Raw genomic sequence first — 57,671 nt, 5'->3', positions numbered from 1 at the left:
CCCGGTGCGCAACGCGTCGTCGACCGCGAAGCGCTCTCGCTTGTACCGCTCGCCGAGGCTCGGCCCTGAGCAGTACTCCATGACGAAGTAGGGCCGATCGCCGTCGGCGATGTCGGCGTGGTAGATCGTGACGATGAACGGATGCGTCGAGAGCTGAGCCATGAGGTTCGCCTCGGCTGCGAACGCCGCGCGATCAGCGGGCGAGACCCCGTCGGTGAGCAGCACTTTCACCGCCACCTGGCGCCTCGGCAATTGCTGCTCGTAGAGGAAGACGTCGGAGAAGCCTCCGGCGCCGAGCGGACGCACGAAGCTGAACCCCGGGAGCACGGGCGGGGTCGAAGGTGGTCGCCTCATCGTTCGTCGCCCGGCATCAGCGCTCGCACACCGTGATCGTGGTTCCACCGCCGAAGTCGATCACAGCCCCGGTGACTACGGGCGTCGGCTCCCCCTTGCGGACGAGCTGCGGAGCCTTCCCCGGCAGTGTCACCGCCGTGCCGTTGCGCGAGTGCAGGTCGGTGACCAGTACCGTGTCGCCTTCGACATCGAATCGTGCATGGTTCCGCGATACGTCGGGTTCGCCCGAGAGCGCGAGCAGCGTCGGCAGACTGCCGCCCGGAACCTGACTGACGCTCGGCGCTCGGCCGACGAGCACAGGGCGGTCGAGGTCATGCTCCGCGCCGGTCGAAAGCTTCAGGAAGTACTGGTGGCTTGGTGTCGGCGCCGCGGATGCGCGCGGTGTGCTCGCCTCGGCGCGGTTCCCCCGCATCGCTGCGAGGTCGGCGGTGGTGATGGTGAGTCCGTCGTGGTCGCCCGCCTGTGGCTCCGCCGTCGCAGCGAGAGCGCCGGCTTCGAGCGCGTCGGGGTGCCCTCCGCCCGGCGCGGCCTCGGCATCGTCAGCGCGCACGGCCGCCTCTTCGATGGTGCGCACGATGGTCGCGTCGAAGAGATGGTCGTACGCTGTCTGCGCCCCGAACCCGCGACGTTCGTCCAGCATGGCGGTGTCGGAGAGGTCGGCGATCGTCTGCTCGAGCGGCGCCACCGCAGCCTGAGCGGCGGGCGCGGCCAGTGGAACTGTTGGTCCCACCTCCGTGGCGGCGCGTGCAGACCCGGCGTTCTGCGCAGCCGCGGCACCGCTGGTCTTTGTCGCCGAGGCAGCACTACCGCGCTCGCTGACGGTCAAGCGCGACACCCACACCGCTCCCGCACCGAGTGGAAGAGCCATCGCATCGGCGTCGTCGGGTACGTCGATTCGCAGCGATGTCACACCGGCGGTGCGCTGCTCGAGCCAAGTCGTGACGCCGGATGCCTCCCATTCGCTGTCTCCCGACGCCCCAGCGAGCTCCACGATCGCCTCGCCGCGCAGGAGGCCGTGCACCTCGAGCGTCCCGTCGAGGTCCGGCGTCCACTCGAGGAGGGCGAACGAGGGCAGCGAGGCGATGCCGTCGCGCAGCAGCCGGTCGAGAGCGGTCGGCAGCCCACCGGCGAGAGCGGTGTCGAGGTCGCCGGCGAGCTGGGCATCCGCACCCGTGTGCACCACGGCGGCTCGCCCATCGGTGACAACAGCGAGCCAGCGGCCCGGGGCCGCTGCGTGATAGCGGACGACATGAGCGCTCACGGCCGCGGCCTCCTCGGCAGCGTGTCTTCAAGCTCCCGGGCGACGTCGCCGCGATCGATCGTCGTCTCGTCGTCACAGTCACCATCACCATCGCCGCTTCGGCCATGGACGATGGCGTCGACCACGAGCGCGGTGACGTTGTCGCGGCCTCCGGCGGCCACGGCCCGCTGGACGAGCAGTTCGGCGATCGGCGTCTGAGGCCGTCGGTCAGCGTTCTCGCTCGAGGCGGCGGCCCCCGCCAGAACTTCGGCGATGTCAGTGTCGGCGAGTTCCTTGGTGAGACCGTCGGAGCACACGAGGAACGTCTGCCGCCCCTTCGCGGGGATCAGCCACACGTCGGAGTCGACCTGCTCGGCGGCACCGATCGCACGCGTGATCACGTTGCGCTGCGGGTGCGTCAACGCTTCCGTCTCGCCGATCCGCCCGGCATCCAGCAGTTCTTGCACGAGAGAGTGGTCGACGCTCAGCTGAGCGAGCTCCGAACCATCCCAGCCGTAGACCCGCGAGTCGCCGATGTTGAACACCATCCAGTAGTGCTGAGCGCCATCGCGCGTGCCGACCAACGCGATTCCGGAGAGGGTCGTGCCCGACATCGCGCTCGGGTCGACCCGGCGCACGCTGGCGTTGGCCGTCTCGATCGCGTCGAGCACCTGCTCCGGGGTCGTGGGACGGCCGGCTTCGATGCGGTCAGCGAACACTTCGCAGACGGTGCGGCTCGCGAGATCACCGCGGGCGTGGCCGCCCATGCCGTCCGCGACCAGGAACACCGGCATCTGCGATAGGAAGCCGTCTTCGTTGACGCGCCGAACCTGCCCGACATCGGTGCGTGCCGAGGCCACGACGTCGACGCGCCCGTGCGGCAACGCAACCGAGCTCTGCTGACTCACGCAGACATCCCCTCATGCCGATCGGCGACTGCGATCGCAGCCCCGTGCCACCCCCCTGACGAGGGCGGAACACCCGTTCTACGGTACCAATCGCGGGGGCAGGCGCTCGCTCACCGTGCCGAGTCGTCGTCGCGCGGCAGCTCCTCGGCATCCCCGTGCGGTCCGACGTGGAGCTCCTCGCCCCTCATCCTCGCCTTGACCAGGCTCGCGACGACCGCCACAAGCATGGCCGCGACGATCACTGCGAGCGACAGGCCCGTGCTGATCTCCGGCGCCCACTCGACAGGCTCGCCGCCGTTGATGAAGAACAGTTCGTTCACGTGCAGGGCGTGGAAGAAGAGCTTCACACCGATGAACGCGAGGATGAACGCGATTCCGTACTTGAGGTACTCGAGTCGGTCGATCAGGTCGCCGAGCAGGAAGTAGAGCTGCCGCAGACCCATCAGCGCGAAGATGTTCGCGGTGAAGACGATGAACGGGTCGTGCGTGATGCCGAAGATCGCCGGGATCGAATCGATCGCGAAGATCAGATCGGTGGTGCCGAGGGCGATGAACACCATGAGCATCGGAGTGAACATGCGTCGACCGTCGATCGTGACGCGCACCTTGGCGCCGTGGTACTCGTCGGAGATGCGGATGCGGCGACGCAACCAGGCGATGAGCTTGTTCTCGGTGGCCTCTTCATCCTCGTGACTCGAGAACGCCTGCGTCCAAGCCGTGTAGACGAGGAACGCACCGAAGATGTAGAAGATCCAGCTGAAGTTCTCGATGAGCTGTGCGCCGAGCAGGATGAAGATGCCCCGGAAGATCAGCGCGAGGATGATGCCCACCATGAGCGCTTCCTGCTGGTACTTCCTGGGCACCGCGAAGCGCCCCATGATCAGCACGAAGACGAACAGGTTGTCGACGCTGAGGCTGTACTCCGTCAGCCAGCCGGCGACGAACTCGAGTGATTTGTCACGCCCCCCGACGAGAAACAGCACGCCCGCGAAGCACAGTGCGAGGACCACGTAGAAACTCACCCAGAGCGTCGATTCCTTCACCGACGGGATGTGCGGCCGCTTGAAGATGATGAGCAGATCGGCGATCAGGATCAGCGTGAGCACCACGAACGCGGCGATCTCGAACCACACGGGGAGGGCCATTGAGCTCCTAGAGAAGGGTAGAGACGGACCCGAAAGTCTCTCCCGCGGCTGCCGGCTGCGCCGGCGGCCGCCGCCGCGTCCGGGGCAGCATCCGAACTGCCCGTATTGACGATCACGGCGAGGTGGGATACTCCCCTTCGCTCGTGCGAGTGTACCCGAGTACCATGGCGCTCGCGGGGCCTCCACCAGCGAGGGCGGCTGCGATGACCGAGCAGAACGAAGACGTTTCCGTCCCGGATTCGCGGGACTCCGGGTTCGGCCGGGTGCCGGACCGGCTGAGTCATGAGCGAACCGATGAGCGCGAACGCTCCATCCGCCTCGAGGAGCGCTCGAGGATCGCCGTCGAATTGCACGATCGCGTGATCCAGCCCCTCCTCGGAGCCGGTCTGCGCACGCAGGCGATGGCCGACCACGCAGACGATCGCGGCGTGCGCGATCAGCTCACGGAACTCACGGCGTTGCTCGAGAGCGCCATCCGCGAGATCCGCCAGGCGGTCTTCGCCCTGCCGAACGACGCGGCCGGGTGGGAACGAGGGCGTCCCCTCCGTACTCGGGTCTCGGGGCTGATCGACGAGATGACCGAACTGCTGCCATCGGCCCCGAGCATCACGTTCTCGGGCCCGCTCGACGTCTCGCTCTCCGATGACCTGGCAGACGACTTCCTGGCGGTGCTCCGCGAAGCGCTGACGAACATCGCTCGGCACGCACACGCATCCGAGGTGCTCATCTCGGTCACCGTCGACGCCGAGCGCGCAGCGCTCCTGGTGCTCGACGACGGAATAGGCATCGGCAAACCCGAGCGACGGGGCGGGCTCGCGAGCATGGAGCATCGCGCAGCGCGATGGCACGGCGCGCTCTCCTTCGGACCGAGGCCCGGTGGAGGAACCATGCTGGAATGGAGCGCCCGGCTACCGGGGGCTGTGGCCACTGGAGCAGGCCCGTGACCCCCGACAGACAGGGAGGTCGGCGGATCACGACCGTGTTCGTCGTGGACGACCACGAGATCGTGCGCAGGGGCCTCTGCGACCTGCTGGACGGGGAATCGGAGCTGACCGTCGTCGGCGAAGCAGCCACAGCACGCCAAGCGGTGTCAAGAATGGCGGCCACGCTTCCCGACGTGGCGGTCATCGACGTGAGACTGCCCGACGGCAGCGGAATCGAGGTGTGCCGCGAGGTACGCGCCAGTCATCCCACGGTGCACTGCGTCCTCCTCACCGCGTTCGACGATCCAGAAGCGAACCGGTCGGCCGCGAGTGCTGGCGCATCGGCATACCTGTTGAAGGACATCCGCGGCCGGAGTCTCATCGAGACCATCCGGCGCGTCGCCAGCGGTCGATCGCTCATCGACCCCGCGCCTGCGCGCGACCCATCGCCACAGCCATCGGTCGAAGACCCTGAAGCGCTGCTCTCGGCTCTGACGCTCCGCGAGTTGCAGGTGCTGGAACTGATCACGCTCGGGCTCACCAATCGACAGATCGGCGAGCGCCTGGAACTCGCGGAGAAGACCGTCAAGAACTACGTCTCGGCCCTGTTCACGAAGCTCGGAATGGAGCGACGAACCCAGGCGGCGGTGTATGGGGCCAAGCTCCCCCGTCGGTAGGCGGTCCCGTCTCTCGCCGCCGGGTCTGACGAGCGCGCAAGTCGAGGAGCGATTCGTTCAGGGGCTGCGGAACGCGGTGCCGGACGACTCCGTGCGGTCGATCCTGCGCATCTTCTCGTCCAACGTGCTCACGGTCTTCAATGCGGTGGTGGGCGGCTGCTTCTTGCTCCTGCTCGTCTTGGGAGCTTGGCAGGACGCCCTCTTCGGCTTCTTCGTGCTCGCGAACACCGGTATCGGGCTGGCCCAGGAGTTGCGTGCCCGGCACACGCTCAACCGCCTCGCGGTCCTGAATGCGCCTCGAGCGCTCGCGCGGCGAAACGGCGAAGACGTCGAGTGCAGGGTGGCCGACGTCGTGCTCGATGACCTGCTCGTGCTGCGGCCTGGCGAGCAGCTCGTGGCCGACGCGGTCGTCGTCGAGTCGCAAGGGCTGGAGGTCGACGAGTCGGCGCTCACGGGTGAAGCGAACCCGGTGCTCGCCGCGGCGGGGCGCGAACTGCTGAGCGGCGCGGTCATCGTCGGCGGTGCTGGACTCGCCAGAGTGGTGCGGCTCGGCACTGAGTCGTATGCGTGGAGGATCACCGCGGAGGCCAGGAGGTTCTCCCTGGTCGACAGCGAGCTGCGCCAGTCGATCGCCCGCGTCATCCGATGGGTCTCGCTCGCACTGATTCCGTTCGGGGCGGTCATCGTGAACGGCCAGATGCAGGCGGCCGGCGGTTGGCAGTCGGCATTCTCGAGCGGCGCGTGGCGTGACGCGGCCGTGGCGGCGGTCGCGAGCATCATCGCGATGGTTCCCGCTGGCCTTGTCTTCATGACCTCGGTCGCGCTCGCGGTGGGAGCGGCGAGACTCGCTCGCCGTCGCGTGCTGATGCACGAGCTCGCGGCTGTGGAGATCCTCGCCCGAGTGGACGCGCTGTGCATCGACAAGACCGGCACGCTGACCGACGGCTCGCTCGTGCTCGACCGCGTCGAGACTCTCGGAGACGGCGTGGAGGGCTGGCGGAGCGCGCTGGCGTGGTTCTCGTCGGATCTCGCCGCGAACGCGACGACCCTGGCGATCGGCACGGCGTTCAGTTCAGAGCCGGATGCTGCTCCCTCGTACACGGTGCCCTTCTCGAGCCGCCACAAGTGGAGCGGGGCGCACTTCTCCCATGGCCCTGCCGGCACCTGGGTACTTGGCGGCGCTGACGTCCTTCTCTCCAGGCTCGGCGCCCCAGGCGACGTGGAGGAACGCGCGGCGTCGATGGCGGTGAGCAGCCGAACGCTCCTGCTCGCGCATTCCTTGGAACCGCTTCCCGACCGCGAGGACGGGAAGGCGCCGGACCTGCCTCGCACGTTGACGCCGGTCGCGCTTCTTGCCCTCAGGGAACGCGTGCGCCCCGACGCGGCGGAGACCATCCGCTACTTCGCCGAGCAGGGAGTGCAGCTCTACGTCATCTCGGGCGACGACCCGAGAACGGTCGCCGCCGTCGCTGCCGAGGCCGGGATACAGGGCCATCTCGTCGGTGTCGACGCCCGCACGCTGCCGTCTGACCCGACGCTGTTGCAGGAGACGCTTCGCACGGAGCGCATCTTCGGGCGGGTGACCCCGGAGCAGAAGCGGGCCATGGTGCTCGCCCTGCAGTCGCTCGGGCGCACGGTCGCCATGACGGGCGACGGAGTCAACGATGCTCTCGCGCTGAAACGCGCGGATCTGGCGATCGCCATGGGCACCGGCACTCCGGCTGCACGAGCCGTCGCGAATGTCGTGCTGCTCGATGACCAGTTCACGAGCCTTCCGGAGGTCGTGGCCGAGGGCCGGAGGGTGATCTGGAACGTTGAACGGCTGGCAAAACTGTTCCTCTCGAAGACCGTGTACGCGATCATGCTTGGAGTGGCCTTCGGTGCGCTCCTGCTGCCCTTCCCGTTCCTGCCCCGACAGCTCTCCGTGGTCGATGGGCTCACGATCGGGCTGCCGGCGATCGCGCTGGCGCTGCTGCCGGATGCGCCCGTCTACCGGCGAGGCTTCCTCGGGCGCGCTGCACGGTTCTGCATTCCCTCGGGGATCATCGTCGGCGCGGCTGTGATCGCCGCATCGGGGTACTCCTTCGCGACGGGTGTGCCAGCGGCCGAGGTGCGCACCACGGCGGTGATCACCCTCACGCTGAGCGCGCTGTGGGTGCTGGTCGTGCTCGCCCGGCCCTTCACGGTTTTGACGGCGAGCATCGTCGTGGGCGCATACGCGGGGCTCGTGCTCGTGCTGATGATCCCATTCGCCTGGCGGTTCCTGGAACTCGCGCAACCCCCTGCGGACGCACTCGCCGTCGGCATTGGCACAGCGGCAGCGGCGAGCGTGTGCCTCGAGATCGTGCATCGAACGCTTCGTCGTCGGCCCGCGCGATCGAGCAGTCCCAGCCGGCGGGATGCGGCACGCGTCCCGCCGCTCAGACGCCGTCGTCGCTGATCTCGTCGAACCAGCGGGCTGACATGTTGGCCGATCGCGCGCGCTCCAGCGCAGCCGCCGCGTCAGCGGCGTACTGCGCAGCTTCCTCGAGCGCCACCTGAGCGCGGACCCATCCGGGGTTCTGCGGATCCCGCGGGTCGTGCTCCCCCGCATGATGCACGCCCAACTGCGCTCGCCCGTGCCAGGAGGCGAGCTCCGCATAGGCTGCGGCGACGGTCTGCTGCGCGGCCTTCAGCACGCTGAGCACCTCGGTGCTCTCCGACGGCTTCGAGAACGACGAGACCGCGTCTGCCACCGCCCGGGCTGAGCGCTCGAGTTCTCGGGCCAGCGCGAGCGGGTCGGTCGATGTGTCTTCCTGCACGGTGTCGTCCCTTTCCATGAGAAGCCGCGGCCTACCGCAGCCCGGCGCTGGACGCTGACCGCATCCGCTCGGCCTCAGCGATCACGGTGACCGTCTTGGCGAAGCTGTCGGGATTCAGCGAGATCGAGTCGATCCCCCGCGCCACCAGGAACTCGGCGAATTCCGGATGGTCGCTGGGGCCCTGACCGCAGATCCCCACTTTGATCCCGGCATCATGAGCGTCATCGATCACCTGGGCGATGAAGCGGGTGACGGCCTCGTCTCGTTCACTGAACAGCTCGGCCAGCGCCTGGGAATCACGGTCGACGCCGAGCACGAGCTGGGTGAGGTCGTTCGACCCGATCGAGAACCCGTCGAAGCGTGAAGCGAACTCGCTGGCGAGGATCACATTCGACGGCACCTCGCACATCATGTACACCTCGAGACCGTCCTCACCACGCACCAATCCGTTCTCGGCCATCACTCCCAGCACACGGTCGGCCTCAGCGATCGACCGGCAGAACGGCACCATCACGATGACGTTTCGGAATCCGATCACGTCTCGCACCCGCTTCAGCGCGCGGCATTCCAGCTCGAACCCGTCACGGTACCGCTCGCTGTAGTAGCGCGACGCTCCGCGGAACCCGATCATCGGGTTCTCCTCGTCGAGTTCGAAGTCTTCGCCGCCGACGAGCTGGGCGTACTCGTTCGACTTGAAATCGCTGAGTCGCACGATGACCGGATGCGGGGAGTACGGCGCCGCGAGCTTGGCGATCCCGAGCGATAGACGCTCCACGAAGAACTCGGCCGGATCGCCGTAGGGCTCGGTGAGCTCCTGAATCGTGCGCCGATCGTCGTCGCGGCTCACTCGATCGGGGTGGGCCAGCGCCATGGGGTGGATGCGGATCTCGTTCTCGATGATGAACTCCATGCGGGCGAGCCCCACGCCGGCCGCCGGCAGGCGCCACCAGCGGAACGCCGTCGCCGGAGTGGCGATGTTCACCATCACCGCGGTGCGGGTCGCGGGCAACTGCGAGAGCTCGATGGTCTCCGACTCGTATGGAAGCTCGCCGTCGTACACCCGTCCCTGATCTCCCTCGGCGCAGGAGAGCGTGATCGTCTGGCCGTCAGCCACCGCAGATGTCGCGTCGCCGGTGCCGACGATCGCAGGGATGCCGAGTTCCCGGCTGATGATCGCGGCGTGGCTGGTCGTGCCGCCGCGGTCGGTGATGATCCCCGCAGCGCGCGTCATGATGGGCACCCAGTCAGGGTCTGTCATTTCGGTGATGAGCACCGACCCGTCTCGGAAGCGCTCGATGTCGGACGCCGTGGCGATCACGCAGGCCTGCCCGACGGCGATGTCGTCTCCAACGGCGGCGCCAGTGGCGAGCACCGTTCCGGTCGACGCGAGATGGTGCACCGTGAACTGGGCATCGCTCTTCCGCGCTTGCACCGTCTCGGGTCTCGCCTGCACCAGGAAGAGCTCTCCGGAGACACCGTCCTTCGCCCACTCCATGTCCATGGGCTTGCCATAATGCGCTTCGATCCGGGCGCCCCAGCGCCCCAATTGGACGATCTCGGAGTCGTTCAGCACGAACGCGCGGCGCTCCTGCTCAGAGGTATCCGCCAGACGCGTCCCGGGCATCCCCTCACCCGCATAGACCATTTTGCGGGCCTTGGTGCCGATCGTCTTCTCGATGATGGGAACAAGGGACGGGTCATCGAGGAACGGCTTGAACACCATGTACTTGTCGGGGTTCACCATCCCCTGCACGACCGTCTCGCCGAGGCCCCATGCGCCGCTGATGACGACGACATCCGGGAACCCTGTCTCGGTCTCGATCGAGAACATCACCCCGGACGCCCCGACATCGGAGCGCACCATGCGCTGCACTCCCACCGACAGTGCGACCTCGAGGTGGTCGAAGCCCTTGACCTCGCGATAGCTGATCGCGCGATCGGTGAACAGCGACGCATACGATCGCCGACAGGCTTCCAGCACGGCGTCGTCGCCGCTGACGTTCAAGAAGGTCTCCTGCTGGCCCGCGAAGCTCGCGTCTGGGAGATCCTCAGCGGTCGCGCTGCTGCGGACGGCGACGGTTGCGCGGGCTTCTCCTGCCGTCACCGGGAGAGCTCCATACGCAGCGATGACTGCCGCGCTGACGTCATCCGGAAAGGGGCTCTCGAGAATGGCGCTGCGTATGGCGTCGCCTGCCCCGCGAAGCGTGACGGCACCCCCGTGGTACTGCTCGATCCGCTCCCTGATGAAGGGCTCCAAGCCGTTCGCCTTCAGGAACTCGCGATAGGCGGCAGCCGTGGTGGCGAAGCCGTCGGGCACGCGGATGCCGGCATCCGCCAGCGAGCGGATCATCTCGCCGAGCGAGGCGTTCTTACCACCCACTGCAGCGATATCGCCCATGCCCACGGCGGCGAAGGAAACCACGTATTCCTTGGTCATATCACCCGATCCGAATGCCTCGTTCCGAATGCCTCGTTGGCGAGATTGTCGACCGGTCGCGCGGGGCGCTCCAGAGTCGTTGGTCCCGCAACGGGCGTTGACCAGAACAGGCGGTGGCCTCATGCAGCGGCGAACTGACCGCGCCATCGCCGCAGTCGCTCGCCCCTCTCGACGGCGGGCCTTCTTCGCGGGAGCATCGGTGCATGGAGCGATCCACGGCGAGAGAACCCGATTCGACCTGGCGCACGGCCGAGACCTGACGTGGCCGAGCCGGCTGAGCCCCGACCAGCTGGTGCCGCAGAGCGCGGCGCCGCAAAGCCCGACGCCGCGGAGCACGGTGCCGCACAGCGCGGTGCCGTAGAGCCTGGTGGCGTAGAGCCTGGTGGCGTAGAGCCTGGTGGCGCAGAGGGGCTCGCGTCTGCGGTCGCGCGTGAACGGCTGTCCATCGACGGGCCGAACACCCTTCCGGCGCTGCGGCGCCCGTCGGCGCTTCGGTCGCTCGCTCGCCAGTTCACGCATCTGATGGCGCTGCTGCTGTGGACTGCCGCGGGGATGGCGCTCCTCAGCGGCACTCCCGCGCTCGCGATCGCCATCGTGACCGTCATCGTGCTCAACGCGGTGTTCGCCTTCTGGCAGGAGCACCGCGCCGACCGTTCGCTCGAGCAACTGGCGTCACTCATGCCCGCCTCCGCACGAGCGATGCGCGATGGACGTCCCGTGACGATCGATGCCGCCGAACTGGTTCGCGACGACCTCTTGCTGCTCTCCGCCGGCGACAGGATCCCCGCGGATGCCGTCGTCATCGGCAGCGAGGGGCTCCGCGTCGACGAGTCGATGGTCACCGGTGAGAGCCGTCCTGTCGATCGGGGTGAGGGGCAGCCGCTGATCGCTGCGACCTTCGTGGTGCAGGGCCTCGCGCGCGCGCGGGTCACCGCCACCGGCTCGGCGACGCAACTCGCAAGCATCGCAGCCCTTGCAAGGTCCACCCGCCGGCCTCCCAGCCCGTTGACGCGAGAGTTGAATCGCGTCGTGCGCATCATCGCGTTGGTCGCGGTGCTGACGGGCGCCGGTCTGGCAGCGGTGGGTCTGACGTTGGGTCTCGCCGGGCCAGAGGCGTTCCTCTTCGGGGTGGGCGTGGCGGTGGCGTTGATCCCTGAAGGGCTGCTTCCTACCGTGACACTCTCGCTCGCGTTCGGTGCTCAACGGATGGCGGAGAGGAAGGCGCTGGTCCGCAGGCTCGATTCGGTGGAGGCTCTCGGCTCGACGACGATCATCTGCACCGACAAGACAGGCACGCTTACGCAGAACCGCATGTCGGCCGTCGAGGTGTGGACAGATTCGGGCTCGGTCACGATCGACGGAAACGGGTACTCGCCGGAAGCGTCCATCACGGGCGGCGAGCGCGCACGCGAGGCGCTCCCTGAGCTCGCCCGGTCAGCGGCCCTGTGCGTCACCGGCCGAGCCGTGTTGCGGAGCGGCGAGTGGACGAGCGATGGCGATCCGCTGGAGAGCGCGCTCTGGGCCCTTGCGTTGCGCTGCGGAATCGCCGCGTCAGACCTGGAACCGAGTATGAGAGCGCCCTACACGGGCGAGCGGATGCTGAGCTCCGCAACGCTCGACGACGAGTCCCACGTGCTCGGTGCGCCTGAGCGAGTGCTCGACCGCTGCGCGCGCATACCGCCCGGTGCCGAAGCGGCGCTCGACGACCTGACACGCCGAGGCCGGCGCGTGCTAGCCGTCGCCCGCGGCGAAGCCGGCACTCAGGCCGAGACCGGGCTCGTCCTGCTCGGTCTGGTGGGCCTCGAGGATCCGCCGCGCCCCGATGTTCGGGAATCGATCGAGGCGTGTCGTGCCGCCGGCATCCGCCTCGTCATGGTCACCGGCGACCATCCCGGAACGGCCGTCGCGATCGCGCGGGAGGTCGGGCTGCTGCTCGAAGGAGGGGCGAACCTGACGTCGCCCCTCGGCGCGGATGACGAGACGCTTGCGGCGACCCTCGACCGACCCGAGGGCGCCGTGGTCGCGCGCGTCACCCCGGCAGACAAGGTGCGCATAGCGCGCGTGCTGCGTGCTCGGGGGCACGTCGTGGCTATGACCGGTGACGGGGTCAATGATGGTCCGGCACTTCGAGAGGCGGATGTGGGCGTTGCGATGGGCGCCACCGGCACCGACGTCGCGCGCGAAGCCGCCGATCTGGTGCTCCTGGATGATCATTTCGGCACCATCGTGGCGGCGATCCGGCAGGGGCGCGCCACCTTCGCGAATGCGCGCCGCTTCCTCACCTACCACCTGACTGACAACGTCGCCGAGCTCGCGCCGTTCGTCGCATGGGCGCTGACCGGTGGTCAGTTCCCCTTGGCGATAGGAGTGCTGCAGGTGCTCGCGCTCGACATCGGCACCGACATGCTGCCAGCCCTGGCACTGGGGGTGGAACCTCCCAGCCGCAAGGTGATGACGCGGCCCCCCGGAAGGCGTCGCCTCATCGACCGGACGGTGCTGGGGCGGGCGTTCGCAATGCTAGGACCAATCGAGGCCGCCCTCTCTCTCGGGGCCTTCGCAGCGGTGCTGCTCTCGGGCGGGTGGTCGTGGGGCGCCGTGCCGGACGGGAACCTCTTGGCCATGGCCTCGGGCAGCGCATTCGCGGTGATCGCCACGTCGCAGATGGCCAACGCGTTCGCCTGCAGGAGTGAGACCACCCCAGTCTTCTCGCTTCGGCTGCTCGGCAATCGTCAGCTCCTCTGGGCGATCGCCGCCGAAGCTGCGCTCTTGGCGGTGTTCCTCGGTGTGCCGAGCGTGAGCGCGCTGCTCGGCGGAAGCTGGCCGACTCCACTCGGGTGGGCGTTCGCCATTGCCGCACCGGCAGTGGTGATCGCGGTGGATACGCTGCAGAAGCGCCTGTCGCGACGCTGACTGCACGCAACTGCCAGCGTTGCACACGCACCGTCGCGCGATGTGCTCCGAGCTACTGCCGCCGACACCTCATGTGGCCGGTGGAGCACTTCCGAAATGCTCGACGTGGGCGTCGGCGCCCGGGAAGATCAAAGCGGTGTGCCCGTTGTCGGACCATCGGACCAGGTACGGGGGCGAGCCGTCGGGTGAGTGCACTTCGAGGATCTCAGCATCACGATCGGGTTCGTCCACATGGGCGCTGTGCACGACGAGGCGATCACCGATCTTCGCGTACATGGCCCTTCCTTTCAGAGCAACGAGTGGAACATCGACACGCTGCGCGTCGCTGCGGCGCACGCCTAGGGGCCTTCGTCCCGCGCGGGTCGAAGGCGGAAGCGATGCGCGTCTCCCCCACCCATGACCTTCACCGCACCGTCGACCACGATGCGCACAGGCGGGGCGGTCGAGCGATGCAGCGAAACGTCGGCGCCGGCGCCCTCGACGGTCACGTCGACACGGTGACCTCGATACCAGACCTCGAACCGGAGCCGTTTGATCCTCGACGGGAGTCGAGGTGACAAGCGCAAGCTGTTCTGCTCGGTTCGAAGCCCGGCGAACGAGTGGACGGTCAGTCCGGCAGTGCCGGCCATCGCTCCAAGGTGAATGCCTTCGCTGGTCGTGCCGCCCTGAGTGTCGTCGAGATCTGCGACGAGAGCTGCCCGATACACCGACCATGCTCGTGCCGGATCGAACTCCGTGAGGATCGCGGCGTTCGCCACACGACTCAGCGTGGAGCCGTGCACGGTGCGTTTCAGGTAGAACTCGACAGTGCGGTCCAGATCGTCGGATGGCAGCGGATAACGGAGCCTCGCCAACTGTCGCTGCAGGCCTTCACGACCAAGCAGATAGAGCAGCATCAGCACGTCTGGCTGCTTCGTGACCTTGTACCGTAGCGAAGTGTCGCCCTCGGACTCCAGGATCAGATCGATCCTGCCGAGGTCTTGGTATCGCAGGCGATAGCCCTCCCAGTCGAACTCCTCGAGGCGGTGGAAGCCCTCGAACTGATCGAGCAGTCCGTCTGGACTGAACGGCACCGCGAGCGACGTGCTCAGGACACGCCAGCGGTCGAGCTCGCCATCGTCGACGGCAAGGCGTTCCCGGATCGCCTCAGCGGCATGACCTTCGAGCACCGCGAGGGAGTCGAGTGCCCGCTCCCACGTCCAAGCCGCGAGAACGTTGGTGTACGTGTTGTCACGAAGCCCCATGCCGGGCGCGTCGGGGTAGCCGTCGTGATACTCGTCAGGCCCCATGACGCCGAAGATGTGCGCTCGTTCGTCCCCCGAGCGGTGCACCACCAGCGATGCGAAGTAGCGCGCGACCTCGATGATGAGCTCTGCTCCCCGCTCTGCGAGCCACGAGAGATCCCCTGTGAGCTGGAAGTGGTGCCAGACGTCATACGCGACCGCCAAGCCGACGTGCTTCTGCAGAGCGGAATGATCCGCCACCCATCGTCCCGACAGCGGGTTGTAGCCTGCCGTGGGCGTCTGCTCAGTGCCATCGCCGGCGCTCTGCCAGGGGAAGCAAGCCCCAGTTGCGCCCTCGATGCGAGCGATCTCACGGGCGGCCGGGAGCCTGCGCCAGCGATATTCGAGCAGGGCACGGCTGACGTGCGGAAGCCTGTGCCCGATCACCGGGATGACGAACAGTTCGTCCCAGAACACGTGCCCCCGATAGCCCTCGCCGTGGAGACCACGTGCTGGGACTCCTGCGTCGAGCGCCGCGGTGTGCGGCGAGATCGTCTGCAGAGTATGGAACATGTGCAGGTTCAGCACGAGCTGGCATTGCTTGTCGGCATCGATATCGATGGCGAACCGGCTCCACAGGCGCCGCCACGCGTTCTCGTGGCGACCGAGCAGTTCGTCGATGTCGCCGGAGGTGCGGCGCAGCACCGCAACCGCCCCTTCTGCAGGCGAAGTGATCGCCGAGTCCCGAGAGGTGACGACGGCCACCGTCTTCGTGATGACGACCGGGTCGCCATCGCGCACGCGTAACTGGAACTGCTGCTGGTAGCGGCGAGCGGCGGTTCGTGCCGTCACCTGCTCCGGCGTCGCCCCCGATACTGCGGTCCGAAGCGCCATTGCGATTCGGATGCCGCTGGCCGAGGTGACCGATTCGATGAGCGCGTCGCCGTCGGAAAGCCGTGTTGAGGCGAACTGCGTCAGATGGGACGACCCATGTCCTTTGTCTCGAAGCACATTCGAGTTGCGAACGCCCCCATCGACACCCGCCCGGATCGTGAGCGTGCCGCTGAATCCGATCGGGGTCGCCGTGGTCTGCAACACCGCCAGGTGGGGGTCGTCCATCGAGGTGAATCGGCGCTGGACGACCGCCAGGCGCTCGCCCTGTTCCGTGGTGAGCACCAACGAGCGGGTGAGCACCCCCGTCCGCAGATCGAGTTCGCGGCGCTCCGCCGTGGTCGAATACGAGTCCGCGGACCACCAGCCGTCCGCGCCGATACGGATGTCGAGCGGGAGCCAGTTCGGCACGTTCACCAGCTGCTCTTCGCGCACCGCCCGCCCGTGCACGACAGACTCGGCGGTGTTGTACACACCGGCGAGGTAGGTCGCCGGATAGTGCACGCCGTCATCGTGGGCCTCGGGACTGGTCCCCCTCGTTGCCAGATAGCCGTTTCCCAGAGCGGTCAAGGCCTCACGGTGCCCCTCGTGCGCAGGATCGAAGCCTTCGTATACGAGCTTCCACGGGTGCACGCGTGATTCGCCCAGGTCGAGCTCGCCCACGTCATCCACGACGATGTCGGCTCCAGCGGCCTCCAGCGCTTCGCGCTGACCCAGGCGGTCGACTCCCACCACCAAGCCGAACCCGCCCCTTCGACCCGCTTCGACCCCGGCGATCGCGTCTTCGATGACCGCCGTCTTCTCCGCCGTCACACCGAGCCGGTGCGTGGCCTCGATGAACATCGCCGGATCGGGCTTGCCGCTCAGATGCTGCAGCTCGACGACGTGCCCGTCGATGACGGTGTCGAACATGTCGTCCACGCCGGCCGCTGCCATGACGGCGTGGGCGTTGCGGCTCGCCGATACGAGCCCGACTGGCACGCGTCCGGCGCGAAGTCGCTGCAAGAGGGACGCGGTCGCCGGGAAGACTCCGACGCCGTCCGTTGCGATCCGGGCGAGGAACAGCTCGTTCTTCTTCCTTGCCAGGCCGAAGATGCTCCAGACCTCGGCTGGGTCCCGAGGATCTCCGGTCGGGACGGTGATGCCGCGCGAAGACAGAAAACGCAGGATCCCGTCTTCACGTGTCTGTCCATCGAGGTACTCGAGGTAATCGTTGATCGGATCGAACGGAGGGAGTCCTCGACTCGTGAGGATCGGATCGAACAGTTCGGTCCAGGCTGCGGCATGCGCAGATGCTGTGTTCGTGACGACGCCGTCGAGGTCGAAGAGCACCGCATCGAAGGGCAGCCCCGTTATGGTCGAAGGCGAGCGGGCCGATCGCCGTGGATTCCGCACCCCACTCAGCTCTCCCCGTACTTCGGGCGCACCACCGTGGTCACCCCGGCGGGGTGCAGCAGGATCGAGCGGCTCACCGAGCCCAGGAAGTACCGGTCCATTCGACCGCGTCCGTGCGACCCGATCACAAGCATCTCGGCTCTACTGGCCTCGTTCCGGAGTGCCGACACGGGGTCATCCTCGATGAACTCACCCTCGATCTTGAGTCCGGGGCTCCGCACATCGAGGTCCGCGATCTCGCGCTGCAAGACGCGTTGGTGCTCCATGCGTGTCTCCGCGAGTTCAGAGGAGCGCTCGAGCGAGGGCGGGAACCATGCGTGCACCACCCTGAGCGGCCGGCGGAGCACAGCGGCCTCCTGCGCCGCGAAGCGGGCCGCCGCGCTGTCGCTGTCGTCGCCCTCCACGCCGAGCACGACCGGCCCGGAGGCTCCCGGTTCCCACTCGCGTGGAACAACGACGGCAGGGCACCACGACGCCTCTGCCAACTTGACCGAGAACGTCGAGGCCAGGAGCACATCAGCCAGCCTCGTCACCCTGTTGCTTCCCACCACAAGCAGGTCGGCCGAGATCGATGCCTCTTCGAATCGGTCGCGCGCATCACCCTCCTCGACGCGCGTGCTGATCCTCGTCGAAGGCGCAAGGGCAGCGAGCGCCCGGGCAGCGCGCTCCGCGGTGTCCTCGGCTTCACGCCGGAACGACGCTGCATCTCTCCCGCCGATGAACCGGTCGGGCTCGGCGACCGTCAGCACCTCGACATCGAGCCGGTGATGCTTGCTGCGGTGGGCGACCCATCGCAGGGCGCCTTCACCGGCCGGTCCGCCGTCACCGGCGAGCACGATTCGCTCGACCCGGGGATCCGCCGCGTGCTCCTCGAGCTGCGGCTTCGGCGTCGATCCCTGCTGTGCCGATTCCTGCTGTGCCGATCCCTGCTGTGCCGATCCATGCTGTGCGCCGTTCGCCATCTCGTTCGACACGTCGGCTCCTTCGCTCGGGCTCTTCGGCACGCGCGGTCGAGACCGCGCCACAGATACCGTGCTCGTCATCCTCTGCAGCGCCGATCGATGATCGCAGAGGCGAAAGTCCCGAGCCCGAGCCCGAGCCCGAGCCCGAGCCCGAGCGTCAGCGTCAGCGTCAGCGTCAGCGTCAGCGTCAGCGTCAGCGTCAGCGAGCAGGAGCGTCGTGCTGTGCGACGGCTCCCGGCATCCCGGATTGCGCGGGGATCGTGAACGCGATCCGCAGCCGCGCACCCTCATCCATCCGGAACTCGTCGACGGTTCCCCGCAGCGCGAGGAAGTACGGCGCGAGCCGCAGTTGCAGCCCGTCGCCTGGAAGCTCAGCGTCGATGCTCACCGAGACCGCGGTGGCACCGCCTTCAGCGCCCCGCAGCTCGACGCGCACCGTTCCGGCATCCGCATCGAGCTGGTCGGTGATCGCACTGATCATCCCGCCGAGCGCCACACGCTGGTCGGCCCGCATGCGCTCGGCGGATTGTGCGGGATCGCTCACCGAGACCCGATCGTCGCCGATGGAGTCCAGCCAGGTCAGTCGCGACGCCGAGACGAGTTGATCGCGGATGCCGCGCGCGAGCTCTCGAGCCCTGGCCCGGTCTGCGTCTTCCACCCGGCCCGCCTCGAGCACGCGCTCGATGAACGGCACCGCCGGCGCCGTCAAGCTCGCCAGCCGTCGTCGCTCCATCGCCTCGACCCGCGCCCCGCGCGATGCATCGAGCGCGAGTTTGGCTTTCGCCCGCTGTTCCAGCAGCGGCAGCATCCGAGCGACCACGGATACCGAGAAGGTGGTCGACGCGGCGATGCCGCTGGTGAGCGGCGAAGCGACGATGAACATGGCGCCGACCGGCCCCCAATCGCCCCAGCTGCCCGAGACGGCGAACGCAGCGATCGGAACCGTGATCAGCGTGGCCGCGGAGCCGAGCATCAGGAGCGCTCGCGCCGGCAGGTACGGCGCCAGGCTGCCCAGCGTGAGGGCGAGTCCGAACGGCGCCCACCAGAGTTCGATGCCGATCTGCGCCTCGGCATAGCCGAGAGCCGAGAGCAGGAACGCGGCGCTCGACATCGACAGGGCGAGGGCGGCACCCGCCCAGCCGATCGGCGGTCGCAACGGGCGGCTGATCGCGTGCACCACCAGGCATCCGCTGAAGGCGAGCGCGACGGCGAGCAACTGGAAAAGAGGACTGCCTCCGGCATCCCAGTTCAGCGCGGTGAAGACGACGCCGTACCCCAGCGCGAGCACGCCGAACACGAGCGGCACGAGGGAGCCGGTGAACCAGTTGACCGGGTCGGTCTCGTGCGCCGACAGCCGGAAGAACGGGCGATGCGCGGTCATGATGCTCCCCCGAGCGGTGCCGGCAGTGTCAGCATGACGGAGGTTCCGACGCCGTGTGACGACCAGATGCGAGCGCGGCCGCCGACGCCCTCCATGCGCTCGCGCACGGAGACACGCAATCCGAGGCGGTCAGCGCGCACCTCGCCGGGATCGAAGCCCACTCCTTGGTCGACGATCAGCGCGGCGAGCTCCTGATCGTCGGCGACGACGTCGAGCTCGGCGCTTGATGAACCCGAGTGCCGCAGCACGTTCTCGAGCGAGGCACGTGCCGCGGCAACGAGCGCCGCGGACGCCTCGGCACCGAGCCTCCCGTCCGCCGAATCGGCGACGGTGAGCTGCACCGACAGCCCACGCCACTGATACTCGGACACCAGCGCCGCGAGCGTCTGCCGCAAGCTGCGGTCGTGGGATGCGTTCGCGGAGCCAGGGCCGCCCGCGGATCGTTTCTCCGCATCCGTGCGGGCACCGTCATCGCCGCGGTCGCTCGCGGGATCGCTCGCGCTCTTGCCCGCAGCGTGATCGATTGAGAGCCACTCGGCGCGCTTCACGGTGTCGAGATCGGTGCGCAGCCACTGACTCGTGCGGTGATCGATCGCCCCGCGAAGATTCATGATCACGGCGAGGTCGCCGAGCAGGGTGTCGTGCACGACAGCGGTCGTGCGTTTCGCGAGCCGCTGGCCGTGCGCGATCTGCAGCATCTCGCGCTCGAGCTCGTCGAAGTTCGGCATCCGCCTGCGTGCCCGGCGCTGCACGGCTGCGAGCGTGAGGTACGCCACCGATCCAACCACCAGCACCATCGCCGGGCCGAAGCCTGGCCGGTACGGCACCCCGGCGATCACGGATGCCGCTGCCCCGCTCGCGGTCGCAACGGTGAACCCGACCGCGAGCCACGCGATCCCCACTCGCGGAGTCGTCACGCCGGCACCGACCGCGGTCAGCGCGAGCATCGGCCGATTGAGCAGGAACAGTGCCTCATCGAGCAGTGCAGGCTCCGCATGCAGCAGGGCCACCTGATAGGCGGCGCCCGCTGCTCCCCCGACCACGAGATACGTGAGCACTACGGAGGCTCGAGGGCGAAGGATCGCTGCCAGGACGCCCACGAACATCACCGCGAGCATGAGCAGTGGCAGGGGCAATTCGTGCGCGCGACCGCGCACCAGCAGCGTCTCGAGAAGCACCGGAACGGTGGAGATGAGGGTGACGGCTCCGACCACGAGCGTCACGCGCGAGATCGAGCCGGAGTTGACCGCCGCAACGGCAGCCCCCGGCAACACTCTGATGCCCATGTCGATCCCCCCGTGTGATTCTCCCGTATCCACGGCGCCCGAGACGCGCTTGACATTCGCTCCCACTCCTGATTGGTTAGTTACATCACTAATGAACCAGGGAGGCAAGCGTGGACGAAGACCGGCCGATCTTCGTGCAGATCGCTGAGCAGATCGAGAACGACATCCTCTCGGGAGCTCTTGAGGAGGAGTCGCAGGTGCCGTCGACGAACGAGTTCGCCGCCTTTCACCGCATCAACCCCGCGACCGCCGGCAAGGGCGTGAACCTGCTGGTGGATGCCGGCGTGCTGTACAAGCGCCGCGGTATCGGCATGTTCGTCGCCGCGGGCGCCCGAGAGCGCATCGCCAGCGAGCGACGCGCACGCTTCGCCGACGAGTTCGTCACGCCGCTCGTCGCCGAGGCACGCAAGCTCGGCATCGGCGACGCCCAACTCATCACCCTCATCCGCGACCACACGACCAAGGCGAGCGCGGCCCAACCGCTCGCTCAGACATCCGCTACCAAGCGAACCCACACGCAGGAGAAATCGAAATGACACGATCCCCCGTCATCGAGACGGAAGGACTCACTCGCCGGTTCGGCGACCTCACCGCGGTCGACGACGTGACGTTCTCGGTGCAGGAGCACAGCATCGTCGGCCTGCTGGGCCGCAATGGCGCCGGCAAGACGACCGTCATGCAATTGCTCACCGGGCAGGACTTCGCGACGAGCGGCGAGATCCGCATCTTCGGCGAATCGCCGGTCGAGAACGCTTCGGTGCTCAGCCGGCTCTCGTTCATCAAAGAGAGCCAGCGCTACCCCGAGGACTTCAAGCCCAAGCACGTGTTCAAGGCGGCGCCCTGGTTCTTCGAGCACTGGAATGAGGAGTTCGCACAAGAGCTGATCGAGGAGTTCCGGCTCCCGCTCAACCGCCGCATCAAGAAGCTCTCGCGAGGCCAGCTCTCGGCAGTCGGTGTGATCGTCGGTCTCGCGGCCCGCGCGCCGCTCACTTTCTTCGACGAACCGTATCTCGGGCTCGACGCGGTCGCCCGCCAGTCGTTCTACGATCACCTGCTCGCCGACTATGCCCGGCATCCGCGCACGATCGTGCTCTCGACCCACCTGATCGACGAGGTGAGCGATCTGCTCGAGCATGTGCTGGTGATCGACGACGGCCGCATCATCATCGACCAGGATGCCGAGAGCCTGCGCGGCAGCGTCACAACCGTCGCGGGGCCCCGGCACGCAGTCGAGCGCTTCGTCGAGCATCGCGAAGTGCTCGCGAGCGACCGGCTCGGCGGGCTGGCGACCGCGACCCTTGAGGCGCTGACCCCTGCCGAGCGACGCGAGGCCGCCGATGCGGGCCTCGAGCTCGGGGGCGTGTCTCTTCAGCAACTCATCGTGCGCCGCACTCGTGCGCACGCCTCGGAATTCGGAGCGGAATCATGACCGACCTGGCCATCAGCACCCCCGCCGTGCGGCAGCGCGGCAGCGAGTGGCAGCGCATCTGGAACGTGGTGCGACTGCACTTCGTGAACATCGGCACGACGATCGCCGTGCCGAGCATGATCATGGGCTTGATCTTCCTCGCGAACCTCGCCATCTGGGCGATCATCCGGGCCTCGCTCGCACCGGGCGACCGCACGAACTTCAGCGAAGGCATGCAGTGGAGCGGCTCCACCTTCTACATCTTCGTGTACATGCTCGTGGTCGCCGTGCAGGCGATCAGCGCGACGTTCCCGTTCGCGCTCGGCCTCAGCACGACCCGTCGCGACTACTACCTCGGCACGGCAGCGAGCTTCATCCTGCTGTCGGCGGGCTACGCGGTCGCGCTCACACTGCTCTCGCTGCTTGAGGAGGCGACGAACGGCTGGGGCCTCGGGGGCCGCATGTTCGTCACGAACTACTTCAGTGACGGCCCCGTGCTCGAGCGCTTCTTCGTGTTCTTCGCGGTGATGCTGTTCTTCTTCTTCGTCGGCTCGATCTTCGCGAGCGTGTGGATGCGGTGGCGCGCCTACGGCGTCATCGTGCTCGGAGTGCTGCTCGCGGCGCTCCTGCTCGGCGCCATGCTGCTGATCGGCGTCACCGGCAGCTGGGGCGCGGTCGGCGACTGGCTCGTGTCGAACCGCGCGCTGGGCGTCGCCTGGTGGTCGCTGCTGCCGACGGCCCTCTCGGCGGTCGCCGGGTTCTTCCTGCTCCGGCGGGTGACGCCGCGCAACTGAGGCGGCGCGGCTGAACCTGGGCGCGGCCTGGCTGCCACCGGTCCACGGCCTGCCCGCGGCGTGGCCGGCGCGGGGCGTGGCGTGCCCGGGGCGTGGCCTGCCCGCGGCGTGGCCGGCGCCGTCGCCGTCGCCGTCGCGAGGGTTTGCTGCACAACCGCGGGTTAGAACCCGCGCAGCTGCAGCAAACCCTCGCGTGAACGGCCGCGGCGAGCGCGGACGGCGCTGCGGGGACATGCTGGAACCGGCCCGCGAGAGCCCCCGAACTCTCGTGGACCCTCACCCGTTCCCACCCCGAACCCTCCCCTCGAACCTTCAACCCCGAGCAACTCCTCATCGCCCGAGATCAGGAGCCCCCGCCATGTCAGCCCCCGCGGCCCGAGCGAGCGCGCACCAACCGCCGCACGCGCCCGTCGCTGCTCGGGATGCCGACAGTGCCGGGGTCGTGCGCGACGGCATCCGCGCCCATGCCGTCCCCGCTCCCGCGTCCGGCTCGGCGGCGAACGCGGGCGTGCGGGCGTGGCGAGTCGTGCGCCTGCACTTCGTGAACTTCTCGACGATCGTGATCGTGCCGTGGATCGTGCTGTTCGCGATCGCGCTGCTCTCGGTCGCGGTCTGGGCGGTCGTGCTGAGCGCCTCGCCCGTCATCGCCACGGCCGCGCCCCTGGCGCTGTGGTCGGGCGCTGTCTTCTACCTCTTCGTCTACATGAGCGTGGTCGCCGTGCAGGCGATGAGCGCCACGTTCCCCTTCGCCCTCGGCATCGGATCCACGCGACGCGACTACGCCGTCGGCACGGCGCTCGCGTTCACGCTGCTCTCGGCCGGCTACGGTCTCGCTCTCACCGCGCTCTCCGTGGCAGAGGAGGCAACCGGCGGTTGGTGGCTGGGTGGCCGCATGTTCGCCACCCCCGGGTTGACCGACGGCCCACTGCTCGAGCGCCTCGTCGTCTTCTTCACGGGGCTGATGCTGTTCTTCTTCGTCGGAGCCGTCTTCGCCGCAGCTTGGCTCCGGTGGCGCGTCTACGGCCTGGTTGCGCTCGGCGGTGCGCTCGCGGCGCTCTTCGTGGTGCTCCTGTTCGGCATCACGGCCACGGGCAGCTGGCCCAGCGTGATCGACGCCCTCGTGCGGCTCGGAGCGTTCGGCGGGGGCCTCTGGTCTCTGGCGCCGACCGCACTCGCCGCCGTCGCCGCGTTCCTGTTGCTGCGCCGCGTCACTCCGCGCGGTTGAGCACCTGCGCGCCGCTCAACCGGCGGCGTCGAGAAGTGCCAGCCGGCTCAGCATCCGCTCCACATCGTGCGGATTGGCGGCCGGTTCATCGACGAAGTGCTGTCGCTCGACGGCTGCGTGCACCACGAGCTCGTGTCCGCGATCGCTGAGCACATCGACGAGGTTCGCGAAGCGCTGCCGGGCAGCGAGCGTGGTGCGCGCAAGCGGCGGAACGCCGAGCAGCGTCCAGTGATCGAAGCGGTCGGCCCAGGCCACGATGTCTGATGCCGCGACGGGCGCTTCGCACAACTGCGTCCAGTGGAACCGGATGCTTGATCCGTCGGCGTCGAGCGCTTCGAAGCGCCGCCCGCCGAGCTCGAGCACGACCGCCGGTGCTTCGGCGACGTTGACCGAGTCGCTGATGTGCCAGACTCCGCGCAGGCCTCGTGAAGCGGTGCCGTTCACCGACGGGGCGCCAGGCAAGTCGCTCGTCGGGTTGCCGTCCGCCGCGCTCGTGCGCCGATAGTCCCGCGCTCCGGCCACTTCGACCACCTCGAATGCTCTTGTTACAGCCGCCCGCAGGGGCAGAGCGACATGCTCGAAGACCGGATCAGGCAGCAACTCGTTCGGCGCATAGTTCGACGTGACAACCACCCGCACCTGGCGCTGCTCGATCAGGCTGAGCGATCGCGTAAGCAGCAGGGCGTCGGCCGGATCGTGCACATGGAACTCGTCGAAGACGAGCAGACGGATGCCCCCGAGCAGCGCGTCGATCGCGGCATCCGTGTCGTACGCGTTCGCGACGATTGCACGCTGCAGCTCAGTGAGGAATCCATGGAAGTGCACCCGCCGCTTGGGCACGGGCATCGTCGCGAACCACGTATCCACGAGCCACGACTTGCCCCGCCCGACCGGCCCATGCACATAGACGTTCGGCGCCCCGGATGCCGTCAGCCGCGCAAGCGCGGAACGCTGCCCTTGATCGAGCTCGAAGCCCTCGGCAGCCGCCGCGCGCTCGACAGCGCGTCTCACTCGTCGCGGGCCCACGTCATCTCACCCTAGTCGCGGCCGCTGAGCGTGACCGCGCCCGCCGAGTTCGCGCCGCGCTCCTGCCCTGCCCTGCCCTGGCGGCGCCTGGCCTGCCCGCAGTATGGCTCGGCCAGAGTTGGCTGCCGCCGGCCAGAGTTCCACCCCTCGCCAGCGTCGCGAACTCTGGCCCGCGCGGCCAGACCTCCGACCGGGCGCGCAGCCGCCCCGGCGCAAACGAGAAGAGCAGCCCGGCCGAAGCCGGACTGCTCTTGTTGCGCGTGACCCCAGCGGGATTCGAACCCGCGTTACCGCCGTGAGAGGGCGGCGTACTAGGCCGCTATACGATGGGGCCTCGTTGGCGCTTGAAAAGTATGCCACACCACGCATGCGGCTCGCAAAATGAGAAAATCTCAAGAGAGCTAGACGGCATCGCTCCGTGGATCGGCACGCAGCGGCGGCACCAGCAGGCGAAGCGCACCGGCCTCCACCCGCACCTCCAGCGGCAGTTCGCCGATCGGCTCGCCATCTGCATAGGCGACGATGCGGCGGTCGGCCGATTCAATCCGAACGCTCCGCGCCTCCTCGAACGCGAGTTCCCGAACCGACGTGTGCGTTCCCTTGAACACACGTGGAAAGAACCGGAGGAACCGCAGCTTCGCCAGCGGCGCCAGCGTCACGAGGTCGAGCACCCCGTCGTCAAGCCGTCCGTGGGGCACGAGCCGCATTCCGCCGCCGAACACGCCGGCGTTCGCGACGCTGAGCAGCATCGCTCGCTCGCCGCGCGGCATCCCGTCGACCACGATTCGGTACTGAATCGGGCGGAACCGCAGCAGTTCGAGCAGTGCCGCGATCGAATAGCGCCGGGGCCCACGCGGCCACCGCATCCGGTTCGCACGGGCGTTCACCGCCGCGTCGAAGCCGAGCGACAGCACTCCCGCGAAGCGGCACTCACCCCTAGCTGCGTCGCGCACGACCCCCAGGTCGACGTCGCGCCCGCCGCCCTCGAGCGCCGCGAGCATGAGGCTCACCGCTCCCTCGACGTCGCCCTGCGGTATGCCGAGCGCTCGGCAGAAGTCGTTCCCCGTGCCGGCCGGCACCACGCCGAGCGGCAAGCCGGTGCCCGCGACGATGTTCGCGCCGAGCTGCACCATCCCGTCGCCACCGACCACCACAAGGCCGGCGGTGTCGGCGCCAAGACGGCTTCGCACGGAGCGCGCCAACTCCGCGGCATCCGCCCCCTGCACGAGGTCGGCACCGTATCCGCGCGCGTGCAGCAGCGCGATCACCGCCTGACCCGCAGCGATCCCGCGGCCCTGTGCGGCGGCGGGATTGACGGCGACGGCGAACCGTTTCGACGTCGCCATGCTCTGATTATCGCGGCTCGTGAGTTCGCACCAGGCCAGACCCACTCGCACACGATCGCGCCTAGGGTCGAGTCATGAGGATCATCAAGCATGAGCACGCCTGCCTCGTCGTCGAGCATGAGGGCCGCAAGCTGGTCATCGACCCGGGTTCCTTCACGCCGCCGCTCGAGGGCATCGGCGATGTCGACGCGATCGTCATCACCCACGAGCACGCCGACCACTGGACGCCCGAGCAGCTCAGCGGCATTCTCGAGGGCAATCCGGATGCCGTGATCTTCGGACCGGCCGGCGTGGTGAAGGCGGCCGAGGGCTTCCCCGTGCGCGAGGTCGCGGAGGGCGACACCGCGCAGGCGGGCACGTTCTCATTGCGGTTCTTCGGCAAGGACCACGCGGTGATCCACTCGTCGATCCCGGTCATCGACAACGTCGGAGTGCTCGTGAACGACACCCTCTACTACGGCGGCGACTCGTACACGCAACCCGGCGTCGAGGTCGAAGTGCTCGCCGCACCGGTCGGGGCGCCCTGGCTGAAGATCGGCGACGTCATCGACTACGTGCTCGCGGTGAAGCCCAAGCGGGTCTTCGGCACGCACAACGCTCCCCTGTCGCCTCTCGGTGAGAACATGGCGAACGCACGGCTCACGTGGGCGGCCGAGCAGGTGGGTGGCGAATTCGTGCCGCTCATGCCGGGCGAGCGCATCGAAGTCGGCTGACGGGAGCGGCTGGCGCGATCGGCGGGACCGACGGGAGCCTCTGGCGCGATCGGCGTGCGAGCGTCGGTCTCCCGGCTACCGCGTCGCCTCGGTGCACCGAGCGATAGGTGGCGTCGCGGCGCTTGGGCTCGCACACTGACTCCATGGGCAGCAACGACGCCGTACGGAAGGTCCACCGGCATCCGGAGCGTCAACGGGTCGACCGAGACGCGCTCTATCGCCTGCTCGATGAAGAGCTCGTCGGACACCTGGCGATGGTCGTCGGCGGCGAACCGCTCATCGTGCCGATGGCGTACGCGCGCGTCGCCGATGCGCTCCTGCTGCACGGTTCCACGGGCGGCGGCTTCGCGCTGCGGGCCGCGACCGAGGGCCACACCGTCGCGTTCTCGGTGACCGCGCTCGACGGCATCGTCGTGGCCCGGTCGCTCTTCGACCACTCCATGAACTACCGCAGCGCCGTCGTGTACGGCGAGTTGGAGACCCTTGGGCCCGCCGAGGAGGACGCCGCGCTCATCGCCCTCTCCGAACGGCTCCTGCCCGGCCGACCCTCCGAGGTGCGCGCGAACACCCGCAAGGAACTGGCGGCGACCCGCGTGGTGCGACTGCCGCTCGCCGATGCCGTGTTCAAGGTGCGCGACGCCGGCCCGGGAGAGGCGGAGGACGACGGAGAGGATCACCATGTGTGGGCGGGCGTCGTTCCGGCGCGTCGCGGCTGGGGTGCACCGGTGGTCTCAGCGCTGACCGAGCCGGATGCCCCGCTGCCGCCGTCTGTGCGACGGCTGATCGAAGTTCCGGGGTGACGTCCGGAGCACCCACAACAGCCCCCGAGCAGGGCCCCTTGCAACGGCAGGAGAAGATCGATGACTTCGCTCTGGCACGCGTACTCCACCGGCATCGACACGGATGCCGCAGCTCCAGACTCGAGCGACGTGGTCGTCGTCGGCGCTGGCCTCGCGGGGCTCACGACCGCGCTGCTGCTGTCGCGTGCCGGTGTGAGCGTCACGGTGCTCGAGGCCAGAACGATCGGCGCGGTGACCACGGGGAACACCACTGGCAAGGTGTCCTTGCTGCAGGGCGCCGCGCTGCAGGGCATAGCTGAGCACAACGACGCCCAGGTGGTCGGCGCGTACGTGACGGCGAATCGGGCCGGTCAGGCCTGGCTGCGCCAGTATCTCGGCACGATCGGAGCCGAGGAGCGCGACCGCGACGCGTGGTCGATCGCGTTCACGCAGCAGGGGCGCGAGACGCTCGAGCGAGAGCTCGAGGTCGCGCGCGAGGCCGGCCTGGACGTCGACTGGGCTGAGACCACCGAGCTTCCGTTCACGACGACCGGCGGCATCCGCCTGGCCGGTCAGTTCCAGATCGACCCGATGCCCGTGCTCGCAGCGATGGTCCGCGAGCTTCGCGAGCGCGGGGCTGCTGTGGTGCAGAACGCTCGTGTCACCGAATTCGAGGTCGACGGCGACCGCGTGCGGGTGACCCTGCACGGTCACGAGGTGTCGGCGAGCCGGGTCGTGATCGCGACCGGGATGCCGGTCACCTTCCGTGGCGCGTACTTCGCACGACTCGAGCCGAACCGCTCCTACGCGTCGGCGTACCGCGTGCCGGGCCCGCTGCCGCAAGCGATGTACCTCTCGGTCGATTCCCCGTCGCGCTCGCTGCGCACCGCGACATTCGGCGACCAGCAATTCCTTGTCGCCGGGGGCCCCGGTCACATCGTCGGCAGGGAGCGCTCACCGAAACGACTCGTCGAAGAACTCGACGCGTGGGTCAAGCAGCACTTCCCCGGAGCGGTACGCGAATACACCTGGTCGGCGCAGGACTACCGCGCCCTCGACCACGCGCCCTACGTGGGGCGCGCCACCCCTGGGGATGAACGCATCTACGTGGCCACGGGCTTCAACAAGTGGGGCATGGCGAACTCGGTCGCCGCGGCTCTGACGCTCTCGGCGAGATTGAGCGGCGCCGCAGCCCCCGATTGGGCGACCGCCCTCTATGACCGCCCGACGACGCTGCCGGATGCCGCAGAAGCCGTGCGCGTCAACGCCACCGTCGGCGGAAACCTTGCCAAAGAGTGGGCAATGACGCTGTTCAAGGCCGCTCCCGACGCCGCCCTTGCCGAGGGCGAGGGCCGTGTGTTCGGCGAAGGACTGCACCCGCGCGGCCGGAGCGTCGTCGACGGCGTTGCCACAGAGGTCAGTGCCGTGTGCACCCACCTCGGCGGCGTGCTGAGCTGGAACGACGCCGAGTGCACCTGGGACTGTCCCCTGCACGGCTCACGCTTCGCCGCCGACGGCAGCCGACTCGAGGGGCCCGCGGTGAAGGACCTCGGGCACTGAGGCTTAACGGGCTTCCTCGGTTCCGTACGCCCCCTCGCTCACGAGCGAGCGGAATCGCCACGGCATCGGCAGGATGAGCGAGCGTGAGATCATCAGCGTCTCGAAGGCGAAGATGTCGTCGTGAGCGGTGATGCGGTCGACGGCTGCGGCGAAGGCCGCGGGTGTATCAGCGTTCACCTCGATCACGCCAGAGAACTTGCCGACCGTCCGCGTCACGATGCTGGCCTCCGGCATCGCCGCGATCGCACGCAAGGTCTCATCCGAGTGCTTCGAAGCCACCTGCACGACCCCGAGAACGTGACCGTCTGGAACCACACGCTCTGTGATCGCGACCGCGGTGATCACACCTGACGCGAACAAGTGCGCGCACTTGCGGCGAACCACGGCGTACGGACTGTCAAGCACGTCAGCGAGCTTGCTCACTTTCGCTCGCGGATCGAGCACGAGCTGCCTGAGAAGGGCGATGTCGAGGTCGTCGAGGAGGTCGAAGGCAGCAGGGTCGGCGTACTGCTCGTTCGGCCGCCAGCCCACTCCCTTCCACTTATAGACGTTGACGGTACGCGTCACCTCCACCGCCGATACACCGGGAATCACAGCGATCTCTTCGGCGACGAACGTAGCGAGTTCATCGTCATCCGAGGCCGCGATCTCGGCGAAGACGTTGGTGCGCCCGACCGTGCTCGCTAGGAAAGTCACGCGCTCGTGCTGGCGAAGCACCCTGGCGAGCGCGGCGATGTCTCCCGCGTACTTCATTGCGACGTTCGCGATGAAGCGGTAGCCCAGCGATTCAGGCTCGACCACGCCGATCAGTCGGAGCTTGCCATCGTCGACGAGCCGGTTCACTCGCACTCGAACAGCGTCGGGCGAGAGCGCGACGTGCGCGGCGAGGTCGGAGAAGCTCCGACGAGGGTCGTTCTTCAACAGGTTGACGATCGTTTGATCGAGGGAGTCCACCGCGCTCCAATCTTCGGCACGCAGGCCATCCGGCCTCGGCACAGTTCTGAACTGTACTGCAAATCACCGGCGTGACGAAGGCTGAACTAGCAAATATTCCTTGCGTTTCATGCGGCGTTAAACGAAAATCGCTTGCGGTTTTAGTATTCCTAGGCAAAACTGAGGTGCAACTTCCGAAACAACCGCAAGTGAGGCAGTTCGAGGATGATTGCTCAACACGACGGGATCGCGGTGCTCCCCACCGCCGACGTCGACGGCCACCAACCCGTGGAGGCCCCCGCGCGATTCGACGTTCTGCGATTCACCCGCGCGCTGCTCGCGGCCGCCGATCCTGCAGCGATGGTGCGAAAGATCGGCGAAGAGCTCCGCGCCCGAGTGGTGCTGTTCGATCACCGCCGGCAGATCCTGGCGGCCTACCCGGCCGTGATGCGGGTGGACCGCACTCCTCCGCAGACTGCGGCTGAGGCACCGGTCACTGCAGGCGAACGGATCTTGGGCTGGCTGCGTATCGAGGACGTCGCGATCCCGGGCGAACTTCTCGACCTGTGCGCAGGAGTCATCGCGACGGCTCTGTCACGAGATCACGCGGACCATGACGACGAACGAGCGATTCATGGACGCGCCATCGCCGCCATCATCGGCGGCGGCGACCTGCACGCGGCTTCGACCGTGCTCACCGAGGCCGGTATCGACTTCGACTCACCGATCTACCTGGTGCTCGCGCTGCACCGCCGTAGCGCCGCAGCGCCGACGTGGAACTGCCCTGAAGGGCCTGACTGCTGCGTATCGGCGATCGTCGATGATCGCGCGGTCGTCCTGCTGCAGCGTGCGGCTGACGTACGACGCCACGCCGAGGGCCTGCTTTGCGCTTCGAGTTCCGACGGAGCAGCGGGTTGCGTAGGCATTGGAGGGCCTGCGCGCGGCACGACTGGCCTCCGGATAGCGTTCGCTGAGGCCTCGAGTGCTGCGAAGGTCGGATGCGGGATCAACGAGAGCCGGCCGCTCGAGGTGTCGGAGCTACTCGCCCTGCACCTCGACCAGACGCTCACCGAGCAGGCCGAGCGCCTGCTCGAGCCGCTCATGCACTTCGACCGCAAGCGGGGAGCAGAGCTCATGGCGACCCTGCGCGTGCTCCTGGAGGAGGACTTCTCGCTCGTCCGTACGGCGAAACGCCTCTTCGTACATCAGAACACGGTGAAGTATCGGATCGCACAGATCAGCGAACTCCTGGGAGTGGACTGCGCAACCCTTCGCGATCGGGTGCAGCTGTGGGTCGCTGTGCAAGCGTTGGCCGGCTCGACGGCTCACTGAGCGGTCGGCATCCCAACGAGCGGTGATTCCCTCACAGCCGCCGTACCGGCCGGCGATACGCTATCCGCCGCACCTCGTACAGCATCGCGCTCAGCGCCGAGCAGAGTTCAGCGCCGAGCAGAGTTCAGCGCCGCGGCACCCGCGCTCAGCATCAGGCCCCCGATACCGGCGATGGCGACAGCCAGAGCGAGCAGCGCCGCCGTCACTCCCACGAGGTCGAGGACGACCCCGAACACGAGCGGCAACCCAAGCAACGCGAAGCCAGCGGGGAGCTGACTTGCAGCAAGTCGCGCACCGAAGGATCCGGCATCCGCACCGTGCGTGGCGAGCAGGTTCGTGGTCGCGATCCCGGCACCGACGATGAACCCGTGCAGTAGGAACGCGGGGATATACAGCCCCTCGACGTGCGGCGCGAACGCGAGAATCGCCAACGACACGAACGCCGCAGCAGCGATCAACGTCAGCGTCGCTTGCTGGCCCACACGGCGCCGCACACGCCGGTAGAGGAGCCCTGTGACCACCGACGTCGCATCCCGCGCCACGATCAGTGCCGTCAGCATGACGGCCGCCACAGCGCTGTCTTGGCGCCGCTCGAGAACCAGCCCGACGAGAGAATTGCTGACAAGCAGTGACATCAGGATCACCACGTTCAAGTACGCCGACGCGCGCACGCGCGGGTCACGGAGCGCCTCCAGCAGGACACGCGGAGAGTCGCGCAGCATCCACCGCCGGGGCGATCCGCCGCTTGAGGGTGCGCGCAGCATCCAGATGATGGCCGCCCACAGCAGCATCGCGAACGTGATCACCCCATAGACCAGGCCCCAGAGCCCGGCGGCGAGCGCCGAAGACAACGCCGCGATCGCGACAGCCGACCCCAGCCGCTGGCTTGCGCCATTGAGCCCTTGCAGCAGCGTCGCATCACCACGCAGCCCTGCGAGCTGCGCCAGCAGCGACACGGTCGCTGCAACCCGAGCGATGCCGAATACCAGCACCGCGACTACCAGCAGAAGTTCGAGACCCTGCTCACTACTGATCCAGGTTGCCGCTGCCGCTATGGCCATGAGCACGCCGGAGACGAGCATGAGGGCTCGGCGCAGGCGCGAATCGATCAGGGCGATGAACAGCGGCAGCATCAGCAGTCCTACGCCGTTCGTCAGGGCCACGAGCAGACTGACGAACCACGGATCGGTCCACCCGGCCTGCGAGACAGCTAGCGGTAGCCCCGCGGCGTACGCGGTTTCGACGCCGAACAGCAGGAAGACGCAGAACAGCGTTGCTGCACTGCGCCTTCCCGCTTCGGCATCCGTCGAACTAGATGGCCTCACCGAAGTAGTCCGTCGTGGGCAGAGTCCACTCGAAACCGCGCTTGGTCTGCACGTACTCCGGCCAGGGCAGCTCGATCGGCGCGTTGAAGTCCTTCGGCAGCAGCGGGTTCAGCAGGCGCTCATCGGCCTTGCTGCGCCGCTCGTCGAACTCGGCGGTCGCCGTCTTCAGCAGCTCCGGATCCTCGACCAACTGCACCGCGGTGCTCGCGATCGTCTGCGCACCCCGCTCCCAGCAGGGGTCGATTGCCTCGGGCACGCCGTTCATCGCGTTGTTCGCCCAGTGCCACAGGTCGATGCCCAGCTGCTTGAGGAACGGCTTGGCGGTGAAGAAGCGCACAGTCGGCGCGTGCCATGAGTACTCGGTGTAGTCGTCGGCGCCGGTGCACTCCTGCCACGGCGGCAGGTTGAAGCGGATGTCCTTGTCGGTCTCCTGCGGCGTGACCAGCGACATCGTCTCGGGCAGGAACGGGTCGTCACTGGGCTCGAAGCCCAGGTTGCGCTCGAGCTCGTTGGCGAAGTCGACGACCTTGCCCTCGAACGTGGGCGCACCGAGCTCCGAGAGGTTGTCGTACAGCGCCGTCGTGAGGGCGTGGTTCGGCAGCCCCGGGCGGGTACGGGTCACCCAGCGCATCGTCACCTCGGTGTTGGTGATGCCGGCGACGTGCTTGGCGTTGTTCTTCAGAATGCCGAGGATCTGCTCCTGGATGTCGATCAGCGGCGAGCGCCAGCTGAACTGGATCTGCGTGATGCGAGGAGCGAGATTGTCGGCGGTCGCTGTGCTCGCCCCGAGGATCGCCTCGTTCAGCGTCCACGAACCGGTCGCCGGGAACATGTTCTCGCGGGTGACCTTGGTCGTGTTGATCATCAGGCTCAGCGCGTCGATCGCACCGGGCGAGCGCACGAGGTTGTGCGAGCCGACGTTGTTGCTCTTGAACAAGGGGACGCCCCACGGCTCCTCTTCAGGGCACTGGAACGTGAAGACAGCCGACCAGTAGAGGTTGTTGGTGATATCCCAGAGCGCTGTGTTGTGCCAGAAGGGGTGGTAGCTGATGACAGCGTCGAGGCTGTCGTAGTAGCCCTTCGCAGCGTGAACGGCCTTAGAGCCGCACACCTTTTCGGCCGGCTCGCCGAACAGGTGCACCCGACCCTTCTGTCCGCTCTCCTCGAGCGCGCGCTTGGTGGCGATCGCACCGGCGAGCGCGCCGACTCCGAGCGCGGAGTGGGCATCAGTGAACCCGGGGGCCCACTGGTGCAGCCCTTCGCGAGGCTTCCGCTCAGTCGCGGCATCCTGGCAGTAGCCAGGGGTGGCGTCGTACTCGGCGTACATGCCGATCTCGGGGCCCTCGTCGCCCCAAGTGGCGTGGAACGCGGTCGGCATCCCGCCCGAGCCCTCCTCGACCTGGAACCCCTCTTCGCGCAGTCGGTTGACGTAGAGCTCGACCGAGCGGTACTCGCGCCAGGCGCTTTCCGAATAGCTCCAGATGGTTCGGTGGAACTCAGAGAGCTCGGGGCGCAGCTCTTCGACGATCTCGCTCGCGCGCCGTTGCAGTGGTGACATGGGCATGCCTGTTTGTCCTCCTAGATGTGGGTCTGAGAAATGAAGTCGTGTGTGCGCTGGCGGTTCAGCGCGGACGGGTGATGACCACGTGGTCGGGCCGCCATGACAGCTGCACGAGCTGACCCTCGTGCAGCTGCTCGTCGGCGCTGTCGAGCGAGCGCCGAACGATGAACTCGCGGCCGAGCGGCGTCTCGACGAGCACCTTCTGCGACTCTCCCGCGTAGATGAGGGCCGACACCGTTCCGACGGAGCCCTGCTCGTCGGAGTCGGCGCTGCTGAGCGAGATCGACCACGGCCGGATCACCGCGACGACACGGTCGCCCTCAGCGAAGCCGTCGGCGGCGGATGCCGTGAGTTCGACCTCGATGTCGTCGGCGCGCACGAACCAGCGCTGCTGCTCATGCACGAGCTGGCCTTCGAAGCGATTCGACTCACCGAGGAACTCGGCGGCGACCTCTGAGACCGGCGCCGAGTAGAGCGCGGCCGGCTCGTCGTACTGGATGAGCGTTCCGTCGGCGAGGAGGGCGATCTTGTCACTCATGGTGAACGCCTCTTCCTGGTCGTGGGTGACGTTGATGACCGTCAGCCCGAGTTCGCGACTGAGCTTCAGGATCTCCAGCTGCATCGCCTCGCGCAGCCGGCGGTCCAGTGCGCCGAGCGGCTCGTCCATCAGCAGCAGCCGAGGCTTCATGACGATGGCTCGAGCCAGCGCGACGCGCTGCTGTTGACCACCCGAAAGCTGCGACGGCATCCGGTCTTCAAAGTTCTCGAGCTTCACCGCTGCGAGGGCGTCGCGAGCGAGTTCCTTGCGCTTGACCTTGGGCACCTTGTGCATCTCGAGCGGGAACATGACGTTCTTCAGCACGTTCATGTGCGGAAAGAGCGCATAGTTCTGGAAGACCACACCGATCTTGCGCTTGTGCACGGGCACCGACGTGACGTCTTTGCCGTCGATCGTGATGACTCCGGCTGTCGGCTCGAGGAAGCCGGCGATCATGCGGAGCAGGGTCGTCTTGCCCGACCCGGAAGCACCGAGCAGGGTGACGAACTCTCCCGGCTCGATGTCGAGCGTCACGTCGTTCGCGACGATGTTGTCGCCGTACACCTTGCGCACGGCCTCCAGCCGCAGCGCGGCGCCCTTCGCGCGACCGCGCTCCTTGCGCTCCGCGAGGGGCATGTCAATGGTTCGAGTCGTTGCTCGCATGGGGTTCTCCTGGGTAGCGGTCACGAGGTCGCGGTCCTCTTCGACTTGCGGGCATTGAGCAGGGCGACGATGCCGAAGACGACGAGCGTCACCACAGTGAGTACCGTCGACACCGCCGAGGTGGAGGGCTCGAGTCCCTCGCGCACCTGGCTCCAGATCATCACCGGGATCGTCTTGAACCCGGGGGTCACCAAGAAGATCGCGACGACGACCTCATCCCATGACGCGATGAAGGCGAACAGTCCACCCACGAAGGCTGAGGGGAGGATCTGCGGCACTGTGATGCGCAGCAGCGTGATCGGGTAGCTCGCTCCGGAAGCACGTGCGGCCTCTTCCACTCTCGGATCGAGATTCGTCAGTGCAGCGAGCACATTGATGAACACGAAGGGGATGCCGAGAATCGAATGCGCAACCCCGAGTGCGAACACGTTGCCGTAGAAGCCGATCTGCACGAACGCGAGGTAGACGCCGATCGCGATCACGACGAGCGGAACCAGCATGGGCATCAGCGCGAACGTCGTGAGCCCCGTGCGCGGGATAGCGGTGCCTCGAGCAGCGGCCATGGCCAAGGAGATGCCGACCACCACTGCGAGCACCGCGGCGATCGCGCCGGTGATCAGGCTGTTCTGCAGGGCCTCGATCCATTGCCGCGAGGTGAGCACCTCTTCGAACCACCGGAAGGAGAATCCCTTCGGCGGGAACGTGATGATGCTGCTCTCAGTGAACGCGGTCGCCACCACGATGATCGTGGGCGCGACGAGCACGAACGCGATCACGAGGCCGAAGATCTTGATGGCTGGATTCGCTTTCATCGAGACTCACCTCCCGGTGCTCCGGTGACCCCGAGGATGCGTCCGAGGCCGATGAACCGGGTCGCGATCACGAACACCAGCAGCACGAGCGCGACGAGCACCACGGCCATCGCCGCACCCATTCCGGGTTGGAGGTACTGCTGCACCTGCAGCACGACCGATTGGCTGATGAGGATGTCGCCGGGTCCGCCGAGCAGCGCCGGCGTGATGTAGAACCCAAGCGACAGGACGAACACGAGGATTCCCCCTGCCGCGACTCCCGGTAGTGAGAGCGGCAACGTGACGCGTGTGAACACGCGCCAGGGGCTGGCACCAAGGCTCTGCGCGGCCTGCTCGACTTCCGGCTTGATGCCGCGCAGCGAGGCGTAGATCGCAAGGACTGCGTATGGGATGAGGATGTGGACCATGCCGACGAGTACCGCGAACAGATTGCGGATCAGCGGGATCGGTTCATCGATGATGCCCGTGCCCAAGAGGAACTGGTTCACGAGGCCGGTGTTGTTCAGGATCACCTGCCATGCGAAGGTGCGAACGAGCAGGCTCGTCCAGAACGACAGCAGGAGTGCTGCACCGAGCACCATGGCGAGGCGCTTGCCTGACCTTGCCATCGCGTAGGCGAGCGGATACCCGATCGCCAGTGAGAGCACGGTCACCAGGAACGCGATCTGCACGGTGCGCCAGAGTGACGCGCTGTAGAGGGGGTCTTCCACGACCGCCGCGTAGTTGGCGGGCGACGGGTCGGTCAAGCTCCGCACCACGATGAATACCAAGGGGATGCCGAAGACTGCGATGAGGTAGACGATGCCGGGCAGGCCGGCGAGCGTCCAGAAGTTGGGGCGCTCGAAGCGTCTACGTCGCGGTGCTGCAGGTGCGGTCACTACTGGTGACGAGGTCATGCCCTCTCCTTCCTTGCACTTGCGATTGAGACGCTGTGGTCTGCCGGCGCGGGCGTCTGACGCCCGCGCCGGCAGGGTTGGTGGCGGCGCCTACGCGCCGCGCCGGATCATTCGGCCTTCCAGGCCGCCCAGCGCTCGTTGACCATCTGGAGGTTCTCGGCCCACCAGTCGCCGTCGATCTTGATGGCGCGGTCATCGCCACCCAGATCGTTCATCGTGGGCAGGTCGCTCGCGACGTCCGAAGCGACCTCGGCATTCGGGTTCGGCGGACCGTACGCGATGTACTGACCGAGCGAGCCGTTGTGCTCGTTCGAGCCGATGAACTTGAGCAGCTGCATCGCCTGCTCGGTATTCGGCGCGCCCTTGGGGATCACCAGGTAGTCGGCGTACTGCACCTGGTTCGACCAGGTCATGCCGACCGGCTGGCCCTCTTCGGCCGCGATCTTGACGCGCCCGTTGTAGCAGTTGCCGAACGCGGCTTCACCCGTGGCGACCAGCGTCGTGCACTCGCCGAAGTCGTTGTACAGGATCAGGTGGTCCTTGATCGTGTCGAGCTTCGCGAGTGCTCGGTCGACGTCGAGCGGGTAGAGCTCATCGATCGGCACCCCGTCTTGGATCAGTGCCAGGTCGAGCAGGCCCTGCAGGCCACCGCCGGCGTCGCGACCGAAGACGGCGCGCTTGCCCGGGTAGTTCTCGACGTCGAAGAACGCTGCCCACGAGTCGGGCTCGTTGCCGGCGAACATCTCGGTGTTGTAGGCGAGCACGACCGAGAACACGAGAGCCGGCATGCCGTACTTCTCGACCGGGAACAGGCCGTCGAAGTCGTCGCAGGCGACGACGTCGCAGTCGATCTCGGTGAGGAGCTCGCCATTGGTCTTCACCCCGATGTCTTCGCCGACCTGAGCGATGTCCCAGATCACCTGGCCCGACTCGACCATCTGCTGGATCTTCGCGTAGTCGGCCGGTGAGTCGGGGATGACGCGGATGCCGGTCTCCTCCTCGAACGGGTCATACCAGGCGTTGGTGAACGCTTCCTCGCTCACACCGCCGTAGCCGGCGAAGGTGACACTCCCGCCGTCGCTGTCGCCGCCAGGCGACGAAGAACATCCCGTCACTACGAAGACGCCTGCGACGAGCGCCGCCGCATACGTCAGAGTCTTGCGCTTCACTCAGATCTCCTCTTGTTGGGTGCTGGATGGGGTTGTGGGGCTGAAAGCTTAAGTCGCTCGCCTGCGGCCACTCGCGCTCAGCTCAGGCCGGGTCCGACAGCGATCACGGTGGGCCGACCGGCCGTGAGCGCTTCCTTGACGGCCTGGGCGAGCTCGTGGCGCGATGACGGGGCGGCGAACGCCGCGCCGAACGCATCCGCGAGCGACGAGAGGCGAGGCGCCTCGATGTCGACCGCCAGTCTTGGGATGTCGGCGGCGTCCATCTCGTCTCGGATCTCGGCGAAGCCGCCGTTGTCGAAGACGATGATGGGGAGGCTCAGTCCGAGCTCGCTGGCAGTGGCGAGTTCCTGCACGCTGAACATGAAGGCTCCGTCGCCGAGCAGGCACGTCACAGCCCGGTCGCGGTTGGCGAGCTTCGCACCGATCGCCGCCGGCAATCCGTATCCGAGCGTCGCGTAGCCGCTCGGATACATCACCTGATCAGGCTCGATCGCAGACCAGAGGAGCGCGGTGCCCATGTAGCTCACCTGCGAGCTGTCGCCCGTGATGATCGCGTCTTCCGGCAGGGCCGCTTCCAGTGCGTCGTGCACCGCGACGAATGGTGCGCTGATCTCCGCGGCTTCGGCCGACGCTCTCGAGCGAAGTTCAGCGATCATGGTCGAACGGTCGACAGGCTCCGAGCCGCTCGACAGAGCGGTGGTGGCGGCCATCGCGAACTGGGCTATGTCGGCGAGCACCGGCAGGTGCGCACGAACGTTCTTGTGCAGTTGGTCGCGGTCGACATCGACGCGCACGACGGTGCCAGAGGGCCGCAAGGGCATTGCACCGAGCTCAGCATCCGACACCTCTGTGCCCAGCAGCACCAGCAGGTCGGCGCCTTCCATCAACTCGCGAGACGAAGCCAGTCCGAACACGCTGCCGAGCGAGAGCGGATCATCGTCACGCAGTACGCCCTTGGCTCGCGCGGTAGCGATCACCGGGGCGCCGATTGCAGCACACAGTTCGCGCACCGCATTGTGCCCGCGCACACATCCGCCGCCCACGACCACCACGGGGTTCTTGGATTCCGCGACCGCTTCGCAGAAATCACGCACGTCAGCGGCAGCAGGTTGCGGCATCCGCACTGAGGGCCGAGGCGTGACCTCGGCTGCGACTCCGCGTTCGAGCAGCACGTCGTGAGGCACTTCAACGACCACTGGGCGCGCCCGACCGCAACTCCAGTCGCTGAAAGCCTTGTTGATGAGGTCGGCGGCGTCCTGGGCACTGTTCGCGGTCTCGGCCCACTCCGACACGGCATCCATGGCCGCGCGCTGATCCTTCACCTCGTGCATCCAGCCGATGTTGCGGCGCACCGCTCCCCTCGGCGCCGACGGCGTGACCACCATGATGGGCACCCCATCGGCGTAGGCACTCGCTACGGCAGCAGCGGCGTTGAGGATTCCGGGTCCGCTCGTGGTGACGACGCCAGCGACGCGGCCGCTCGCCCGGAAGTACCCATCTGCGGCATACGCCGCCCCCTGCTCATGGCGGGTGACGACGTGCTGAATCGGAGACGCCGCGAGGTAGCGGTAGATCTCGAGGTTGTGCGTGCCGGGGATGCCGAACACGGTCGTCACGCCGTGCTCCTCGAGCGCACGAACCACCGCGTGCCCACCAGTGACCTGAGTGACCTGACCGTCTACGACTCGCTCCATGTTCTCCTCCAACATCGCTCGAAACGCTATGTCGGCGGGTCAGGCGCGGGCGATGTCTGTTGGGACAGAGTTTCGAACCGGCCGCTGGCGGCTCAGACAGTCACCGCTCAAGGCCGCGGCGCAGAACCGGAGCCGCGGTTGCGATCGCCACGGCGATGGCCATCGAACCGATCGAGGCCCAGAGCGCTGCATGAGCACTGACCGATTCGACGAGTGCACCGGCGAGAGCGGTACCCACAGCGAGACCGATCAGCTGTCCCGAATGCGACAGGGAGTAGGTCAAGGCCGTGCGGTCATCGGGAACGCGAGTGGCGATGATCGTATGCAGCCCCGCGAAGGCAGGCGCGACGCCGACGCCGGAGATGAACAGCGCGATCACCAGCCAGATCACATTGTCGGAGAAGGTGGCGGCGACCAGGCCGCTCAGCGCCAGTCCGAGGCGCAAGGGCAGCGCCCCCGATCGCAATGGCCGTTTGCCGATCAAGATGCCGCCCACGAGCGAGCCGACCGAGATCGCGGCGAGCGCGATCCCCGCTGCTGGATTGTCGTACCCGAAATGCGCAACTACGAATAGCTCGATCGTCCCGCCCGTGCCGACGAGGAAGAAGCCGACCGCGATCAGGATGGCCACGAGCCGCAGATCGAGGTGGCCCTTTACGGTTGATCGGGACGCCATGGCGATCCCGTGCAGGTTGCCGTAGCGCCGTGTGGCAGGCAGCGCGGCGAACACGCTGACGCCGGCGAGCAGCACGCCGGCCGCGATCAGCAACGCTGCTGACGGGCCGACCAGCCACGCTGCCGACGTGGCCACGAGCGGTCCGACGATCCAGATGAACTCCTGCGCGATTGCGTCGACCGCGAAGACCGGCTCGAGCTTCGCTCTGCCGACGATGCGGGGGTACATCGACCGGGCGAGCGGCGTCACCGGTGGGAAGGTGAATCCCGCGACCGCGGCGAGGATCAATGCTCCAGGCGCGCTCGGCGTGAGCGTCACCAGCGCAGCGAGCGCACCGGCGCTGACGATCGCGTAGGTCCCGAGTACCGGGGCGGTGCCGATCAGGCTCAGCAGGCGCGCTGCGAGCGGGCTTCCGATCGCGTAAGCGATGTTGTAGGCCGCGACCAGCATCCCGCCGATGGCATAGGAGCCGAGCACGCCCTCACCGAAGAAGACGAGCCCGAGGTTCAGCATGCCCGACGGGGCACGTGACACGAGCTGCCAGATGAGGACTGACCACGCGCGCCGGTCGAACGCGAACTCGCGCCCTCCGCCGCTCAACTACCGGACCTGGGGCACACATACGCGATCATGTGACCTGATACTGCCGCGGGGGCCGACGGACGCGCCAGGAGAAGCAACGAGGTCTGTCTGATCGGACAGCGCAGGCATCAGGGCCTGTCTGGCACGACAAGGCTGCCGTCGGAAGCACGCGTTAAACGACGCAGGCGACCGGCTCTTACGTGGAACCCACGTCCGAATCATCCAGGAGGATCGGCGATTCGCCTGGCCATGGCGCCGAGAGCAAAGCGCTAGTCGCGACCGGCGCCGAGACCGCGCCGCAACGAGGGCACAATGAGCGCCAGCAGCACAGCGACGACCGAGGACGCGACGGCCGACCAGATGACGAGCGCCGAGCCTGAGAGGTCGACCATGGCACCCGCGACTGCCGTGCCGATCGCGAGTCCGACGAGCTGACCGGAGTGGGTGACTGCGTAGGCCACGGCGTGGTGTCGGTTCGGCAATCGCAGCGCGATGATCGTGTTGAAGGCGGCGAAAGTAGGGGCGAGCCCCATTCCGAGCACGAAGAACGCGATCAGCATCCAGACCAAGCCGTCGGTGAGCCCGGCCAGCAGGGCGCCCGCCAGCACCATCGAGAGACGGATGGCGACAGAGCCGCGGCCGAGCCTGCGCTTGGCGATCGTGATGCCTGCGACCAGTGATCCGGTCGCGGCCGCCGCCAGCACGAACCCTGTCTCCGGGCCTGAGTAGCCGAGTTCCGCCACGACGAAGAGCTCCGACATGGCGCTCGCTGTGACGAGGAAGAATCCTGTGGCGATGAGGGCGGTGAGCACAGCGAGGCTGGCGCCGATCGCAGGCGCGGAGCCAGCGGCATCCGCCCGAATTCGTAGATTGCCGAACTCGCGCGTCGCGGGCAGGAACGAGAACACCACGGCACCGATCACGAGCATGATCGCCGCTGCCAGCAGGGCGGTCGAGGGCCCGAGAAGCCATGCCGCCGCGGTCGCGATGAGCGGGCCGACGATCCAGATGAACTCCTGCGCCACGGCGTCGATGGCGTAGACCGGCTCGAGCCGGGCGTTGCCGACGATGCGTGGGTACATCGAGCGAGCGAGGGGCGTGACGGGAGGGAACGTCAACCCGGCCAGGGTTGCCAGCGCCACCGCCGCCGCGGGCGCCGGCTGCACGACCGCCATCGCGGCGAGCGCTCCCCCGCTGATCGCCGCATAGGTCAGCAGCACGGGCGCGGTGCCGATCGCGCCGAGCAAGCGTGCACCGAGTGGACTGCCGATCGCGTAGGCGATGTTGTAGGCCGCGACCAGCAGCCCGCCGATCGCGAACGAGCCGAGCACGCCCTCACCGAAGAAGACGAAGCCCAGATTGACCATGCCCGACGGCGAGCGCGAGACGAGTTGCCAGAACAAGACCGCCCACGCGCGCCGGTCGAAGGCGAACGACGACTCGCGCACTAGGAAGGGCGATTCGGATGCCGGCGGCGAACACTCATGCGCTAAGCCTGCCTGTTCGGGGCCCTCACGTGCGCGCGCGACACCGATGCACTTCACCCGCCGCCGACCATGCCGCGTCATCAGGCGCCCAAGAGCATCGCGTTCCCAACAACATCGCGTTCCCAACCTCGCGTTCCCAACAGCGGGGTACCGTGCACCCATGGAGGGCAGAACGTGACGGCCGACTTTGATTGGCGCTGGTTCGAGGAGCACGCGCAACGCACGACCGATTGGCCTTCGCTGCTCGATCGCGCGGCGGCCGACGGACTGCTGGAGGTGCATCCAGAGCTCGATCTCCGCCGTGTGCCGCAAGATCCCCGCTGGCATCCCGAGGGCACTGTGTGGGTGCATCTGGGACTGGCGGCGCAGGCAGCCGCGGAGGCCTGCGATCGCGATGCTGTCGCAGGCGATGATCGCACCGTCGCGGTGCTCGGCGCGCTATTCCACGACCTGGGCAAGGCGACTCACACCTTCGTCAGCCCCGACGGCCGCATCCGCTCGCTCGGTCATGCGGAAGCGGGTGTCGCCCCGGCCACAGCGGTCCTCGAACGTGCGGGGGCGCCGCGCGGGATCACCGCACGCATCACCCCCTGCATCCGCGAGCACATGGTGCACTACTCGGTGCGGGGTGAGCCGAGCGCAAAGACCGTGCAGCGACTCATCCGCAGACTCCGTCCCGCGAGCCTCGAGGATTGGGCCCGCATCGTCGCAGCCGACAGCGCCGGGCGCGGCCCGGGTTCACGGCCGTCGCCGGCGACAGCGTGGCTCGCTGCGGCGGGTCGGTGAGCAGAACGGGCGAGCCGGTGAGCACTACGCGCGGGCTGATGCGGAGCGCGCCACGCTTCGTGACAGACAGGTCTAGTGCTGCAGCACCCTGCGGGCCTATGCTGGCGCAACAACGAGTCTCGACGTCGAACTCGTAGTACCCGACCACGCGGCGCCGAGGCAACAACCGAGAACGGGAACCCGAGCCCGCGATCGTTGGTGGAGCGCCGCTATGGTGCCCCGCCCGGCGCGCCACCCGACACACGGCCTGGGCTTCCGAGGGAGCCTCATGGGCGCGAAGGTCAAGGCAGAGTCCGCCGGTCGACGCTGGGCGCGATGGTCACTCATCGCCGGCGCGGCGGTAATCGTGATCGCGCTCGCCGCGGTCTCGGCGATCGCCCTGCGCGGCGGCGCACCCGGCGAGCAGGGGGAAGCAGCGGCCGGGCCGACCCCGACGGCTGTCGAATCGCCAGGGGCAGAGGGTCCGCCCGCCGACGAGAACGCGACCCCTGCTCCGACGGGGCTGCCGCTGCCTTCGCCTGGACCAGCGCTCGTCTCGCTGCCGTTGCCTCCTGCCGCGCACGCCTCAGGCGACTTCGCGAAAGGATTCCCGAGCGGCGTCATCGACCTTCCGCCCGAGTCGGCGATCACGAGCACCTCTCTCGCCTCCGAGGGCCCGCGTCTCCAGGCGGGGCTCGTGGGCACCTCGCGCTCGGCACCTGAAGCAGTGCTCGAGCACTACCGCAAGCAGTTCGCCGACCTGGGCCTCTCTTCCCGCGAGGGCACGACGGCCCCCGACTCGACGAGCATGGTCTTCAACGCCGGAGAGAACACCATCACGGTGACGGTCGCGGCCTCAGAGAACGGCACGGAGTTCAGCGTGCTCGGCATCCTGATGGCAGCGGAGTGACCGCCGCATGTACATCTCACTGCGAAACACCCCCGGGCCAACGACAGGGAGGAATCGCGGGAGGAATCGCGGCCGTGTCTCGTCGATCGTCATCACCCTCGGCATCGTCAGCCTGCTGACCGATGTCGCGTCGGAGTCGGTGTCGGCGATCCTGCCCATCTACATCACCGCCGCCATCGGCCTCTCGACCGTCGCATATGGGTTCATCGACGGGCTCTACCAGGGCGTGAGCGCGCTCGTCCGCATCGGCGGCGGCTGGGTGGCTGACCGCCAGCAGCAGCCGAAGTGGGTCGCCTTCTTCGGCTACGGCATCTCGGCGGTGGCGCGCGGCGGCTTGCTGATCGCCACGGGCTTCGGCGCGCTCACTGCAGTGGTCACGCTCGACCGCATCGGCAAGGGCGTGCGCACGGCGCCACGCGACGCGATGATCGCGGCTGCATCTGAGGAGGCGTCACTCGGGCGATCGTTCGGGGTGCATCGGATGCTGGATACCGTCGGCGCGGCGCTCGGTCCGCTGCTCGCCTTCGTCATCCTGTTCGTGATCCCTCACGGCTACACGGCGGTCTTCGCCGTGTCGCTCGCCTTCGCTCTCGCGGGCCTCGCCGTGCTCGGTCTCATGGTGCCCGACATGCGTTCCGCGCCGCGGGCGGCAGCAGCGCGAACCACGGCGGCAAGCACCGCACAGGAGTCAACGGCAGCCGCGCCACGCTTCCGCTGGCGTCAGCTCAATGACCCGGCGCTGCGGAGGCTGCTCATCGCTGCGGGCCTCTTCGGACTGCTCACCATCGGCGACGGATTCATCTACCTGGTGCTGCAATCGCGCGATGCCTTCGCGACCGAGTGGTTCCCGCTCCTGTACGTCGGCACCAACATCACCTTCCTCGCGTTCGCCGTACCGGCCGGCCGGATCGCCGACCGATTCGGCCGCGCCCGCATGTTCGTGATCGGCCACCTGGTGCTCCTCGGCGCCTACGTCGTCGCCGCGCTGCCAGCGACGGGGCCCGTGCCGACGGTCGCGTGCCTCCTGCTGCTGGGGGCGTTCTACGCCTCGACCGACGGGATCCTCGCTGCGCTCGCCGCCCAGCACACACCGCCCACGGCACGTGCGACGGGAATCGCCGCCGCCCAGACGGTCGTCGCGCTCACTCGTCTCGTGGCGTCGACCGGGTTCGGGCTGCTCTGGTTCATGCTGGGGCGGGAAACGGCCATGGTGATCGCGGCAGGAGCGCTCGCACTGGTGCTTCCCGCAGTGGCAGCGCTGCTCTGGGCGCCGCCACACGCGCCGCATGACGACGCGGCAGGTGCTGCGGAATGAGCAGGATGAGCGAGCACGAGGTCATACCCGTTTCGATGGCTCGCCGCCGCATCGCTGCGGCGATCATCGCGATGCTCGTGCTCGCCACCGCTGCGGTGCTCGTGGTGCAGTGGGCGCAGGCGAAGCAGGCGCCGTCAGCCAGCGGCGTGGAGACGGCATCGCCACCCGCGCTGGCCGGTCCGCGAATCGTGTTCCGCAACACGGCCATCGGTGACTCGTACGGGCTCGTCGCGGCGGTGCCGCTGCAGGACCCCGGCGCAAAGCGCACGCTGAGCGCCCTGGCGTGCGACCGCGTCGACGCCTCGCCGACTCGCACGGTGTGCCTTCGCACCGTGCGCGGCGTTCTCTCGAAGTTCGAAGCGGTCGAGCTCGGCGCAGACGGTTCGGTGCGCCAACGCGCGCTCCCCGGCATCCCGAGCCGCACCCGCATCTCGCCCGACGAACGACTCGTAGCCACCACCTCGTTCGTGAGCGGGCACTCCTACGCGACGATCGGCTTTTCCACGGAGACGGTCATCACGGATGCCGAAGGCGCGAGCTCCGGAAACCTCGAAGACTTCACGCTGCTGATCGACGGCGCGCGCATCACCGCCGCAGACCGGAACATCTGGGGCGTCACCTTCACCGACGACGGACGCACGTTCTACGCCACCGCGGCGACGGGCGGCCGCAACTGGCTCGTGCACGGAGACCTCGAAGCGCGAACGCTCACGGCCATCAGAGAAGGAGTCGAATGCCCATCCCTCTCCCCCGACGGCACCCGCATCGGCTTCAAGTCGGTGTCGACCGACGACGCAGCAGCCTGGGGCGTCTCAGTGCTCGACCTCGTCGATGGCACGGTCGTCGAACTGCCGATCGAAGGCAGTGTCGATGACCAGGTGGCGTGGCTCGACGATGAGACACTGCTCTACGGGATGCCACGCGAAGGCGAGCCCGGAGACTCCGACATCTGGGCGGTCGCTGCCGATGGCGGCAGCGCGCCCCGCATCCTCATCGAGCACGGCTGGTCGCCGGCTGTGGTTCGGAGGTGACGTCATGACCTCGACGCAAGCGACGGTCCAACAGCACCGCTCCCACGCAGCCTGCCGCAACACCGAGCACCATGATCGCGCCCACCGCGCGGATGGAGCTTCCCTTGGCATAGCGGATGCCGCTCGTCTCATCGGAGACCACCACCTGGATGCGCCGATCTTCGGCGACGCCGGCGTCGAGTTGCCGCTGCTCGGCGATGCGCTGCACCTCGGTCACCGCTTCGTTCAGTCGCTCGACTGCGAGCTCGCGGGAGGGGTCGATCGACTCGACCATCAACGCTGCGTCTCGGAAGCTGCTGCTCCACTGCCCGCCGGCGTTCGGCAAGGTGACTCGTACGCCGGTTCGTGCGCCAGTGCCGTAGAGCGGCGCGTCGACGGAGGCGAAGTCGGGCGGCTGATGGTTGCCGGTGTACTCGCGCTCGACGAGCGCCGCGAAGTTGATGAGGGTCTGCTCCGGGTCTCTCAGGGTGTTCTCGTCAGCCGTGGCCGCGGCGGGCGGAAGGAAGACGAGCTTCAGCCGCGCCTGGTAGACACCCTCGACCTGAACGCTGATCGCCGCGATGAGGCCTGCCGCGATCAACGCCGCGGCGAGCACGTACCAGCGCCTGCCGAGGCTGCGCAACAAACCGGCGAGTGTCACGTGGCCCTCCTCGGCCTAGGATACGGTGCAACGCCCACAACCCGAGAGGGTGACGCCGATGTATCTGCGTGATCTGCTGATCGGCATGGGTCGGCGCTGGTACGTGACCGTCGTCGGCTTGTTGCTCACGGGCGCCGCGGCATGGGCGGTCTTCGGCGCGGTACCGATCACCTACACGGCGAGCCTGAGCGTGCTGCTCATGCCGCCGGAGGATACGACCGCCGAGATCCGCAACCCCTATCTGAATCTCGAGGGCATGGCGTCGGCGCGCGATGTGCTCACGCGGCGCGTCGACGCGGATGTGGTGCGAGTGCCCGTCGAGAAGGCGTTCCCCGACGGCGAGTACATCGTGTATTCGGACATGTCGACCGGTGGGCCGATGGTCGTGGGAGAAGTGCGCGATCGCACCGAGCGAGGCGCCATGCAACTGCTGGAGCGCATCCGCTCCGAGCTTCACTCGTCGATCGACATCATGCAGGCTGAAATCGGTGTGCCGCCCGTCTCGCGAATGACGCTCACCGATGTCGCGATCGATCAAGCGAGCGAGCCCGATTTCACCGCGCGCTACCAGTGGACGCTCGCGGTCGTCGGCGCCGGCATCGTGCTCACCGCCCTGCTCGCGGGCTTCATCGACGGACTCGTGCTCTCGCGCCGTGCCAAGCGTGAGGCGCGAGCGTCGGACGCCGCGGGCATCGAGGAAGTCGAAGAGCATGATGCCGCAGCCGGCTCGCATGTCGTGGCCGATGGTGCGCCCGAGACCTCGACCAAGGCGGACGCGGGGCGCGCGCTCGACCGCGAACTCACCAAGTAGGCCGACGGATGCTGGGCGCCGATCGTCGACTCACGAGCGCCGGCGCCTCAGTAGCGCGCCCAGCACGACCCGCGCGCCCGGCACGCCCTGACGGTGTAACGATCCTCACGATCTTCATGCTGCTGCTCCTGGCCATCCCGTCGGGGCGCACCATTCCGTCGCTCGGCTCGGCCGGTTCGGTCGCGCTGCTCTGGGGGCTCGCGGCAGGAGTCTGGTGGTGCTGGCACCAATTGCAGCGACGGAACGTCTCCACGCCTGCCCCTCAACCCGCACGGACGCTGGCGCTGCTCTTCGCCGCGGCCGTGCTCGTCAGCTACATCGCCGCCATGCTGCGTGCGCTTCCCCCCGAGGAGGCCAATCCTGCCGACACGGGGCTCATTCGCGCTGCGGCCCTCGTCGGCATCCTGCTCGTCGCAGCCGACGGCCCGCCGGATATGCCACGCCTGGAGGTACTGCTGCGCCGGATGGCTGTCTTCGGCGCGCTGTATGCGCTGCTCGGGCTGGTTCAGTTCGCCTCCGGCCACGCCCTCGTCGACCAGCTCCCCATTCCCGGGCTCTCGTCATTGGAGGGATACGAGAGCATCGAGACTCGCGGAGGGGTGACTCGTCCGATGTCGACAGCGACGCATCCACTCGAGTACTCGCTCGTCTTGGCCGCCATCCTGCCGATCGCGCTCGCGTTCGCAGTGCACGACTCGGATCGAGGAGTGCTGCGCCGGTGGACTCCACCCCTGCTCATCGGGCTGGCGATGGCCCTGTCGAGCTCGCGCTCCGCCTACGTGGGTCTCGCGGTGGGGATGCTGGTGCTGTTTCCGACGATCGGTCGTCGCGGGAGGCTCACGCTGCTCGCAGGGGGCGTCCTGCTCTTGGGCGCGGCGTATGTCGTGGCGCCCACCGCGCTCACCAATGTGCGGTACCTCTTCGCGGCAGTGAGCGATGACACCAGCGCGGCATCGCGCACCGACAGCTATTCGATGGCGGCCGAGGTCGTGTCGCAGAGCCCGGTCGTCGGCCGCGGATTCGGCACGTTCCTTCCGCAATATCGGATCCTCGACAACCAGTACCTGCTGTTGCTGATCGAGATCGGCATCCTCGGCACTGTGCTCTTGCTCGCGGTCGCGCTCGCCTCCATGACGAGCGCCCTGCGCGGTCGATCGCTGGTCTCTCGGCCGTTGGAACGCGCGCTAGGAGGAGCGCTGGCAGCATCCGTCGCCGCCGCCACGGTCATGCTCGGCCTGTTCGACGCGCTGTCGTTCCCGCAGGCGGCCGGCATATTCTTCCTCGCGCTGGGGTTGTGCTCTTCATATTGGCGATTGGCGAATCGAGCAGACACGTTTTCCTGAGCCGTTTGCGCCAGCCGGGCCGGCGTCGCAAATAGCTCAAGTCGCCCGTGTTCATGCGGATCGGCGCGTCGCCGGCACTTCCTGACATGTGATCGTTACGGTCCTGTTACACACAAGGCCTGAGAGATCGGTGATCATATGCCGATTTGCGCAATCAGTCCCCGTGGCTATAGTGATCCGGTCCTAGCGGGGGCGGGACACCCAATAGTGGGTTGTAGACGAGCGAGCAAGGGGCGGTTGCTCGCAATTCGATAACAGTTACGGAACCATGCGCGAATTTTTGAGATTTCTCCGCCCGCTCGGCCGGCACCGCGATGGGAGGCGACGCTCGCTGCGTCGATCCCTTGCAGTCTGGGGCAGCGCGTTCGCCATCGTGAGCGCGAGCCTGACCGCGTGGGGCGTCACCTCGGCCGGTTCGACCGAGGCTTCCGCCGCGAAGCCGACGACGAGCAAGAGCGAGACCAGCAAGGACTGGAAGAACGACAAGACCAAGAACGACAAGTGGGGCAAGGGCAAGCCGTCGACCGGCACTCCCTCGACCGACTCGGGCACGACTGAGCCCGACTCGACCACCGACGTGAACGACTCCGGCTCGACCGAGACCGATTCCGTCGTCGCGACCGAGCCGACCCCGGCTCCCGCACCGGCACCTGAGCCGGCCCCTGCGCCTGCTCCAGCCCCGGCTCCGACCGGCGGCGTGCCGAGCGCTTCGACCACCGGCGTTCCTGCCGGCACCACCCTCTCCGCAATGAGCGGGCTCACCATCACCACCCCCGGCACCGTGCTCGACGCGCGCCACATCAAGGGCAACGTGACGATCGCCGCCGACAACGTGACGATCAAGAACTCGCTCATCGAGGGCCTCGTGAACATCCGCCCGCCGTACAAGGGCCTGCTGCTGCAGCGCGTCGAGATCGCCGGTCCCGGCACCTCGGCCGCCGCCTACGAGAACGCCGTCGGCTACTCCAACTTCACCTGCGACGGCTGCAACGTCCACGGCTGGGGCAAGGGCTTCATGATGGACAACAACGTGACCGTCAAGAACTCCTGGGTGCACGACCTCGTCGTCTCGGGTGACCCGGCCGGCAGCGGCAGCCACAACGAGACCATCCTGAGCCTCGGCGGCAGCAACTTCACCATCGTGAACAACCGCCTCGACTCGGGCCGCGCGGGCAACTTCTCGGCCTCGATCGCCCTCTACAACCAGTGGGGCCCGATCAAGGACACGCTCGTGCAGGGCAACCTGATGAACGGCGGCGGATACTGCCTCTACGCCGGCTACGACGTCGCCGGCAAGAACCACCCGTCGAACCTGCGCATCGTGGACAACACCTTCGGCACGTCGGTGAGCCCCAAGTGCGGTTCGTACGGCCCCGCCGTCGCGTTCTACTCGGGCAACGGCAACGTGTGGTCGGGCAACGCCATGCAGGGCGGCGCCGCAGTCGCAGCCCCCAAGGGCGGAATGTGATCCACCAAGGCGGTCTCTGACCGACCTTCCGCGCACTGCAGCGCGCTCCCTATACTGACCGGTGACGGCACCCCTCGTGTCGTCACCGGTCGGGAGGGGCGCCGATGATCGATTGCTCGATCATCGTGGTGAGCTACCGAAGCGCCGACGATCTCGCGGCACTGATCGATTCAGTGCCGGAGGCCGTCGGCGCTTTGTCGTGGGAGCTGATCGTCGTCGACAACGTTCCCGACGGCGACAGCAGCCTGGATGAGATCGTCCTGGGGCGCTCGGCCGTGCAACTCGTGCGGGCGGGAGCGAACCTGGGCTACTCCGGCGGCATCAACCGCGGGCTGGCGGCTGCGACAGCAAGCCGATACACCGTCATCCTCAATCCCGATCTCACGCTTGAGCCTGGCTCCATCGAGCGACTGGCGAGGGCATGCGAGGTCGACGGCGTGGCTGCGAGCGTTCCGCTCATCCTCGATGATCACGGTGTCCCCCAGCCTTCACTGCGCCGAGAGCCCAGCCTGCTGGGGTCGCTTGGCGAGGCGCTGTTCGGCGACCACTGGTCGCAGCGTCCGGCCGCGCTCACCGAGATGGTGCGCGATGCACGCGCCTATCAACAGGCGCGCGACATCGAGTGGGCCACGGGTGCTGCACTGATGATGCGCGCCGACGTTGCCGAGCGCGTCGGCGACTGGGATGCCGACCGCTTCTTCCTCTACTCAGAAGAGACCGACTACTGCCGCCGTATCCGCGCGACCGAGGGCACGGTGCGCTTCGAGCCGAGCGCGGTGGTGCGGCACCGGGGATCGGGTTCGGGCAGCTCGCCCCAGCTCGACGCCCTTCGAGAAGTGAACCGCCTCCGATACTTCGCCAAGTGGCACGACGACAGCGCCGGTCGGCTGAGCACCGCGCTCTTCGCTGGTGTGCTGTTGCTGCACCATGCTCTGCGGGCTCACCGGCCCGACTCGCGCGCGGCGTTGCTCGCGCTGGTCTCCCGGTCGCACCGAGCTGCGCTGCCAGGCGGCAGGCGATGACCGAGTCGGCTCGGCCGCTCGGCTCGGTGATCATCGCGGCTCACAATGAGGCCGCGGTCATCGGGCGCACCCTCACCGCGCTGGAGCCTGCCGTCAGCGACGGATCGATCACCGTGATCGTGGTGCCGAACGGATGCCGCGACGACACCGCATCCATCGCTCGTTCGTTCCCCGGTGTCGTCGTCTCGGAGCTCGAGCAGGCGTCGAAGGCAGCGGCGCTCCGCGCGGGCGATGCCCTCGCGGCATCCGGCCCGCGCATCTATCTGGACGCCGATGTGGTGCTCACCGCGCGAGCCGCGCGAGACGTGCTTCGCACGCTGGCTTCAGGTGCCATCGCGGGTCGGCCGCCGCACCGCTTCGACTCGTCGCACGCGACGTTCATCGTGCGGCGATGGTATGCCGTTCGCGAGCGCCTGCCATCGATCTCGCACGCGCTCTGGGGTGCCGGCTGCTACGCGCTGTCGGTCGAAGGCCGCGACCGCTTCGACGAGTTCCCCGACGTCCTCTCCGACGACCTCTTCATCGACGATCTGTTCACACGCGACGAGATCACGATCGTGCCGACCGACCCGGTTGTCGTTCGCGCGCCTGGCCGCGCTGCCGACCTCGTGCGCATACTGCGGCGCAGCTACCGCAGTCAGCACGAAGTGATGGAGGGCACCGGTCGTTCTGCTGCGGCGGCTGACGGAGTGGGTGGGCGCGTCTCGGCCGGCCAACGCGGGCAGTTGCACGATCTCGCGCAGTTGCTCAGGCGCGAGCCATGGCGCGTTGCGGATGCCGGCGTCTATGTCGCGGTCGTGCTGTACTCGCGGGTGCGGGCCCGGCTGTCGACTCCCACCGTGCACTGGGAGCGCGACGAGAGCTCACGCGCAATGACGGAGCGGCGGCGCGGCGTGAGCCGGCGCCGCGCCACGTCTCGGGGCGGCTCCGCCGGCTGAGCTGATTGGGGCCGTGGCCTCTCACGCGCCGGCCGCGACCGGCACCGGGCTGCGGAAGAACGCCTCGTGCCACACCTCGAGCGACATCAGCGTGAAAATGCGGGCCTCCTCGTTGAATCGTCCGCTCTCGTGCCGCTCCAGCAGCCGAACGACCGCTTGCCGGTTCAGCGTCTGGGCCACGAACGAGCCGGTGCCCGTGAGCCGGTCCCACATCGAGTCACGCAGACCGCTGCGGAACCAGGCGTCGAGCGGCACGCGGAAGCCGACCTTCCGCCGGTCGACGATCTCGCTCGGGAGCGACCGCCGGGCGACCTCCTTGAGCACCCATTTCGTCGTGCCGTCGTGCAGCTTGACGCGCGATGGCAGCCGGAACGCGAGTTCCACGAGCCGGTGGTCGAGCAGCGGGGGCCTGAGTTCGAGCGACGCTGCCATCGACATGCGGTCGCCTCGCTCGAGGAGATTGTCGGGCAGCCAGGCGACCAAGTCGTGCAGCAGCATCTCGCGCACCGGATCCCGACCGGTCGCCGCGGGCCAGTCCAGCGTGCGCGACGGGATGCCGGCAAGCAGCTCAGCCCGCTCTCGCGTCGTGAACGGCGCGAACCAGGCGCGGTACTGCTGGTGGCGTTCCCGCTCGCCGAGCACGCGCAGCGCGATGCGGGGTCTCGACCACTGCTGCGGCATCCGTCGCTCCGCCACGTCGGATACAGCGGCACGCAACCCCGCCGGAAGCAGCGACAGCCTGCTCATCCACGCTGCTGCACGGTACTTGGGATAGCCCGCGAACAGCTCATCGCCGCCTTCGCCCGACAGCACGACGCTGACCTTCTGCCGGGCGGCCTGCGCCAGCCGGTACACGGCGATGTCTGCCGGTTCCGACATCGGTGCGTCGCGGTGCCAGGTGAGCAGCGGCCAGAGGCGTTCGAAGTCTGCCGCGTCGACGGGGACCTCGTGGTGCTCGGAGCCCACGTGCTCGCTGACGAGCCGCGCCCACTTCAGTTCGTCGTGCCTGGGATCGCCGAAGCCGGCCGCGAAGGTGTGCAATGGCTGGCCCGGGCGCAAGGCGGCGGCCTTCGCCACGATCAGGCTCGAGTCGATGCCACCGCTCAGGTAGGCGCCCACCGGCACATCGGCCACCAGCGCGGCGCGCACGGCCTCGGTGACGGCCTCGTCGACGGCATCCACCGCGCCATGGTCGCTCCAGACGCCGGCGCCGTCGGCCTGCGGGGGTTGCCAGTAGCGGATGACTCGCATCGTGCCATCGGCGTCGATCTCGGCCCTGTGTGCGGCCGGGAGTTTCGACACGCCCTCGAAGAGCGTGTGCGGTGCCGGCACTGAGCGGCCCGCGAGGTAGGCGTCGAGGCTGCGCAGGTCCACTCCTGGCGCCTTCGGTAAAGCGGGCAGCAAGGCTTTCACCTCTGAACCGAAGACGAGGGCGTCTGAGGTGTGCGAGAAGTAGAGCGGAAGCACGCCGAGGCGGTCGCGTACGAGGTGCAGTCGCCCGGATTGCAGGTCGGCGAGTGCCAGCGCGAATTGGCCGACGAGCCGGTCGATGAAGCGGATGCCGTGGATCGCCACTCCCGCGAGGATCGTTTCGGTGTCGCCCTCTGTCGTGAACGGGTAATCGAGCATTCGCCGGAGCTCGCGGTAGTTGAAGATCTCGCCGTTGAACGCGATCACCCAGCGGCCGTCGGCGCTGCGCATCGGCTGGTGCGATCCGGCGAGGTCGATGATCGACAGCCGGGTGTGCGCGAAGCCGATGCCGTCGGACTGCCACTGGTCGCTGTCGTCGGGACCTCGGTGCTTGAGAGCGGACCCCATGGCGAGGAGGGTGTCGGGTGAGACCGACTCCCCTGTGAACCGACGGATGCCCGCGATCCCGCACATGTGCGCAGCCTATCCCCGCCCTGGTCAGCAGCGACAGGGCCCGGTAACGTAACGCTCAACCGAACGGCGCGACCCGAATGCGCCGAGCGGCAACCCGAATCGCGCCAACGGAGGTGCGGCTATGGCTGCTCATCGTGTGCTCATCATCGTGCAGAACCTTCCGGTGCCCCTTGACCGGCGTGTCTGGCTGGAGTGCCAGGCGCTCACCGCGCAGGGGTATCAGGTCTCGGTGATCTGCCCGAAGGGGCCCGGTGATCCGCCCTACCAACTGCTCGACGGCGTGGCGATCTACAAGTATCGACCGGCGCCGCAGGCACGGGGAGTCGCGGGCTTCGCGCTCGAGTTCGCCTGGTCGTGGTTGCTCACCGCGCTGCTCTCGCTGCGGGTGTGGCGGCAGCGCGGCTTCGACGTGATCCAGGCGTGCAATCCGCCCGACACGTATTGGCTGCTCGCGCGATTGTGGCGCGTGCGGGGTGTGAAGTTCGTCTTCGACCAGCACGACCTCAACCCCGAGCTCTTCGTCTCGCGCTTCGGCCCGCCTCGCTCGTTCGCGCAGCGATTGCAGTTCCGCGCGCTGCTGTGGCTGGAGCGACAGACGTACCGCGCGGCGGACCGCGTCATCTCGACGAACGGCTCGTACAAGGCGATCGCGGAGCGACGCGGAAAGCGAGACCCGAAGCACGTCACGGTCGTGCGCAGCGGACCCGATACGACGGTGATGCGCCCGGTGTACCCCGACCCTTCGGTGCGAGGTGACGCTGAGGCACTGCTCACCTATCTCGGCATCATGGGCCCGCAGGACGGCGTCGACAATGTGCTCAAGGTGATGGACGAACTCGTGCACCGCCGCGGGCGCAAGGGTGTGCACGCCGTGCTCATGGGCTTCGGCGACTGCCTCGAAGAGCTCAAGCAGCAGTGCACCCGACTCGGGCTCGACGGGCATGTGCGCTTCACCGGACGGGTCGGTCCTGACCGCATCGCGCAGGTGCTGAGTTCGGCCGACATCGGGCTGGGGCCCGACGAGAAGACTCCGCTCAACGACATCTCGACGATGAACAAGACCATGGAGTACATGGCGTATGCCCTGCCCTCGGTGTCGTTCGATCTCGTCGAGACGCGGGTGTCGGCCGGGGATGCCGGTGTGCTCGTGCGGCCCGGCGATCTGAGCGCCTTCGCCGACGCCATCGAGCGGTTGCTCGATGACCCTGCGGAACGGGTCAGGCTGGGGCTGGCGGCCCGCGAACGCGTTGTGGCGGAGCTGGACTGGCAGCCACAGGCACGAGCGTACGTCGGTGTCTTCGACGAGTTGCTCGGACGTGTGCCTGACACGGATCGCCTCTCCCGTTGGCCCTACGCAGCGAAGCCAGTCGCCACCTCTCCTGCCCTCGACGCGCCGGTTCCGGTCGACCTCGACGACGAGGTGGAGTTCGCACGGTTCATCGCGGAGCGCCGGCCATCCACTGCGCGTGACACGACGCGTGACACGGCGCGTGACACGGCGCGTGAGATGGCTCGTGAACTGGTCGTCGAAGACTAGGGCGGCTCCTCAATCCCAGCGGAGCACTTCTCCGGTCTGAGCAACCAGAGGGATCGCCTCTCACACTGAGAGGCCTGGGAATACGGGTCATCAGTCGTGTTCGCAAGGGCGCGCTCGTCTCCTCTCATGTTCGCATTGCGATGCGGATGCGGGATTTGGTGCTGGGTCGCCAGGTGCCGGTCGGGTCGAGCCATGGCGGGGGTTTCACCCATGGGGTGCCGTGGCGCATGCTGATCTGCCAGCCGCTGGTGTCGATGGTGCGGTGGTGGAAGTAGCAAAGGCTCACCCCGTTCTCCACACTGGTCGGCCCGCCGTGGCTGGCGGGCGTGACGTGGTGGAGCTCGCACCACGCAGCGGTGATGCTGCAGCCGGGGATCACACACCCGCCGTCTCGGAGAGTGATCGCCCTTCGTTGCTGCGGGGTGAACACGCGTTGCGGGGTGCTGAGGGACACGATCCCGCCGTGCGCGTTCACGATCGCCTGTTGGATGCCGCCGTTGCAGGCGTAGGCGCGGGCCTTGACCATGCTCACCGGCTCGCTGACGCCATCAACCATCGCCGCCCCGCTGCCCCGGTCGAGGTCGCGGTGCTGGACGGCGACGATCACCGTCGGCGGTGCCCCACCGATGGTCGGCGCGTCGGCGGCGCGGGCGGCGGTATCGAGAATGCTGGCCAGCACATCATGCCGGCGCTGATCGAAGGACCGCGGATCCGGCTTCACGAGATCGTTCGGGCCACCGTAGACCGGGGTGCCACCAAGATCGGACGCGACCGTCACCCCCGCTGTGGCGTGCACAACGGCCTGGGCATCCAGACCTGCAGGTCTTGCGACTGGGCTTGGCACTGACTGGTCTTCGGACGCTTCGAACGCGACTTGGCGTCGCGGTGACAGGTGCGCATCCAACTGGCGTTGCAGGGACGCGGCGACCTCGGGCATCAGCATCCCGGTGATCGG

Annotated in this window: 48 protein-coding genes and 1 tRNA gene (2 of these 49 cut by a window edge); 22 read left to right on the top strand and 27 right to left on the bottom strand. The window is 67.9% G+C overall.

All coding sequences use genetic code 11. The features are described from left to right. The 4 genes from QF206_RS01535 to QF206_RS01520 all read right to left on the bottom strand — a co-directional run. A protein-coding gene (locus tag QF206_RS01535) for a serine/threonine-protein kinase (RefSeq protein WP_281487439.1) crosses the window boundary here: on the bottom strand, window positions 1-354 show its start. It extends 1,464 nt beyond the left edge of the window; the window shows 354 of its 1,818 coding nt (coding positions 1-354); its start codon is at window positions 352-354; its stop codon lies off the left edge, out of view. A gap of 16 nt (window positions 355-370) precedes the next feature. Next, a complete protein-coding gene (locus tag QF206_RS01530) occupies window positions 371-1,615 on the bottom strand; it encodes an FHA domain-containing protein (protein ID WP_281487438.1) in 1,245 nt (414 codons plus the stop codon). Next, the gene (locus QF206_RS01525) at window positions 1,612-2,502 is read right to left on the bottom strand and encodes a PP2C family protein-serine/threonine phosphatase (RefSeq protein WP_281487437.1); all 891 of its coding nucleotides are present in this window, start codon (window positions 2,500-2,502) and stop codon (window positions 1,612-1,614) included. Before QF206_RS01525 ends, QF206_RS01530 begins: the two co-directional genes overlap by 4 nt. A 110-nt stretch (window positions 2,503-2,612) precedes the next feature. Next, window positions 2,613-3,647, bottom strand: coding sequence for a TerC family protein (locus tag QF206_RS01520; RefSeq protein WP_281487436.1), 1,035 nt, complete (start codon window positions 3,645-3,647; stop codon window positions 2,613-2,615). A gap of 203 nt (window positions 3,648-3,850) precedes the next feature. Here QF206_RS01520 and QF206_RS01515 point away from each other — a divergent pair, with 203 nt between their 5' ends. The 3 genes from QF206_RS01515 to QF206_RS01505 all read left to right on the top strand — a co-directional run bounded on the left by QF206_RS01515 (window position 3,851) and on the right by QF206_RS01505 (window position 7,687). After that, on the top strand, window positions 3,851-4,591 hold the full coding sequence (locus tag QF206_RS01515; RefSeq protein WP_281487435.1) for a sensor histidine kinase: 741 nt from the start codon (window positions 3,851-3,853) through the stop codon (window positions 4,589-4,591). Then, on the top strand, window positions 4,588-5,247 hold the full coding sequence (locus QF206_RS01510) for a response regulator (protein WP_281487434.1): 660 nt from the start codon (window positions 4,588-4,590) through the stop codon (window positions 5,245-5,247). The genes QF206_RS01515 and QF206_RS01510 overlap by 4 nt, the downstream gene beginning before the upstream one ends. 76 nt (window positions 5,248-5,323) lie before the next feature. Further along, window positions 5,324-7,687: an HAD-IC family P-type ATPase gene (locus tag QF206_RS01505; protein WP_281487433.1), complete on the top strand. Its 2,364-nt coding sequence runs from the start codon at window positions 5,324-5,326 to the stop codon at window positions 7,685-7,687. On the opposite strand, the gene QF206_RS01500 is transcribed toward QF206_RS01505, so the two are convergent. Continuing rightward, a complete protein-coding gene (locus QF206_RS01500) occupies window positions 7,668-8,066 on the bottom strand; it encodes a hypothetical protein (RefSeq protein ID WP_281487432.1) in 399 nt (132 codons plus the stop codon). The two genes, QF206_RS01505 and QF206_RS01500, sit on opposite strands and share 20 nt — an antisense overlap. Before the next feature lie 13 nt (window positions 8,067-8,079). After that, complete coding sequence (ppsA, locus tag QF206_RS01495; protein WP_281487431.1) at window positions 8,080-10,485, bottom strand: phosphoenolpyruvate synthase; 2,406 nt, start codon at window positions 10,483-10,485, stop codon at window positions 8,080-8,082. Between the two features lie 261 nt (window positions 10,486-10,746). Between ppsA and QF206_RS01490 the strand changes: the two genes are divergently transcribed. Beyond that, on the top strand, window positions 10,747-13,395 hold the full coding sequence (locus QF206_RS01490) for a cation-translocating P-type ATPase (RefSeq protein ID WP_281487430.1): 2,649 nt from the start codon (window positions 10,747-10,749) through the stop codon (window positions 13,393-13,395). A gap of 69 nt (window positions 13,396-13,464) precedes the next feature. Here QF206_RS01490 and QF206_RS01485 read toward each other — a convergent pair whose 3' ends face one another. The 5 genes from QF206_RS01485 to QF206_RS01465 form a co-directional block, all read right to left on the bottom strand. Beyond that, window positions 13,465-13,671 carry a DUF1918 domain-containing protein gene (locus QF206_RS01485; RefSeq protein ID WP_281487429.1) on the bottom strand — a complete coding sequence of 69 codons (207 nt, stop codon included), beginning with the start codon at window positions 13,669-13,671 and terminating at the stop codon, window positions 13,465-13,467. 62 nt (window positions 13,672-13,733) lie between these two features. Next, window positions 13,734-16,841, bottom strand: coding sequence for an HAD-IA family hydrolase (locus QF206_RS01480; RefSeq protein WP_281487428.1), 3,108 nt, complete (start codon window positions 16,839-16,841; stop codon window positions 13,734-13,736). A gap of 68 nt (window positions 16,842-16,909) precedes the next feature. Then, a complete protein-coding gene (locus tag QF206_RS01475; protein ID WP_281487427.1) occupies window positions 16,910-17,878 on the bottom strand; it encodes a universal stress protein in 969 nt (322 codons plus the stop codon). 187 nt (window positions 17,879-18,065) lie between these two features. Beyond that, window positions 18,066-19,247: a hypothetical protein gene (locus QF206_RS01470; RefSeq protein WP_281487426.1), complete on the bottom strand. Its 1,182-nt coding sequence runs from the start codon at window positions 19,245-19,247 to the stop codon at window positions 18,066-18,068. Further along, entirely contained in the window at window positions 19,244-20,533 is a 1,290-nt protein-coding gene (locus QF206_RS01465; RefSeq protein WP_281487425.1) for a sensor histidine kinase, read from the bottom strand. Before QF206_RS01465 ends, QF206_RS01470 begins: the two co-directional genes overlap by 4 nt. Window positions 20,534-20,643: 110 nt before the next feature. Here QF206_RS01465 and QF206_RS01460 point away from each other — a divergent pair, with 110 nt between their 5' ends. The 4 genes from QF206_RS01460 (at window position 20,644) to QF206_RS01445 (ending at window position 23,960) form a co-directional block, all read left to right on the top strand. Beyond that, the gene (locus QF206_RS01460; RefSeq protein ID WP_281487424.1) at window positions 20,644-21,069 is read left to right on the top strand and encodes a GntR family transcriptional regulator; all 426 of its coding nucleotides are present in this window, start codon (window positions 20,644-20,646) and stop codon (window positions 21,067-21,069) included. Then, a complete protein-coding gene (locus tag QF206_RS01455) occupies window positions 21,066-21,962 on the top strand; it encodes an ABC transporter ATP-binding protein (protein WP_281487423.1) in 897 nt (298 codons plus the stop codon). Before QF206_RS01460 ends, QF206_RS01455 begins: the two co-directional genes overlap by 4 nt. Then, window positions 21,959-22,735, top strand: a complete 777-nt coding sequence (locus QF206_RS01450; protein WP_281487422.1) for a hypothetical protein — start codon at window positions 21,959-21,961, stop codon at window positions 22,733-22,735. Before QF206_RS01455 ends, QF206_RS01450 begins: the two co-directional genes overlap by 4 nt. A 358-nt stretch (window positions 22,736-23,093) precedes the next feature. After that, window positions 23,094-23,960, top strand: a complete 867-nt coding sequence (locus QF206_RS01445; RefSeq protein ID WP_281487421.1) for a hypothetical protein — start codon at window positions 23,094-23,096, stop codon at window positions 23,958-23,960. Between the two features lie 15 nt (window positions 23,961-23,975). Here the strand turns inward: QF206_RS01445 and zapE are convergent, their stop codons facing one another. From zapE to QF206_RS01430, 3 genes are all read right to left on the bottom strand, one after another. After that, window positions 23,976-24,986: a cell division protein ZapE gene (zapE, locus tag QF206_RS01440; protein WP_281487420.1), complete on the bottom strand. Its 1,011-nt coding sequence runs from the start codon at window positions 24,984-24,986 to the stop codon at window positions 23,976-23,978. 261 nt (window positions 24,987-25,247) lie between these two features. Then, window positions 25,248-25,320 (bottom strand) — tRNA-Glu (locus QF206_RS01435). Window positions 25,321-25,387: 67 nt separating this feature from the next. Continuing rightward, window positions 25,388-26,332, bottom strand: coding sequence for a diacylglycerol/lipid kinase family protein (locus QF206_RS01430; RefSeq protein WP_281487419.1), 945 nt, complete (start codon window positions 26,330-26,332; stop codon window positions 25,388-25,390). A 74-nt stretch (window positions 26,333-26,406) separates the two neighbouring features. Here QF206_RS01430 and QF206_RS01425 point away from each other — a divergent pair, with 74 nt between their 5' ends. From QF206_RS01425 to QF206_RS01415, 3 genes are all read left to right on the top strand, one after another. Continuing rightward, the gene (locus tag QF206_RS01425) at window positions 26,407-27,045 is read left to right on the top strand and encodes an MBL fold metallo-hydrolase (RefSeq protein WP_281487418.1); all 639 of its coding nucleotides are present in this window, start codon (window positions 26,407-26,409) and stop codon (window positions 27,043-27,045) included. 143 nt (window positions 27,046-27,188) lie between these two features. After that, window positions 27,189-27,845: a pyridoxamine 5'-phosphate oxidase family protein gene (locus QF206_RS01420; protein ID WP_281487417.1), complete on the top strand. Its 657-nt coding sequence runs from the start codon at window positions 27,189-27,191 to the stop codon at window positions 27,843-27,845. Between the two features lie 60 nt (window positions 27,846-27,905). Beyond that, entirely contained in the window at window positions 27,906-29,384 is a 1,479-nt protein-coding gene (locus QF206_RS01415) for an FAD-dependent oxidoreductase (RefSeq protein WP_281487416.1), read from the top strand. A gap of 3 nt (window positions 29,385-29,387) precedes the next feature. On the opposite strand, the gene QF206_RS01410 is transcribed toward QF206_RS01415, so the two are convergent. Next, window positions 29,388-30,338: an AsnC family transcriptional regulator gene (locus QF206_RS01410; protein ID WP_281487415.1), complete on the bottom strand. Its 951-nt coding sequence runs from the start codon at window positions 30,336-30,338 to the stop codon at window positions 29,388-29,390. 204 nt (window positions 30,339-30,542) lie between these two features. Here QF206_RS01410 and QF206_RS01405 point away from each other — a divergent pair, with 204 nt between their 5' ends. Further along, window positions 30,543-31,649, top strand: coding sequence for a PucR family transcriptional regulator (locus tag QF206_RS01405; protein ID WP_281487414.1), 1,107 nt, complete (start codon window positions 30,543-30,545; stop codon window positions 31,647-31,649). Between the two features lie 107 nt (window positions 31,650-31,756). On the opposite strand, the gene QF206_RS01400 is transcribed toward QF206_RS01405, so the two are convergent. The 9 genes from QF206_RS01400 to QF206_RS01360 all read right to left on the bottom strand — a co-directional run bounded on the left by QF206_RS01400 (window position 31,757) and on the right by QF206_RS01360 (window position 43,013). Beyond that, on the bottom strand, window positions 31,757-32,974 hold the full coding sequence (locus QF206_RS01400) for an MFS transporter (protein WP_281487413.1): 1,218 nt from the start codon (window positions 32,972-32,974) through the stop codon (window positions 31,757-31,759). Beyond that, window positions 32,961-34,538 (bottom strand): zinc-binding metallopeptidase family protein, encoded by a 1,578-nt coding sequence (locus QF206_RS01395; protein WP_281487412.1) that lies wholly within the window; start codon window positions 34,536-34,538, stop codon window positions 32,961-32,963. Before QF206_RS01395 ends, QF206_RS01400 begins: the two co-directional genes overlap by 14 nt. Window positions 34,539-34,596: 58 nt before the next feature. Further along, on the bottom strand, window positions 34,597-35,736 hold the full coding sequence (locus tag QF206_RS01390; protein WP_281487411.1) for an ABC transporter ATP-binding protein: 1,140 nt from the start codon (window positions 35,734-35,736) through the stop codon (window positions 34,597-34,599). 20 nt (window positions 35,737-35,756) lie between these two features. Then, window positions 35,757-36,548 carry an ABC transporter permease gene (locus QF206_RS01385; protein WP_281487410.1) on the bottom strand — a complete coding sequence of 264 codons (792 nt, stop codon included), beginning with the start codon at window positions 36,546-36,548 and terminating at the stop codon, window positions 35,757-35,759. Then, window positions 36,545-37,444, bottom strand: a complete 900-nt coding sequence (locus tag QF206_RS01380; protein ID WP_281487409.1) for an ABC transporter permease — start codon at window positions 37,442-37,444, stop codon at window positions 36,545-36,547. The genes QF206_RS01385 and QF206_RS01380 overlap by 4 nt, the downstream gene beginning before the upstream one ends. A 107-nt stretch (window positions 37,445-37,551) precedes the next feature. Next, window positions 37,552-38,613, bottom strand: coding sequence for an extracellular solute-binding protein (locus QF206_RS01375; protein ID WP_281487408.1), 1,062 nt, complete (start codon window positions 38,611-38,613; stop codon window positions 37,552-37,554). Between the two features lie 77 nt (window positions 38,614-38,690). Continuing rightward, the gene (locus QF206_RS01370; protein WP_281487407.1) at window positions 38,691-40,307 is read right to left on the bottom strand and encodes a thiamine pyrophosphate-binding protein; all 1,617 of its coding nucleotides are present in this window, start codon (window positions 40,305-40,307) and stop codon (window positions 38,691-38,693) included. Window positions 40,308-40,407: 100 nt separating this feature from the next. Next, window positions 40,408-41,583: an MFS transporter gene (locus QF206_RS01365; RefSeq protein WP_281487406.1), complete on the bottom strand. Its 1,176-nt coding sequence runs from the start codon at window positions 41,581-41,583 to the stop codon at window positions 40,408-40,410. A 251-nt stretch (window positions 41,584-41,834) separates the two neighbouring features. Then, on the bottom strand, window positions 41,835-43,013 hold the full coding sequence (locus QF206_RS01360; protein ID WP_281487405.1) for an MFS transporter: 1,179 nt from the start codon (window positions 43,011-43,013) through the stop codon (window positions 41,835-41,837). A gap of 213 nt (window positions 43,014-43,226) precedes the next feature. On the opposite strand from QF206_RS01360, the gene QF206_RS01355 reads away from it, so the two are divergent. From QF206_RS01355 to QF206_RS01340, 4 genes are all read left to right on the top strand, one after another. Next, window positions 43,227-43,838, top strand: a complete 612-nt coding sequence (locus QF206_RS01355; protein ID WP_281487404.1) for an HDIG domain-containing metalloprotein — start codon at window positions 43,227-43,229, stop codon at window positions 43,836-43,838. A 268-nt stretch (window positions 43,839-44,106) separates the two neighbouring features. Further along, window positions 44,107-44,727 (top strand): hypothetical protein, encoded by a 621-nt coding sequence (locus QF206_RS01350; protein WP_281487403.1) that lies wholly within the window; start codon window positions 44,107-44,109, stop codon window positions 44,725-44,727. A 7-nt stretch (window positions 44,728-44,734) separates the two neighbouring features. Next, window positions 44,735-46,042 (top strand): MFS transporter, encoded by a 1,308-nt coding sequence (locus QF206_RS01345; RefSeq protein ID WP_281487402.1) that lies wholly within the window; start codon window positions 44,735-44,737, stop codon window positions 46,040-46,042. 5 nt (window positions 46,043-46,047) lie between these two features. After that, complete coding sequence (locus QF206_RS01340; RefSeq protein ID WP_281487401.1) at window positions 46,048-47,073, top strand: TolB-like translocation protein; 1,026 nt, start codon at window positions 46,048-46,050, stop codon at window positions 47,071-47,073. On the opposite strand, the gene QF206_RS01335 is transcribed toward QF206_RS01340, so the two are convergent. Beyond that, on the bottom strand, window positions 47,033-47,713 hold the full coding sequence (locus QF206_RS01335; protein WP_281487400.1) for a hypothetical protein: 681 nt from the start codon (window positions 47,711-47,713) through the stop codon (window positions 47,033-47,035). The two genes, QF206_RS01340 and QF206_RS01335, sit on opposite strands and share 41 nt — an antisense overlap. 58 nt (window positions 47,714-47,771) lie before the next feature. Here QF206_RS01335 and QF206_RS01330 point away from each other — a divergent pair, with 58 nt between their 5' ends. The 5 genes from QF206_RS01330 (at window position 47,772) to QF206_RS01310 (ending at window position 53,295) form a co-directional block, all read left to right on the top strand. After that, the gene (locus QF206_RS01330) at window positions 47,772-48,524 is read left to right on the top strand and encodes a hypothetical protein (RefSeq protein WP_281487399.1); all 753 of its coding nucleotides are present in this window, start codon (window positions 47,772-47,774) and stop codon (window positions 48,522-48,524) included. Between the two features lie 8 nt (window positions 48,525-48,532). Continuing rightward, a complete protein-coding gene (locus QF206_RS01325) occupies window positions 48,533-49,867 on the top strand; it encodes an O-antigen ligase family protein (RefSeq protein WP_281487398.1) in 1,335 nt (444 codons plus the stop codon). A gap of 373 nt (window positions 49,868-50,240) precedes the next feature. Further along, window positions 50,241-51,335 carry a right-handed parallel beta-helix repeat-containing protein gene (locus QF206_RS01320; RefSeq protein WP_281487397.1) on the top strand — a complete coding sequence of 365 codons (1,095 nt, stop codon included), beginning with the start codon at window positions 50,241-50,243 and terminating at the stop codon, window positions 51,333-51,335. Window positions 51,336-51,439: 104 nt separating this feature from the next. After that, window positions 51,440-52,357, top strand: coding sequence for a glycosyltransferase family 2 protein (locus QF206_RS01315; protein ID WP_281487396.1), 918 nt, complete (start codon window positions 51,440-51,442; stop codon window positions 52,355-52,357). Beyond that, window positions 52,354-53,295 carry a glycosyltransferase gene (locus tag QF206_RS01310; RefSeq protein ID WP_281487395.1) on the top strand — a complete coding sequence of 314 codons (942 nt, stop codon included), beginning with the start codon at window positions 52,354-52,356 and terminating at the stop codon, window positions 53,293-53,295. Before QF206_RS01315 ends, QF206_RS01310 begins: the two co-directional genes overlap by 4 nt. 21 nt (window positions 53,296-53,316) lie before the next feature. Here QF206_RS01310 and asnB read toward each other — a convergent pair whose 3' ends face one another. Next, window positions 53,317-55,179 carry an asparagine synthase (glutamine-hydrolyzing) gene (gene asnB, locus QF206_RS01305; protein WP_281487394.1) on the bottom strand — a complete coding sequence of 621 codons (1,863 nt, stop codon included), beginning with the start codon at window positions 55,177-55,179 and terminating at the stop codon, window positions 53,317-53,319. A gap of 121 nt (window positions 55,180-55,300) precedes the next feature. On the opposite strand from asnB, the gene QF206_RS01300 reads away from it, so the two are divergent. Continuing rightward, window positions 55,301-56,716 carry a glycosyltransferase family 4 protein gene (locus QF206_RS01300; protein ID WP_281487393.1) on the top strand — a complete coding sequence of 472 codons (1,416 nt, stop codon included), beginning with the start codon at window positions 55,301-55,303 and terminating at the stop codon, window positions 56,714-56,716. 124 nt (window positions 56,717-56,840) lie between these two features. Here the strand turns inward: QF206_RS01300 and QF206_RS01295 are convergent, their stop codons facing one another. Further along, window positions 56,841-57,671: the 3' portion of an HNH endonuclease signature motif containing protein gene (locus tag QF206_RS01295; protein WP_281487392.1), read on the bottom strand. 732 nt of this gene lie beyond the right edge of the window; 831 of the gene's 1,563 nt are visible here — the last part of the coding sequence; its start codon lies beyond the right edge, outside the window; the stop codon is at window positions 56,841-56,843.

Source organism: Ruicaihuangia caeni (assembly GCF_029952955.1).
GTDB classification, from domain to species: Bacteria; Actinomycetota; Actinomycetes; order Actinomycetales; family Microbacteriaceae; genus Ruicaihuangia; species Ruicaihuangia caeni.
The sequence above is the reverse complement of the archived record's forward strand: the minus strand, read 5'-3'. Positions and strand labels throughout refer to the sequence as shown.

Coding starts and splice junctions, on each gene's coding strand:
- QF206_RS01520 (WP_281487436.1), bottom strand. CDS start 3,647: ATGGCCCTCCCCGTGTGGTTCGAGATCGCCGCGTTCGTGGTGCTCACG.
- QF206_RS01515 (WP_281487435.1), top strand. CDS start 3,851: ATGACCGAGCAGAACGAAGACGTTTCCGTCCCGGATTCGCGGGACTCC.
- QF206_RS01500 (WP_281487432.1), bottom strand. CDS start 8,066: ATGGAAAGGGACGACACCGTGCAGGAAGACACATCGACCGACCCGCTC.
- ppsA (WP_281487431.1), bottom strand. CDS start 10,485: ATGACCAAGGAATACGTGGTTTCCTTCGCCGCCGTGGGCATGGGCGAT.
- QF206_RS01485 (WP_281487429.1), bottom strand. CDS start 13,671: ATGTACGCGAAGATCGGTGATCGCCTCGTCGTGCACAGCGCCCATGTG.
- QF206_RS01470 (WP_281487426.1), bottom strand. CDS start 19,247: ATGACCGCGCATCGCCCGTTCTTCCGGCTGTCGGCGCACGAGACCGAC.
- QF206_RS01465 (WP_281487425.1), bottom strand. CDS start 20,533: ATGGGCATCAGAGTGTTGCCGGGGGCTGCCGTTGCGGCGGTCAACTCC.
- QF206_RS01455 (WP_281487423.1), top strand. CDS start 21,066: ATGACACGATCCCCCGTCATCGAGACGGAAGGACTCACTCGCCGGTTC.
- QF206_RS01450 (WP_281487422.1), top strand. CDS start 21,959: ATGACCGACCTGGCCATCAGCACCCCCGCCGTGCGGCAGCGCGGCAGC.
- QF206_RS01445 (WP_281487421.1), top strand. CDS start 23,094: ATGTCAGCCCCCGCGGCCCGAGCGAGCGCGCACCAACCGCCGCACGCG.
- QF206_RS01430 (WP_281487419.1), bottom strand. CDS start 26,332: ATGGCGACGTCGAAACGGTTCGCCGTCGCCGTCAATCCCGCCGCCGCA.
- QF206_RS01425 (WP_281487418.1), top strand. CDS start 26,407: ATGAGGATCATCAAGCATGAGCACGCCTGCCTCGTCGTCGAGCATGAG.
- QF206_RS01420 (WP_281487417.1), top strand. CDS start 27,189: ATGGGCAGCAACGACGCCGTACGGAAGGTCCACCGGCATCCGGAGCGT.
- QF206_RS01415 (WP_281487416.1), top strand. CDS start 27,906: ATGACTTCGCTCTGGCACGCGTACTCCACCGGCATCGACACGGATGCC.
- QF206_RS01405 (WP_281487414.1), top strand. CDS start 30,543: ATGATTGCTCAACACGACGGGATCGCGGTGCTCCCCACCGCCGACGTC.
- QF206_RS01395 (WP_281487412.1), bottom strand. CDS start 34,538: ATGCCCATGTCACCACTGCAACGGCGCGCGAGCGAGATCGTCGAAGAG.
- QF206_RS01390 (WP_281487411.1), bottom strand. CDS start 35,736: ATGCGAGCAACGACTCGAACCATTGACATGCCCCTCGCGGAGCGCAAG.
- QF206_RS01385 (WP_281487410.1), bottom strand. CDS start 36,548: ATGAAAGCGAATCCAGCCATCAAGATCTTCGGCCTCGTGATCGCGTTC.
- QF206_RS01380 (WP_281487409.1), bottom strand. CDS start 37,444: ATGACCTCGTCACCAGTAGTGACCGCACCTGCAGCACCGCGACGTAGA.
- QF206_RS01370 (WP_281487407.1), bottom strand. CDS start 40,307: ATGGAGCGAGTCGTAGACGGTCAGGTCACTCAGGTCACTGGTGGGCAC.
- QF206_RS01350 (WP_281487403.1), top strand. CDS start 44,107: ATGGGCGCGAAGGTCAAGGCAGAGTCCGCCGGTCGACGCTGGGCGCGA.
- QF206_RS01345 (WP_281487402.1), top strand. CDS start 44,735: ATGTACATCTCACTGCGAAACACCCCCGGGCCAACGACAGGGAGGAAT.
- QF206_RS01340 (WP_281487401.1), top strand. CDS start 46,048: ATGAGCGAGCACGAGGTCATACCCGTTTCGATGGCTCGCCGCCGCATC.
- QF206_RS01330 (WP_281487399.1), top strand. CDS start 47,772: ATGTATCTGCGTGATCTGCTGATCGGCATGGGTCGGCGCTGGTACGTG.
- QF206_RS01325 (WP_281487398.1), top strand. CDS start 48,533: ATGCTGGGCGCCGATCGTCGACTCACGAGCGCCGGCGCCTCAGTAGCG.
- QF206_RS01315 (WP_281487396.1), top strand. CDS start 51,440: ATGATCGATTGCTCGATCATCGTGGTGAGCTACCGAAGCGCCGACGAT.
- QF206_RS01310 (WP_281487395.1), top strand. CDS start 52,354: ATGACCGAGTCGGCTCGGCCGCTCGGCTCGGTGATCATCGCGGCTCAC.
- asnB (WP_281487394.1), bottom strand. CDS start 55,179: ATGTGCGGGATCGCGGGCATCCGTCGGTTCACAGGGGAGTCGGTCTCA.
- QF206_RS01300 (WP_281487393.1), top strand. CDS start 55,301: ATGGCTGCTCATCGTGTGCTCATCATCGTGCAGAACCTTCCGGTGCCC.